43 protein-coding genes are annotated in these 44927 nt (G+C 71.2%); 16 read left to right on the forward strand and 27 right to left on the reverse strand.

All coding sequences use genetic code 11. The features are described 5' to 3' along the window. Positions 1-134: 134 nt before the first annotated feature. On the forward strand, positions 135-2177 hold the full coding sequence (locus OEY_RS0103910; protein WP_010592635.1) for a PTS fructose transporter subunit IIABC: 2043 nt from the start codon (positions 135-137) through the stop codon (positions 2175-2177). A gap of 37 nt (positions 2178-2214) precedes the next feature. Further along, on the forward strand, positions 2215-2472 hold the full coding sequence (locus OEY_RS0103915; RefSeq protein ID WP_010592636.1) for an HPr family phosphocarrier protein: 258 nt from the start codon (positions 2215-2217) through the stop codon (positions 2470-2472). A gap of 2 nt (positions 2473-2474) precedes the next feature. Here the strand turns inward: OEY_RS0103915 and OEY_RS0103920 are convergent, their stop codons facing one another. The 5 genes from OEY_RS0103920 to OEY_RS0103940 all read right to left on the reverse strand — a co-directional run bounded on the left by OEY_RS0103920 (position 2475) and on the right by OEY_RS0103940 (position 7586). Beyond that, complete coding sequence (locus tag OEY_RS0103920) at positions 2475-3524, reverse strand: membrane protein (protein ID WP_010592637.1); 1050 nt, start codon at positions 3522-3524, stop codon at positions 2475-2477. Continuing rightward, complete coding sequence (gene hflX, locus OEY_RS0103925) at positions 3524-4972, reverse strand: GTPase HflX (protein ID WP_010592638.1); 1449 nt, start codon at positions 4970-4972, stop codon at positions 3524-3526. The genes OEY_RS0103920 and hflX overlap by 1 nt, the downstream gene beginning before the upstream one ends. A 98-nt stretch (positions 4973-5070) precedes the next feature. Next, positions 5071-5937 carry a diaminopimelate epimerase gene (gene dapF / locus OEY_RS0103930; protein ID WP_010592639.1) on the reverse strand — a complete coding sequence of 289 codons (867 nt, stop codon included), beginning with the start codon at positions 5935-5937 and terminating at the stop codon, positions 5071-5073. 9 nt (positions 5938-5946) lie between these two features. After that, positions 5947-6882: a tRNA (adenosine(37)-N6)-dimethylallyltransferase MiaA gene (miaA, locus tag OEY_RS0103935; RefSeq protein ID WP_010592640.1), complete on the reverse strand. Its 936-nt coding sequence runs from the start codon at positions 6880-6882 to the stop codon at positions 5947-5949. Next, positions 6870-7586, reverse strand: coding sequence for a hypothetical protein (locus OEY_RS0103940; RefSeq protein ID WP_010592641.1), 717 nt, complete (start codon positions 7584-7586; stop codon positions 6870-6872). The genes miaA and OEY_RS0103940 overlap by 13 nt, the downstream gene beginning before the upstream one ends. A 151-nt stretch (positions 7587-7737) precedes the next feature. On the opposite strand from OEY_RS0103940, the gene OEY_RS0103945 reads away from it, so the two are divergent. Continuing rightward, positions 7738-9096, forward strand: coding sequence for a DUF349 domain-containing protein (locus OEY_RS0103945; protein WP_010592642.1), 1359 nt, complete (start codon positions 7738-7740; stop codon positions 9094-9096). Positions 9097-9248: 152 nt separating this feature from the next. Here the strand turns inward: OEY_RS0103945 and OEY_RS0103950 are convergent, their stop codons facing one another. Further along, positions 9249-9857 carry an Rv2732c family membrane protein gene (locus OEY_RS0103950; RefSeq protein WP_010592643.1) on the reverse strand — a complete coding sequence of 203 codons (609 nt, stop codon included), beginning with the start codon at positions 9855-9857 and terminating at the stop codon, positions 9249-9251. Further along, entirely contained in the window at positions 9854-11404 is a 1551-nt protein-coding gene (gene miaB / locus OEY_RS0103955; protein WP_026137739.1) for a tRNA (N6-isopentenyl adenosine(37)-C2)-methylthiotransferase MiaB, read from the reverse strand. The genes OEY_RS0103950 and miaB overlap by 4 nt, the downstream gene beginning before the upstream one ends. 274 nt (positions 11405-11678) lie before the next feature. Between miaB and OEY_RS0103960 the strand changes: the two genes are divergently transcribed. The 4 genes from OEY_RS0103960 to OEY_RS0103975 all read left to right on the forward strand — a co-directional run bounded on the left by OEY_RS0103960 (position 11679) and on the right by OEY_RS0103975 (position 14983). Further along, entirely contained in the window at positions 11679-12407 is a 729-nt protein-coding gene (locus tag OEY_RS0103960) for an amino acid ABC transporter ATP-binding protein (protein ID WP_010592645.1), read from the forward strand. 52 nt (positions 12408-12459) lie between these two features. Continuing rightward, the gene (locus tag OEY_RS0103965; protein ID WP_010592646.1) at positions 12460-13293 is read left to right on the forward strand and encodes a glutamate ABC transporter substrate-binding protein; all 834 of its coding nucleotides are present in this window, start codon (positions 12460-12462) and stop codon (positions 13291-13293) included. An 83-nt stretch (positions 13294-13376) separates the two neighbouring features. Next, the gene (locus OEY_RS0103970; RefSeq protein ID WP_010592647.1) at positions 13377-14057 is read left to right on the forward strand and encodes an amino acid ABC transporter permease; all 681 of its coding nucleotides are present in this window, start codon (positions 13377-13379) and stop codon (positions 14055-14057) included. Next, on the forward strand, positions 14054-14983 hold the full coding sequence (locus tag OEY_RS0103975) for an amino acid ABC transporter permease (protein ID WP_010592648.1): 930 nt from the start codon (positions 14054-14056) through the stop codon (positions 14981-14983). The genes OEY_RS0103970 and OEY_RS0103975 overlap by 4 nt, the downstream gene beginning before the upstream one ends. Before the next feature lie 4 nt (positions 14984-14987). Here the strand turns inward: OEY_RS0103975 and recX are convergent, their stop codons facing one another. The 9 genes from recX to OEY_RS0104020 form a co-directional block, all read right to left on the reverse strand. After that, positions 14988-15566: a recombination regulator RecX gene (recX, locus tag OEY_RS0103980; protein WP_010592649.1), complete on the reverse strand. Its 579-nt coding sequence runs from the start codon at positions 15564-15566 to the stop codon at positions 14988-14990. A gap of 8 nt (positions 15567-15574) precedes the next feature. Next, positions 15575-17707 (reverse strand): intein-containing recombinase RecA, encoded by a 2133-nt coding sequence (recA, locus tag OEY_RS0103985; protein ID WP_010592650.1) that lies wholly within the window; start codon positions 17705-17707, stop codon positions 15575-15577. A gap of 183 nt (positions 17708-17890) precedes the next feature. Beyond that, positions 17891-18085 (reverse strand): DUF3046 domain-containing protein, encoded by a 195-nt coding sequence (locus OEY_RS0103990; RefSeq protein WP_010592651.1) that lies wholly within the window; start codon positions 18083-18085, stop codon positions 17891-17893. A gap of 83 nt (positions 18086-18168) precedes the next feature. Continuing rightward, the gene (locus OEY_RS0103995) at positions 18169-19323 is read right to left on the reverse strand and encodes a glycosyltransferase (RefSeq protein WP_026137740.1); all 1155 of its coding nucleotides are present in this window, start codon (positions 19321-19323) and stop codon (positions 18169-18171) included. A gap of 4 nt (positions 19324-19327) precedes the next feature. Next, positions 19328-19504, reverse strand: coding sequence for a hypothetical protein (locus OEY_RS30375; protein ID WP_157179985.1), 177 nt, complete (start codon positions 19502-19504; stop codon positions 19328-19330). A 177-nt stretch (positions 19505-19681) separates the two neighbouring features. Further along, complete coding sequence (locus OEY_RS0104005) at positions 19682-21217, reverse strand: serine/threonine-protein kinase (protein ID WP_010592653.1); 1536 nt, start codon at positions 21215-21217, stop codon at positions 19682-19684. Positions 21218-21457: 240 nt separating this feature from the next. Further along, entirely contained in the window at positions 21458-22534 is a 1077-nt protein-coding gene (locus OEY_RS0104010) for an alkene reductase (RefSeq protein ID WP_010592654.1), read from the reverse strand. 77 nt (positions 22535-22611) lie between these two features. Beyond that, positions 22612-24159 (reverse strand): glycerol-3-phosphate dehydrogenase/oxidase, encoded by a 1548-nt coding sequence (locus OEY_RS0104015; protein ID WP_010592655.1) that lies wholly within the window; start codon positions 24157-24159, stop codon positions 22612-22614. Next, positions 24156-24773: a TetR/AcrR family transcriptional regulator gene (locus OEY_RS0104020; RefSeq protein WP_010592656.1), complete on the reverse strand. Its 618-nt coding sequence runs from the start codon at positions 24771-24773 to the stop codon at positions 24156-24158. Before OEY_RS0104020 ends, OEY_RS0104015 begins: the two co-directional genes overlap by 4 nt. A gap of 20 nt (positions 24774-24793) precedes the next feature. Here OEY_RS0104020 and OEY_RS0104025 point away from each other — a divergent pair, with 20 nt between their 5' ends. Both OEY_RS0104025 and OEY_RS0104030 read left to right on the forward strand, forming a co-directional pair. Continuing rightward, a complete protein-coding gene (locus tag OEY_RS0104025; RefSeq protein WP_010592657.1) occupies positions 24794-26416 on the forward strand; it encodes an FAD-binding oxidoreductase in 1623 nt (540 codons plus the stop codon). Beyond that, positions 26413-27318, forward strand: a complete 906-nt coding sequence (locus OEY_RS0104030; RefSeq protein WP_010592658.1) for a diacylglycerol kinase — start codon at positions 26413-26415, stop codon at positions 27316-27318. Before OEY_RS0104025 ends, OEY_RS0104030 begins: the two co-directional genes overlap by 4 nt. Here the strand turns inward: OEY_RS0104030 and OEY_RS0104035 are convergent. Continuing rightward, on the reverse strand, positions 27300-28013 hold the full coding sequence (locus OEY_RS0104035) for a PIG-L deacetylase family protein (protein WP_010592659.1): 714 nt from the start codon (positions 28011-28013) through the stop codon (positions 27300-27302). The two genes, OEY_RS0104030 and OEY_RS0104035, sit on opposite strands and share 19 nt — an antisense overlap. A 57-nt stretch (positions 28014-28070) precedes the next feature. On the opposite strand from OEY_RS0104035, the gene OEY_RS0104040 reads away from it, so the two are divergent. Together OEY_RS0104040 and OEY_RS0104045 are read left to right on the forward strand one after the other, a co-directional pair. Further along, complete coding sequence (locus tag OEY_RS0104040) at positions 28071-29402, forward strand: alpha/beta hydrolase (RefSeq protein ID WP_010592660.1); 1332 nt, start codon at positions 28071-28073, stop codon at positions 29400-29402. Continuing rightward, positions 29399-31885, forward strand: coding sequence for a DUF2156 domain-containing protein (locus tag OEY_RS0104045; RefSeq protein WP_010592661.1), 2487 nt, complete (start codon positions 29399-29401; stop codon positions 31883-31885). The genes OEY_RS0104040 and OEY_RS0104045 overlap by 4 nt, the downstream gene beginning before the upstream one ends. Before the next feature lie 12 nt (positions 31886-31897). Here OEY_RS0104045 and OEY_RS30780 read toward each other — a convergent pair whose 3' ends face one another. After that, positions 31898-32071, reverse strand: coding sequence for a hypothetical protein (locus tag OEY_RS30780; protein ID WP_003935645.1), 174 nt, complete (start codon positions 32069-32071; stop codon positions 31898-31900). Positions 32072-32287: 216 nt separating this feature from the next. On the opposite strand from OEY_RS30780, the gene OEY_RS0104055 reads away from it, so the two are divergent. Genes OEY_RS0104055 through OEY_RS0104065 form a run of 3 tightly spaced genes read left to right on the forward strand, consistent with a single transcriptional unit; the run spans position 32288 to position 34189 of the window. After that, positions 32288-32884, forward strand: coding sequence for a biotin transporter BioY (locus tag OEY_RS0104055; protein WP_010592662.1), 597 nt, complete (start codon positions 32288-32290; stop codon positions 32882-32884). Between the two features lie 22 nt (positions 32885-32906). Next, complete coding sequence (locus OEY_RS0104060) at positions 32907-33587, forward strand: energy-coupling factor ABC transporter ATP-binding protein (RefSeq protein ID WP_010592663.1); 681 nt, start codon at positions 32907-32909, stop codon at positions 33585-33587. Beyond that, positions 33584-34189: an energy-coupling factor transporter transmembrane component T family protein gene (locus OEY_RS0104065; protein ID WP_010592664.1), complete on the forward strand. Its 606-nt coding sequence runs from the start codon at positions 33584-33586 to the stop codon at positions 34187-34189. The genes OEY_RS0104060 and OEY_RS0104065 overlap by 4 nt, the downstream gene beginning before the upstream one ends. 14 nt (positions 34190-34203) lie before the next feature. On the opposite strand, the gene pspM is transcribed toward OEY_RS0104065, so the two are convergent. From pspM to pgsA, 5 genes are all read right to left on the reverse strand, one after another. Continuing rightward, the gene (gene pspM, locus OEY_RS0104070; RefSeq protein WP_010592665.1) at positions 34204-35013 is read right to left on the reverse strand and encodes a phage shock envelope stress response protein PspM; all 810 of its coding nucleotides are present in this window, start codon (positions 35011-35013) and stop codon (positions 34204-34206) included. 40 nt (positions 35014-35053) lie between these two features. Further along, entirely contained in the window at positions 35054-35869 is an 816-nt protein-coding gene (locus tag OEY_RS0104075; protein ID WP_003935651.1) for a PspA/IM30 family protein, read from the reverse strand. 194 nt (positions 35870-36063) lie between these two features. Further along, positions 36064-36459: a helix-turn-helix domain-containing protein gene (locus OEY_RS0104080; protein ID WP_010592666.1), complete on the reverse strand. Its 396-nt coding sequence runs from the start codon at positions 36457-36459 to the stop codon at positions 36064-36066. A gap of 146 nt (positions 36460-36605) precedes the next feature. After that, positions 36606-37106 carry a CinA family protein gene (locus tag OEY_RS0104085; protein WP_026137742.1) on the reverse strand — a complete coding sequence of 167 codons (501 nt, stop codon included), beginning with the start codon at positions 37104-37106 and terminating at the stop codon, positions 36606-36608. Between the two features lie 8 nt (positions 37107-37114). Further along, positions 37115-37771 (reverse strand): CDP-diacylglycerol--glycerol-3-phosphate 3-phosphatidyltransferase, encoded by a 657-nt coding sequence (gene pgsA, locus OEY_RS0104090; RefSeq protein ID WP_010592668.1) that lies wholly within the window; start codon positions 37769-37771, stop codon positions 37115-37117. Positions 37772-37903: 132 nt separating this feature from the next. On the opposite strand from pgsA, the gene OEY_RS0104095 reads away from it, so the two are divergent. Beyond that, positions 37904-38431 (forward strand): amino-acid N-acetyltransferase, encoded by a 528-nt coding sequence (locus OEY_RS0104095; RefSeq protein WP_082061259.1) that lies wholly within the window; start codon positions 37904-37906, stop codon positions 38429-38431. Positions 38432-38462: 31 nt separating this feature from the next. Further along, complete coding sequence (locus OEY_RS0104100) at positions 38463-38747, forward strand: YciI family protein (protein ID WP_010592670.1); 285 nt, start codon at positions 38463-38465, stop codon at positions 38745-38747. A gap of 23 nt (positions 38748-38770) precedes the next feature. Here the strand turns inward: OEY_RS0104100 and OEY_RS0104105 are convergent, their stop codons facing one another. The 4 genes from OEY_RS0104105 to OEY_RS0104120 all read right to left on the reverse strand — a co-directional run. After that, positions 38771-39757: a TerC family protein gene (locus OEY_RS0104105; protein WP_010592671.1), complete on the reverse strand. Its 987-nt coding sequence runs from the start codon at positions 39755-39757 to the stop codon at positions 38771-38773. 207 nt (positions 39758-39964) lie between these two features. Beyond that, on the reverse strand, positions 39965-42631 hold the full coding sequence (locus OEY_RS0104110; protein ID WP_192811058.1) for an FtsK/SpoIIIE family DNA translocase: 2667 nt from the start codon (positions 42629-42631) through the stop codon (positions 39965-39967). Between the two features lie 82 nt (positions 42632-42713). Beyond that, on the reverse strand, positions 42714-43337 hold the full coding sequence (locus OEY_RS0104115) for a TIGR03085 family metal-binding protein (RefSeq protein WP_026137743.1): 624 nt from the start codon (positions 43335-43337) through the stop codon (positions 42714-42716). A gap of 60 nt (positions 43338-43397) precedes the next feature. Next, positions 43398-44927, reverse strand: a 1530-nt coding sequence (locus tag OEY_RS0104120; RefSeq protein ID WP_010592674.1) for a ribonuclease J, incomplete at its 5' end; no start/stop codon positions are given.

Raw genomic sequence — 44927 nt, forward strand, 5'->3', positions numbered from 1 at the left:
CCGTGGCCCTGCCCGGCACCACGCTGCCCGGACCCGACGACGTCGCCACCGGCGCTGTCGAGGTCACCCCGATCCGTCCCCGCCCCCTCGGCACCCCCTCCCCGGTCCTCCCTCACCCCCAGTAAGGACACGCCATGCCAGACCTCGCCTCCGGCCCCGCCTCCGGACCCGCGATCATCGACGACGGCCTGATCGCACTCGACGCAGACCTCGGCGCCGACAAGGAGTCGGTCATCGCCGCGCTCGCCGCGCGGCTCGCCGACGCCGGCCGCGCCACCGACGCGGCGGCACTGACGGCCGCCGCCCTGGACCGGGAGGCCAAGTCGGCCACCGGCCTGCCGGGTGGGATCGCCATCCCGCACTGCCGCGCGGACGCCGTCGCCACCGCATCGCTCGGCTTCGCGCGGCTGTCCCCCAAGGTGGACTTCGGCGCCCCCGACGGACCCGCGGACCTCGTGTTCCTGATCGCCGCCCCGGAGGGGGCCGGTGCCGAGCACATGAAGCTGCTCTCCTCGCTCGCCCGGGCGCTCGTGCGGCCGGACTTCGTCGGTTCGCTGCGCGAGGCCGCCACCGCTGCGGACGTGGTCGCGCTGGTCGAGGGAGTGCTTCCGAAGCCGGCGCCGGCTACCGCTGCGGCCGCCGAGCCCACGCCGCCCGCCACCGAACCCACGCCGGCCCCCGCGACCGCCGAGCGCACCATCGTCGCCGTCACCGCCTGCCCGACGGGGATCGCCCACACCTACATGGCCGCCGACGCCCTCAAAGCCGCGGGTGAGCGCGCCGGAGTCACGGTGCGGGTCGAGACCCAGGGCTCGAGCGGCAGCACACCGCTGCCGGCGTCCGTGATCGCCGGCGCCGACGCCGTCATCTTCGCCACGGACGTCGGCGTGAAGAACCGGGAACGGTTCGCGGGCAAACCGCTCGTCGCCTCGGGTGTCAAACGAGCCATCAACGAGCCCGACGTGATGGTCGCCGAGGCGGTCCGCGCGGCGAAGGATCCGTCCGCGAGCACCGTCGACGCGGCCGCCGTCGCCGCCGCCGCCGACGAATCCTCGTCCGGCGAGGTGGGCTGGGGAGTTCGGCTACGGCAGATCCTGCTGACCGGCGTGAGCTACATGATTCCCTTCGTCGCGGCGGGCGGCCTGCTGATCGCTCTCGGCTTCCTGCTCGGCGGGTACGAGATCACCGAGCCCGCCGCCGACATCGTGGTGAACAACTCGCTCACCGACCTGCCGGACGGCGGCCTGCCCACCTACCTCGGCGCGGTGCTCTTCCAGCTCGGCTCGCTCGCGTTCTCGTTCCTGGTGCCCGCACTCGCCGGCTACATCGCCTTCGCGATCGCCGACCGGCCCGGTCTGGCACCCGGCTTCACCGCCGGCGCGGTCGCCGTGTTCGTCGGCGCCGGGTTCATCGGCGGCCTCGTCGGCGGCATCATCGCCGGCTTCGCCGCGCTGTGGGTGGGCCGCATCCCCGTCCCGGTGTGGGCGCGCGGCCTGATGCCGGTGGTGATCATTCCGCTGTTCGCGACCCTCGCCGTCGGCGCCCTGATGTTCCTCGTCCTCGGCAAGCCCCTCGCCGCGATCACCTCGGGCCTGACGAACTGGCTCAACGGCCTGTCCGGGAGCTCGGTCGTCATTCTGGGCGTGATCCTCGGCCTGATGATGTGCTTCGACCTCGGCGGCCCGGTCAACAAGGCCGCCTATGCGTTCGCCGTCGCCGGACTCGACGTCTCGAACAACGCATCGCTGCAGATCATGGCCGCCGTGATGGCCGCGGGCATGGTGCCGCCGCTGGCGATGGCGCTGTCGTCGACCCTGCGACCGGGGATCTACAGCACCGCCGAGCGGGAGAACGGCAAGGCCGCATGGCTGCTCGGGGCCTCGTTCATCTCCGAGGGCGCAATCCCGTTCGCGGCGGCGGACCCGCTGCGGGTTATCCCGTCCATGATGGCCGGCGGCGCCGTCACCGGCGCCCTGGTGATGGCGACCGGGACGACCCTCAGCGCCCCGCACGGCGGCATCTTCGTGTTCTTCGCCATCGGCAATCTGCTGTGGTTCCTCGTCGCCCTCGCCGCCGGCACCGTCGTGGGTGCGCTCTGCGTGACCCTGGCCAAGGAGGTGCACCGACCCGCCCACCTGCGCAGCAGCGACACCGCGGCCCAGCCTGCCGTCGCCTGATCCGATCGACGACCGTCCCTACCCCGAAGGAGTTCTCATGCCCAGCACCACCGTCACCGTCGGCTCGTCCATCGGCCTGCATGCCCGGCCTGCCGGCATCATCGCCGAAGCCGTGGTCGCCGCCGGAGTCCCGGTGACCCTCGCCGTGGACGGCGGCGAACCCGTCGACGCGGGCTCGGCGCTGCTCGTCATGACGCTCGGCGCCACCCAGGGCACCGAGGTCACCGTCACCAGCGACGACGCCGACGTGCTCGCCCGCATCGCCGAACTGGTGGCCGCGGACCTCGACGCCTGACCTCAGCCGCGGCGGCGGCGCGACGACCGTCGCCACAGCCCGCCCGCAGCGGCGGCGACCACCACGATGCCCGCGGCGATCGCCGCGGGCATCGCGCCGCGCGGGGTCCGCACCGGCTCCGGCGCGGCCACGGGCCGGAAGAGGGTCACCACGTCACGCCACACCCGCACGGGCGGCAGGGCACCACCGGCGGATTCGGACGCGGTCAGCAGGTCCCCGTCCGCGGTGAAGGCCACCGCCTCGCCCTGTGGTTCGCCGGGCACCGGCACCCGCAGGGACGGTCCCGCCGCGAGCGCGGCCGCGACGTCGCCGTCGGGGGCATGGAAGAGGTGGACATCGGTGTACGTGCGTACCGCGGCGACGGTGCCGTCGGGACTGATCGCGCCGCCGGTGATCAACGTGGAGGACGCCCCGCCGACGGGGCCACCGGGGGTGTCCGTGGGACCGAGGGTGACGGTCCCGATGCGTTCGAGAGGGACCGGACCCGGCTCGGGCAGCTCGTCCACGCTTCGTCCGCCGGCCGGCCGGTAAAGGCCGGCGCTGCCGAACAGGGGCTTGGAGACGATCAGCGGCACCCCGTCGCGGGGGACGAGCAGCGTCTCCGCATCGCGTGGGCCGTCGGGGTAGGCGAGCCGGTGCAGACTCCCCGCGCCGGTCTGCGGGTCGACCGAGATCAACGCGACGGTGTCGCGTGCGGCGCGATTGTCGCCGAGGTCGCCGAGCCAGAGCCGGCCGTCCGGACCCGCGGCCAGGTCCTCCACGTCGTACGGGTCGACGGCCGGCGGGATGCGTCGCAGCACCGCACAGTCGTCCCCCAGCTCGAAGACCGCCTCGTCGGCACCGGCGTCCGGCACCGCGAACAGTCGCCCCCCGGCGACGGCCAGGCCCGACAGTTCCGCGAGGGCAGGATCGGCGGGGGTGCACAACACTTTCCCGTCGACCTCGGCGGCCGGGGCGGTGGTCTGCGCCGCGGCGACCGGGGCGGTGGTCTGCGCCGCGGCGGCCGGCGACGACACCGTCGCGACCACCAGGGCGACGAGAGCGCCGCGCACTAGGCGGCGTACTCGACCAGGGCCGACGCGAGGGCCCGCGGCACGCGGGCGTGCACGCGCGTACCGTCCACCTCGTGCGCGGAGGTCAGGACCTGCCCGTCCGAGTGGATCCGCGCGAGCAGGTCCCCTCGTGTGTACGGCAGCAGCACCTTCACCTCGACGTCCGGGTGTTCGAGCAGCGCGGCGAGGTGCTCGCGCAGATCGTCGAGTCCCGCGCCGCTGCGCGCCGAGACGAACACCGCGTCGGGGAGCAGGGCACGCAGTTCGGCGACGGTCAGCGGGTCTGCGGCGTCGACCTTGTTCACCACGATGAGCTCGGGCGGCGGCGGCGCGTCGGACTCGCGCAGCACGTCGGTGATCACCTCGCGCACCGCCTTGATCTGGTCGGTCGGCAGCGGGTCGGACCCGTCGACGACGTGCAGCAGCAGGTCCGCGTCCGTGACCTCCTCGAGGGTCGACCGGAACGCCTCGACGAGCTGGGTCGGCAGGTGCCGCACGAACCCGACGGTGTCGGTGAGCACGTACTCGCGCCCGTCCGGGAGTTCGGCCCGGCGGGTGGTCGGATCGAGCGTCGCGAACAACGCGTTCTGCACCAGCACACCGGAACCGGTGAGCTTGTTGAGCAGGCTCGACTTGCCGGCATTGGTGTAGCCGACGATCGCGACCGACGGGATGCGGTTGCGCATCCGCCGGGTGCGTTTGGTGTCGCGAACGGACTTCATCGCCTTGATCTCGCGGCGCAGCTTGGCCATCCGCTCGCGGATACGGCGACGGTCCGTCTCGATCTTCGTCTCGCCGGGACCACGCAGGCCCACGCCCCCGTTGCTGCCGGCACGGCCACCGGCCTGCCGCGACATCGATTCGCCCCAGCCTCGCAGCCGCGGCAGCATGTACTCCATCTGCGCGAGCGATACCTGCGCCTTGCCCTCGCGGGAGGTCGCGTGCTGGGCGAAGATGTCGAGGATCAGCGCGGTGCGGTCGATGACCTTCACCTTGACGATCTTCTCCAGGGCGGTCAGCTGCGCGGGGGTGAGCTCGCCGTCGCAGATGACGGTGTCGGCGCCGGTGGCCAGAACCACCTGGCGCAGTTCCTCGGCCTTGCCGGAACCGATGTAGGTCGCGGCGTCGGGACGGTCCCGGCGCTGGATCAGGCCCTCGAGCACCTGGGAACCGGCGGTCTCGGCCAGGGCGGCGAGCTCGGCGAGACTCGCCTCGGCCTGAACCGCGGTGCCTCCGGTCCAGACCCCGACGAGCACGACCCGTTCGAGGCGCAGCTGCCGGTACTCGACCTCGGTGATGTCCTCGAGTTCGGTGGACAACCCAGCGACGCGGCGCAGGGCGCTGCGGTCCTCGAGTTGCATCTCGCCGACCGACGGGTCGGCGGCGGCCCAGCCGGGGACGCGGTCCGTGTCGCCGGTGGCCGATTCGTTTCGTCGTGTGTTCGTCATACACGACCATCGTCCCACTTCGGGCGCGCGGACGCATGCGACTTTCCCGGTGTCCGCGCAGGGCGAAACCGTGCGACGACGCGGCGTCGCCGTGACAGTCAGTCCAGGCCGTCCCACCAGTGATCGCCGATCGTGCCCGACGCGACCAGCACCGAGGGGCCACGCAGCGCGGCCCGGCCGTCCTCGAGGCGCACCTGCACCGCCCCGCCGGGGACGTGCACCCGGACGGTGCCGGAGTCGGCGCCGTCGAAGCGCAGCGCCGCCGCGGCGGCGGCGACCGTGCCGGTGCCGCAGGACCGGGTCTCGCCCACCCCCCGCTCGTACACCCGCATGTCCACCGCGCCCGCGGCGATCGGGGTGAGGAACTCGATGTTGACGCCCTGGGGAAAGAAGCCGGGGTCGAAACCCGGACCGGACAGGTCGAGGGCGGCCAGGGTCGCCGCGGTCAGGTGCGGATCGACGCAGGCCAGATGCGGGTTCCCGACGTCGATGCCCAGACCGCGGTACACCCGGCCTTCGATGGTCGCGGTCGACTCCCCCAGCTCGCGCACCACGCCCATGTCGACGGTGACGTCGCCGTGCGTCGCGTCGGCGCTGTGCACCTGCACCGGCTTGCCGCCGGCGCGACTGCCGACGACGAACGCGTCACGCGATTCGAACCCGCCGGCGGTGACGAAGTGCGCGAACACCCGCACCCCGTTGCCGCACATCTCCGCGATCGACCCGTCGGCGTTGCGATAGTCCATGAACCAGTCGTCGGCGGCCGTCCCCTCCGGCAACGCGGGCAGGACCCCCGCGTCGACGAGCGCCCCGGCCCGCGCCACCCGCAGGACCCCGTCGGCGCCGAGACCACGACGACGGTCGCACAACGCCGCCACCCGCTTCGGCTCGAGGGAAATCCGCACCTCCGGATCGGGAAGGATCACGAAGTCGTTCTCGGTGCCGTGGCCCTTGCTGAAGTCCATGCCGCCACCTTAACGACGGTCCGCCCCGGCGAGAACTCGAAGCGCCGCGTCCCGCAGCGCAGGATCGGCGCCGTCGATCCAGTGCACCCGTGGGTCCCGGCGGAACCACGAGCGTTGCCGGCGCACATAGCGCCGGGTGCCGATGAAGGTGCGCTCCCGCGCGTGTGCGAGGTCGCACTCCCCGGCCAGGTACTCGAGTACCTGCGCGTACCCGATCGCCCGGCGAGCCGTGACCCCCTCGCGCAGCCCCCGTTCGCACAGCGCCGCGACCTCGTCGACCAACCCCTGCTCGAACATCCGGTCCGTGCGCCGCGCGATCCGGTCGTCGAGCGCCGCGGTGTCCCGGTCCACCCCGAGCACGACCGTCCCCCATCTGGGTTCGCCGATCTGCGGCTGCGACGCCGCGAACGGCGCCCCGGTGAGTTCGACGACCTCGAGTGCGCGGACCATGCGGCGACCGTCGGTGGGCAGGATCGTCGCCGCGGCCACCGGGTCGGCCCGGCGGAGCGCGTCGTGCACCGCGGCCACCCCCTCGTCGGCGAGCAGCGCCTCCCACTTGGCGCGGACCTGCGGATCCGTCGCGGGGAACTGCCACTCGTCGAGGAGCGCCTGGACGTACATCATCGAGCCGCCGACGATGATCGGCACGACGCCGCGCGACCGGATCGCCTCCACGTCGGCGGTCGCGGCCTGTTGATACCGCGCGACCGTGGCAGTCTCGGTGACGTCGAGGACGTCGAGCTGATGATGGGCGATGCCGCGGCGCTCGCCGACGGCGAGCTTGGCGGTGCCGATGTCCATGCCGCGGTACTGCTGCATCGCGTCGATGTTGACGATCTCCCCGCCGAGTTCCTCGGCGAGATCCAGGCCCAGGTCGGACTTTCCGGTGGCCGTCGGGCCGACGACGGCGACCGGGCGGACGGGGTCGACGCTCACGGCCGCCACATCCCCACGTGGTATCCGACCCCGTACGGCGCGCTGCTGTGGGTCGTGGCGGCCGACGCCGGTCCCTCGGGACCGAACACCGCGGCCAGCACCTGCCAGGCCGCGCGGCCGTCGCAGACCGTTTCGGCGCAGAGTGCCGGGTCGAGCGCGGCGAGGGCGGCGACGTCGCCGACCGCGAGGGCGACGCCGAGCGCCTCGTCCAGGTTCTGCGCCTCGGGACGGTAGGAGCCGGGAGACTTCGCGGTGAGCGTGGCGGGACCGTCGGCCACCACGAGCAGTGCCGTCGGGGTGCGGTCCGCGTCCAGGGTGCTGCGCAGCTGCCGCCCGAGCCGGGCGCAGTCCTGCGGGGTCGTCCCGGCCGGCACGACGTGCGTGGTGGCGCGCACGACCGGTGCGGTCCGGTCGCGCAGCCAGCCCGCGATCAGCGCCGGCAGCGGCAGCTGCGGATCGGGGGTCCCCGTGGCCGCCGGCCCGAGCGCGACGACCAGGTCGACGCCGAAGCCACGGAACGTTCCGACGGCGGTGTCCGGGACGTCCGTGGCGTCCGTGCCCGCACCGACGACGACCCACCGTGCCGCGGCACGCAGCTCCGTCCCGACGGCGAGCACGGCGGCGCGCAGGTCGGCGGTCTCGGCGGCCGCGGAGCCGGTCAGCTCGGGAACGAGCAGGGGCGGGGACGGCACGAACGCCGCGGCGATCAACACACGGGCCACCGTAGTCGACCCGACCCGCCGACTCGCGGCCGTGCGACCTGTTTCAATAGTGGGCGGGCGTGGTCTCGGAGCGACCTCCGCGGCCCGACCACGCGAACCAATGCGACCAGGCAGCCGTGCCGCGCGGCAGAGATGAGGACCGATGACCGACCCGAACGCAACCCAGGAATCCCGCGCTCCGAAGCCGGGCGCCCCCAAACCGGGTCGGCAGCGGCCGGCCGCCGAGACCTCGGCTCCCAAACCGCACCCGGCTGCCCATCCCCACCCGCAGCCCACCGTTCCGGCCAGCGATCCGAGCCGGTGGGGCCGCGTCGACGAGGACGGCACGGCGTGGGTGAAGACCGCCGAGGGCGAGCGGTGCATCGGGTCCTGGCAGGCGGGCGACGCCGCCGAGGGTCTGGCCCACTTCGGCCGCCGATACGACGACCTCGCGACCGAGGTGGCAATTCTCGAGTCGCGGCTGAGTTCGGGCACCGGCGATGCGAAGAAGACCCGGGCGGCCGCCCAGGCGCTCGCGGAGTCCCTTCCCACCGCCGCGGTGATCGGTGACCTCGATACCCTCGCCGCACGGCTTGCGGCGATCGTGGCGGACTCCGAGAAGGCGGCTCTCGCCGCGAAACAGGAGAAGGAGCACCAGCGGGCAGCGGCCACCGCCCGCAAGGAGGCCCTCGCGGCGGAGGCCGAGCAGATCGGCGCCGAGTCGACGCAGTGGAAGGCCGCCGGTGACCGGTTGCGGGAGATCCTCGAGGAGTGGAAGACGATCCGCGGCGTGGACCGGAAGGTGGACGACGCGCTGTGGCGGCGTTATTCGAAGGCCCGCGAGGCGTTCAACCGACGGCGTGGCGCGCACTTCGCCGAACTGGACCGTGAGCGTGCCGCCGCACGGGCCCGCAAGGAGGAACTCGTCGCGCGGGCCGAGGACCTGCAGGACTCGACGGACTGGGGGGCGACGGCGGCCGCGTTCCGCGAACTGCTGGCGGAGTGGAAGGCGGCCGGCCGCGCCCCGCGCGAGGCCGACGATCAGCTGTGGAAGCGGTTCAAGGGCGCCCAGGACGTGTTCTTCGCCGCCCGCAACGCCGCCGCCTCGGAGCGGGACGCCGAGTTCGAGGAGAACGCGCGGGCGAAGGAGGCGCTGCTGCAGTCGGCGGCGTCGATCGATCCGTCGGCGGACATCGACGCCGCCCGGGCCCGGCTTCGCGAACTGCAGGACCGGTGGGAGGAGATCGGCAAGGTCCCGCGGGAACGTATGCACGACCTCGAGAGTCGTCTGCGGGCGATCGAGAAGCGGGTCCGCGAGGCCGCCGAGTCCGAGTGGCGGCGCACCGACCCGGAGGCGCTGGCCCGTGCCGCCCAGTTCCGGGAGCGTGTGCGCCAGTTCGAGGAGCAGGCGGCCAAGGCCACCGCGGCGGGCCGCCCGAAGGACGCCGAGAGCGCCCTCGCGCAGGCGCAGCAGTGGCGGGAGTGGGCCGACGCCGCGGAAGGTGCCGTCGGGGAGCGGTGAACCCCGGGCACGACCGAACCCGGACACGACCGAACCCGGACACGACCGAACCGCGAGCACGACCGAACCGCGAGCACGACCGAGCCCGGACACCACGGTGCCCCCGGCTCGTTCGAGCCGGGGGCACCGTGGTTCGTGCGGTTCCGGGACGATCAGTCGTCGAGCAGGCCCTTGTTCTCGTCCCGGGCGGCGGCGTCCCGCAGCTCCGCCTCGGCGGCGAGCTGGAGCGCGGTGCGCGTCCACACCACCTTCGCCCAGTGGAAGGTGAGCACCATGACGGCGAACCAGCCCAGGATCAGGCCGATGCCCGGTCCCGCTCCCGGGTCGCCGACGGGCAGGGTCTGCCGGGTCCAGATCGAGAGCATGCCGAACACGATCGACACCGCGGAGCCGGCCAGCGCCAGCCACGCCAGCACCCATCGGCGGGTGACGAGCGCCAGGATGGCGAAGATCGAGCCGAAGACCAGGGCGAGCCACACGAAGATGCGGGACGGCAGGGCAATGGACTCGGCGGTCGCATCGGGGGCGAAGGACAGCACCTCCCACCCGTTGGCCGCCCCGGCGTGGGGCAGGCTGAACGAGCCGAGCAGCACGAGCACCCCGACCGCGACGACGAGCGCCCGGGCGCCCGGGTCGATCTCACCGGCGATCTTGCGTTCGGCCGCTTCGAGGTCGGCACGGACTTCGTCCATCGGATCCCTTCCGTCGTTCCCGGCACCGTCGCCGGGGGTCCTGCCCTCGTCGGGGCCGCCCGCCGTCATGCCCCGCATCCCGTCCGGGCCGGAAGCGGTTCGGGCGCACCGATCTGCGGGAGACCGAGTCCGACACCGATGGGTGGTGTCTTGGGTGTGCGGCCCTGCTCGAACCGGTCGCCCGCGCGGGTGCGCCGGTGGGTCAGGATCGGGGTGTCCGCGACGAGATGATGGGGAGCGGCCTCGCTGACCACGACGGTGACGATGTCGCCGGGGCGGACCGCACGGTCGACGTTCCCCTCGGGCCGGAAATGCACGAGCCGGCCGTCCCGGGCGCGACCGCTCATGCGGGCGGTCTCGGCATCCTTGCGGCCCTCCCCCGCGGCGACGAGCAATTCGACCTGAGCACCCACGAGCGCGCGGTTCCCCTCGAGGGTGATCCGTTCCTGCAGGGCGATGAGTCGTTCGTACCGTTCCTGGACCACGGCCTTGGGCAGCTGGTCGTCCATCTCCGCGGCGGGAGTGCCGGGACGCTTGGAATACTGGAACGTGAAGGCGCTGGTGAAGCGGGCCTTCTCGACGACGTCGAGGGTCTCCTGGAAGTCGTCCTCGGTCTCGCCGGGGAATCCGACGATGATGTCGGTGGTGATCGCCGCGTGCGGCATGGCCGCGCGCACCTTCTCGATGATCCCGAGGAATCGCTCCTTGCGGTACGACCGTCGCATCGCACGCAGGACGCGGTCCGAACCCGACTGCAGCGGCATGTGCAGCTGCGGGCACACGTTCGGGGTCTCGGCCATCGCCTCGATGACGTCGTCGGTGAACTCCGCGGGGTGCGGGGAGGTGAACCGGACCCGTTCGAGGCCCTCGATGTCGCCGCACGCGCGCAGCAGCGCGGCGAACGCGCCCCGGTCCCGGGGCTGCTCGGGGTCGGCGAACGATCGGCCGTAGGAGTTGACGTTCTGCCCGAGCAGGGTCACCTCGAGCACGCCCTCGTCGACGAGCGCGCGGACCTCGGCGAGGATGTCACCGGGCCGGCGGTCCACCTCCTTGCCGCGCAGCGACGGGACGATGCAGAAGGTGCAGGTGTTGTTGCAGCCGACGGAGATCGACACCCACCCGGCGTAGCTGGACTCGCGCCGGGCCGGCAGGGTCGAGGGAAACGCCTCGAGGGATTCGAGGATCTCCACTTCGGCGCGGCGGTTGTGCCGGGCACGATCGAGCAGTGCCGGCAGGTTGCCGATGTTGTGCGTGCCGAACACGACGTCGACCCACGGCGCCTTCTTCACGACGACCTCGCGGTCCTTCTGGGCGAGGCACCCGCCGACGGCGATCTGCATGTCGGGCTTGGCATCCTTGACCGGCCGGAGATGGCTCAGGTTGCCGTAGAGCTTGTTGTCGGCATTCTCACGCACCGCGCAGGTGTTGAAGACCACGAGGTCGGCGGCCGCACCCGGCCCGGCCTTGACGAATCCGGAGTCCTCGAGCAACCCGGACAGCCGCTCGGAGTCGTGCACGTTCATCTGGCAGCCGTAGGTGCGCACCTCGTAGGTGCGGGCGGCGGCCTCGCCGGTCGCGTCGAGGGCGGCCGGGGCGTTGGGGGGTTCACGGTCGATCGATGACACGTCTCAGCCTAGCTCACGGACCCGGCCGGCCCCGCAGTGGGCCGAGGGAAACAACGCCAAGGGAGACAACTTAGTCCATCGCCCGTCGCCGCGGGGCGAACCGGCTCCGGCCTTTCGGCGCCGACCGTAAATTTTCCATTACGCAGTCCGAACTCGGCTTCCGAAAGTTGCTGCACGGCGGCACGGGCAGCATAGGGTTCTGACCATGACACCAGCGGCGGTCGAATCCGAGAAGCCCTCCGGCTCGACGGGCGGCGCACCCCCGATGATCTCGATGTCGGAGGTGCAGAAGCACTTCGGAGCCCTGCACGTGCTGCAGGACATCAATCTGGACGTACCTGCGGGGCAGGTCGTGATCGTGGTCGGGCCGTCCGGGTCCGGCAAGTCCACCCTGTGCCGGACCATCAACCGGCTCGAGCCGATCGACTCGGGTGAGATCCGGGTGGACGGCAAGGTGCTCCCCGCGGAGGGCAAGGCGCTCGCGGCGCTGCGCGCCGACGTGGGCATGGTGTTCCAGTCGTTCAACCTGTTCGCGCACAAGACGATCCTCGAGAACGTCATGCTCGCCCCGGTGAAGGTCCGTCGCAAGGGCAAGAACGAGGCCAAGGAGCAGGCGCTGCAGCTTCTCGACCGGGTCGGCATCGCCAACCAGGCGGAGAAGTACCCCGCCCAGCTCTCGGGCGGGCAGCAACAGCGCGTCGCGATCGCGCGGGCCCTGGCGATGAACCCGAAGGTCATGTTGTTCGACGAACCGACGTCGGCGCTGGATCCCGAGATGGTCCAGGAAGTGCTCGACGTCATGACGTCCCTGGCCCGGGAGGGCATGACGATGCTCGTGGTGACCCACGAGATGGGTTTCGCCCGCAAGGCCGGCAACCGCGTGCTGTTCATGGCGGACGGGCAGATCGTCGAGGACACCGATCCCGACACGTTCTTCACCGCGCCCAAGTCCGCCCGCGCCCAGGATTTCCTCGGCAAGATCCTCAGTCACTGACCCGGCGTCGCTGCCGCATCCGGCGGCACCACCCACAACACGGAGGTACTCGATGAGAATCACCCGCTCGGTTCGCCTGGGCATCGGCGCGATCGCCGTCGCTGTGCTCGCCACCGCGTGTGGCGGAGACGAGCAGCGCAGCGTGTCGCAGTCCGCCGAGAGCGGCTCCCTCGTCGTCGGCATCAAGTTCGACCAGCCCGGACTCGGGTTGCGCAACCCCGACGGCACCTTCAGCGGGTTCGACGTCGAGGTCGCGAAGTACGTCGGGCAGCAGCTGGGGGTGGCGCCGGAGAACATCGAGTTCAAGGAGGCTCCGTCCCCGCAGCGCGAGACGCTCATCGAGAACGGTGAGGTCGACTACATCGTCGCCACCTACTCGATCACCGACGCGCGCAAGGAGAAGGTCGACTTCGCCGGGCCGTACTTCGTCGCGGGCCAGTCGCTGCTCGTGCGGGCCGACAACACCGACATCACCGGACCGGAGTCGCTCAGCGGCGGTAAGCGGCTGTGCTCGGTGGCCGGTTCCACTCCCGCCCAGAACGTCAAGGACACCTACGCGCAGGATGTGCAGCTGCAGGAGTTCGACACGTACTCCGCCTGCGTCGAGGCGCTGCGCAACGGCGCGGTCGACGCCGTGACCACCGACGACATCATCCTCGCGGGTTACGCGGCGCAGTACCCGGGGCAGCTGAAGGTCGTGGGCGAGCCGTTCACCGAGGAGCGCTACGGCATCGGCCTGGCCAAGGGTGACACCGAGTCCCGCACTCTGCTCAACGACGCGATCGAGGAGATGATCGCGAGCGGTGCCTGGCAGGCGGCCCTCGAGTCCACCGTCGGCCCGTCCGGGTACCCGTTGCCGGAGCCGCCGCAGGTCGACCGCTACTGACCGTCCCATGCCGTCCGGCCGGCCCGTGCGACGACTCGTCGCGGGCCGGCCGGACCCCAGTCCCCGATCGGTGGAGTTGACCTGTGGATCTGTTGAGCAAGTACGGCGACGAGTTGATCGACGCCTTCTGGACCACTGTGCAATTGACGGTGCTCTCGGCGATCGGCGCGCTGATCCTCGGAACGATCCTCGCCGGGATGCGCGTGTCCCCGGTACCGGTGGCGCGGGCGGTCGGCACCGTGTACGTGGGGATCTTCCGCAACACCCCCCTGACGCTGATCATCATCTTCTGTCTCTTCGGCTTGTCGCAGACGCTCGGCATCAGCCTGGCACCGCAGTCGTCGCCGACGTTCCTGGTGGACAACAATTTCCGGCTCGCCGTGCTGGGACTGAGCGTGTACACCGCGGCGTTCGTCTGCGAGTCGCTGCGCTCGGGCATCAACACCGTGAACGTCGGGCAGGCCGAGGCAGGCCGCTCCCTCGGGTTGACCTTCGGCCAGAATCTGCGCCTGATCGTGCTGCCTCAGGCGTTCCGTGCGGTGATCGCCCCCCTCGGTAGCGTGCTGATCGCCTTGACCAAGAATTCGACGATCGCGTCCGTCATCGGCGTCTCGGAGGCCTCCCTGTTGATGAAGACCATGATCGAGAACGAGGCGCAGATCTTCGTCATCGGCGGCATCTTCGCCCTCGGCTTCGTGATCCTGACCCTGCCCACGGGCCTGCTGTTCGGCTGGCTGAGCACGCGATTCGAGGTGTCCCGGTGAGCACCGGCCGCGCAACCGTCCTCTACGACGCTCCCGGTCCCCGGGCGCGAACCCTCTACCACGTCGCCTCGGCGGCGGTGGCCGTGCTGCTCGTCGCCGTCGGCTACTTCGTCTACCGGGCGCTCGACGACAAGGGTCAGCTCACCAGCGACAAGTGGGACCCGTTCCTCGAATCGAGTTCGTGGACCACGTACCTGATCCCCGGCATCCGCGGCACCCTCGTCGCCGCGGCGATATCGATCGTGCTCGCCCTGCTTCTCGGGGCCGCACTGGGCATCGGCCGGCTCTCCGATCACCGGCCCGTGCGCGCCGTGTCCGGGTTCGTCGTCGAGCTGTTCCGGGCGATCCCGGTGCTGATCCTGATGATCTTCGCCTACCAGCTGTTCGCCGAGTACCAGGTCTTCCAGTCGGAGTATCTGGCACTGGCGGCGGTGGTCACCGGCCTGACCCTCTACAACGGCTCGGTGATCGCCGAGATCGTGCGTGCCGGCATCCGGTCCCTGCCCCGCGGACAGACCGAGGCCGCTTCGGCGCTGGGCATGCGCAAGAGCCAGATCATGCGCCTGATCCTGCTGCCGCAGGCCGTCACCGCGATGTTGCCGGCGATCGTCTCGCAGATGGTGGTGGCCCTGAAGGACTCCGCACTCGGTTACCTCATCGGCTACGTCGAAGTCGTGCGATCCGGTCAGCAGCTCGGTGCGTTCTTCGGCAACTACCTGCCGTCGCTGCTCGTGGTGGCGGCGATCATGATCGTGCTCAACGGCGCGTTGACGATCCTCGCGACCCGGCTCGAACGTCGCCTGCGCACCGGGCGCAAGAACCGGGCCGCGATGCCGGAGGCCGACGAGAACGCGCCCGACAACGTGCTGTCCGGCATGACCGTGCCCGGGGTGGACATCACGAGCGACCACGACAAGCGCCGGTAACGCGTCAGTCGGCGGCGAATTCGCCGGGCCCGGAATCGTGCCCGGCGAGTTCGTTGCGGACCACCTCGAAGGCCAGGCCCTGCGGGTATCCCCGGCGGGCGAGCATGCCGACCAGCCGTCGCACCACCTTGTCCCGCTCCGCAGCGATCTCGCGCCGGTCGCCCTCCGTGGGCAGCGGCGGTTGGGTGCGCAGCTTCTTGCGCACCAGTTCGGTGGCACGGGCGCGCTCGTCGTCGCCGTCGATCTGCTCGAGTGCCTCCGCGGCCTCGACCTGCCCGATTCCCTTGCGGCGCAGCTCCATGGCCAGGGCACGTTTGCCCTTCCCGGCGTACAGGTGGCGGGAGCGTACCCACTGCTGGGCGAACTCGGCGTCGTCGACGAGACCGACCTCCGTCAACCGGTCGAGGGTCCGCTCGGCGACGTCCGCGGCGAAGCCCTTCTGTTCGAGCTTCGCGGCGAGTTCGGCGCGGCTGCGAGCCCGGTCGGTCAGCAGACGGAGGCACAGGTCCTTGGCCTGTGCCTCCGTTCCACCACCGGGCCGGTCGCCGCCGCGCCGGTCACCGCGACGGGAGTCGCCGTCCAATGCCCGACTCAGAAGTCGGCGGGCTCGTCGGCGTTCTCGGCGGTGATATCCGCCCCGATCCCGAGCTTCTCCTTGATCTTCTTCTCGATCTCGTCCCGGATGTCGGTGTTCTCGAGCAGGAACTTGCGGGCGTTCTCCTTGCCCTGACCGAGCTGATCGCCCTCGTAGGTGTACCAGGAGCCGGACTTGCGGATGAAGCCCTGCTCGACACCCATGTCGATGAGCGAGCCCTCCTTACTGATGCCGTGGCCGTAGAGGATGTCGAACTCGGCCTGCTTGAAGGGCGGCGACACCTTGTTCTTGACGACCTTGACGCGGGTGCGGTTGCCCACCGCATCGGAGCCGTCCTTGAGGGTCTCGATGCGCCGCACATCCAGTCGCACCGACGCGTAGAACTTCAAAGCCTTACCGCCGGTGGTCGTTTCGGGTGAATTGTGAACCATTACACCGTCGACGAAGTAGTTGTGGTTGCCCTCGACCTCGATATCGAAACGGCTCATCGACCGGGTCGGCGGCTTCACGTGCACGTCGAGCACACGCGAGGGGACGAGCCGCTGAGTCGGCTCCACGAATTCGGGAGCCACGATGCCGAGACCGCGGAAGCGGGGCAGCAACTTGTACTCCATCGAAGGGGCCATGTACGGCGCAACGATCTCCTGGAACTTCGCGGAGGCCGACGTGGAGAAGACCAGCACGGCCTTCTGCGCGGCGCCGGCGAGTCGCAGCCGAACGTCGAGTCCGTGGACATCTCGCAGGTAGTCGCGCAGACGTGCGCGCGAGCCCTCGCTCATGGCCTCCACACAGATCTCGATACGGCCACTTCCATCCTCGGTACGCTGCTGCACTCCCTTGGAACGCACAGAGAACGACCCGTCGTCCATGTACCAGACCGCCAGCGCAAGCGGTGTGAGCGACTTCAGATACTCCTCCGAGAGAAACTTCTTGCCGTCCCCGAGGTACACGGCGCGCTGCAGCTCCGCCAGCTCGGGCAGCGGCGTGAAGTCGACGAACTTCGCACCCTTGTCGTTCTCCCGCACGGAGTGCCCGATGTTGCCGAGCAGATTCGTCTTCCAGTCGAGGTACGCGTGTTGCGCAGGACCGTGCCCCATGCGGAAGCGAACGCCGTTGCGGTCACGCCGGTTCGGGGAGAGATTGCCGTCCCCCATCAACGAGCCCAGGACGATCTGGAACTGCTGGTCGCTCAGGCGATGCGGTTCCATCGAGAGGACGCGGTCACCGGCGATGATCTCACCGGCAGGGGTCCACCCTCCCGGTGTACGGATGAGATGGTTCGGAGTCGCGGCGAACTGAGACCGACCGTTCCCTCCGGACTTCTCCACAGTGAACTGCAGGAAATGGTCGGCACGGCCGTTGTCGAACCAGTTCACGATCCGGCGCGGCACGATGCTGTCGGTGTCGGGATCGTAGGACATCACCTCGACGTCCATCTTCTGGTTGACGATCTTGCCGATCTTCTCCGTCGTGCCGTCGGCCAGCTGGACCCGGGTGCCGTAGGAGAAGCACCCGAACATGACGCCGATCTTCTCGCGCAGCTGGTTGATGAAGATCGCGGTGGTGCCGGAGTTGTTGAGCGCGCCGGTCATCTTGCGCAGTGCCTGGCTCATCAGGCGGGCCTGCAGTCCGACGTGGCTGTCACCCATCTCGCCCTCGATCTCGGCGCGCGGCACCAGGGCCGCCACCGAGTCGACCACGATGATGTCGAGCGCGCCGGAACGGATCAGCATGTCCGCGATCTCGAGTGCCTGCTCACCGGTATCCGGCTGCGACACGAGCAGGGCGTCGGTGTCGACGCCGAGCTTGCGGGCGTACTCCGGATCGAGAGCGTGCTCGGCGTCGATGAAGGCCGCGATGCCGCCGGCGGCCTGGGCGTTGGCGACCGCGTGCAGCGCGACCGTCGTCTTACCGGACGATTCCGGGCCGTAGATCTCGACGACCCGTCCGCGCGGGAGGCCACCGATGCCGAGCGCGACGTCGAGTGCGATCGAGCCGGTCGGGATCACGGCGATGGGCTGGCGGGACTCCTCCCCCAGGCGCATCACCGAGCCCTTGCCGAAGCTCTTGTCGATCTGCGCGAGCGCCAGTTCGAGCGCCTTGTCGCGATCGTGTGCCTGTGGTGCCATCGTGGTCCCCTTTTCGAGTCTCGTCTTGCTTGCCGATGACGTTAGAGTCCGGCACCGACAAGTTCGCCGTCCCGACCGGCGAGCGGCCGGATCTGTGGATGAATCGGACGCCTGTGGACTACTTCTCCACCACCCGCGCCCCAGCATAGGCGAACAATTGTTCGAACGGAACGGCGCGGCGGTTCACCGGCGTGCGGGCGGGACGTCGAATTCGTCGCACAGGGCCCGCCACACCTCGCGGGGTTCCTGCCCGGCCTCGATGGCCTCGGCGGCGGTGTGCCCGCCGAGGGAGAGCAGGACGTGGTCACGGAGCAGGGCGTCGCCACGCATCTGCCCGAACTCGTTGCGGACATACTCGTGGAATTCGGTCAGTCGCACCCGAGCCACGGTAGTCGCTCTCCGGCGTGGGCCCCGGCGCCCGGCGCCTGTCCCATCACCGCGCCCGCGTCACCGCACCCGCGTCACCGTACCTCGGGCACGACGCCGCGGCAGACGGCGATCGGGTCCTCGACCTGCGCTGCCGTCGCGGCGGCCAGGCGCGCCGACCGGGCGAAGCGCGGCTCGGCCAGCACGGTGTCCACAGCCGCCCGCAGTGCGCCCGGCTCGAGTGGCCGCACGACGACCGCGCTGCCCTGCCGGGCGGCCCGATTGGCCAGTTCCCACTGGTCGCCGCCGCCGGGCACCACCACGGCGGGCACCCCGGCGCTCAGCGCCTTGGCGAGCATCCCGTGCCCGCCGCCACACACCACCACGTCGGCCTGCTCGAGCAGCAGGTCCTGCCGGCCGTGCCCGGCCACGACACCGTCCGGCCAGGCCCGCTCGGGCGGCTCGAGCATCGCGACGACGATCCGCATCCCGGAGCCGCCGAGACCCGCGCACACGGCGTCGAGCAGGCCGGGCACGCCGGTGGCCGCGGTGGACGGCGCCACCATCACCAGGGGTCCGTCGCCGGCGGGCGGCTCCAGGACCTCGCGGGTGGGTTCCCACAGCAGCGGGCCCACGACGTGCGCCTGCGCGGGCCAGTCCGGTCGCGGCACCTCGAGGGCCGGAAGCGTGGCGACGAGCCGGGCTGCCGGTCCCGGATCCCGCGCGGCCAGGCCGATCCCGACGCGCGCCTGCGCCCGTTCGCGCTCCCCCTGCCGAATCGAGCGGGCGGTCGCCGCCCGCAGCACCGCGTCCCGCGCCCGGCCGCGCAGGCCGGTGCCGGGGGCGAGACCGCTCCCGACGGGCGGCAACCCCCGCGAGGGCAGATACAGCGGATGGGGCGACAACTCCACCCACGGGATGCCGAGACGTTCCGCGGCCATGCCGCCGCCGGCGGTGAGGACGTCCGAGACGACGAGATCGGGAAGCAGGGCGCTGAGCCCGGGCAGCATCTCCGCCGCGATATGCGCGGCGCGGGCATGGATGCGGGCGCCGGCATCGGCATCGTCGTCCTCCGGACGCGGCGCCAGGCCGGCGAGCGGGGCCAGGGTCACGCCGTCGAGGTCCAGGCCCAGCCACCGCTCGCCGGTGAACAGAACCGGGTCGTCGCCCGCCTCGGCCAGCCGCAGACTCAGGGCTATCGCGGGGATCGCATGCCCCGCGTCCGGCCCGGCCACCACTGCCACTCGCATCGATTCAGACTGCCACACCGGGTTCCCGCACTCTGCGGACAGCGAGGATCGGGCCGGCGGCGGGGCACCCGGACGTGCCGATCCCGTCGGCCCGCCCGGACGGTGCGACGAGGTCGTCGCAGGCGGGCACGTCGACGAGCACGCAGCGTGGCACCGTCCCCAGCCGACGTTCGTCGCGCACGCGCCCGTGATGCCGGGTCCGGCGGACGGCCGCTCCCCCACAGCGAGCGGGCAGGTCCCCGCACGGGTGGCTTCTTCGACGGTCGGCTCACCGATCGGTGGTCGGTCCCTTCGAAGACGGGTATGGCGGTCGCTTCCGGTGATCACTCCGTTCCGGTCGCCCCGGGCGAGCGGCCTTTCAGGGATACGCCGACCAGAACTGGAGCACCTGTTCGCGGGTGGTGACCGTTCCGTTCTCGATGATCAGCAGTTCGTTCCGGTCGAACGTGTAGCGCACAGGTCCCGACACGACCGTGAATCCGGCGGCGTCCGGGACGGCATCGGCCAGCTCGATGTCGGCGCCGTCGCCGAGTCGCAGACCCTTGTAGTAGAGGCCGTCGAAGCCGTTGCGGCACACCAAGACCCGAGATTCCGAAGTGCGCGCCACCGCGACGGCCTCGTCGGCAGCGTTGCAGCGCGGCCCGATGTCGTCGTCGAAGCCCCGGATACCTGCCTGCGCGACGGGGATGCGGTCCGGGCGGCTCTGTGGCGCGGCGGTGGTCGTCGGTGCGAGGGCGGAGGTGGTGATGTCGGTGATCTCCGCCGTGGCCGGGACGGACACCGAAGGAAGCGTGGCCGGGCCGGGGGTGTCGACCCGTCCGGTGGCCGAGATGCCGGCCCGCACGTCCGCGTCCTGCGAGCCGTCGCGGGCGAGCAGGATCCCGGTCAGTGCCCCGGCCAGCGTGACAGCCGCCACCACGCCCAGCAGCACGAGCAGCGGCCGCGGAGAACGCGCCCCCGGATGTCCGGACGCGGCAGGGGGCCCGGGAGACACCGGGGTGGCGGTCGACGCGGCGGAGACCGTCCGCGTCGGCTCGGTGACCGGCTCGTCGAGAGCGGCGCGCGCGGCTGCGGCCAGCGCGCCGCACGTGGGGAAACGATCCTCGGGCCGCTTGGCCATCGCGCGGGCGATCACCGCGTCGAGCGCGGGTGGTAGCTCGGGCCGCGCCGCGGTGGGACGTGGCGGGGCCAGATGCAGATGTGCGTGGACCAGATGCGCCGCCTCGGTTCCCGGGAAGGGGGGCCGCGCCGTGAGCAACTGATAGAGCGTGCACCCCAGGGCGTAGACGTCGGTGCGAGGGCCGGGCGGCCGTCCCTCGATCTGCTCCGGGGAGGCGTACTGCAGGCTGGCGACGAGGATGCCGGTCTCGGTGACCGCCGTGCTGCCGAGACTCTTGGCGATCCCGAAGTCCGCGAGCAGGACGCGCTCCGGTTCACTTCCGCTGCTCGGGGCGAGCAGGATGTTCGCGGGCTTGACGTCGCGGTGCAGCACACCGTGCGCATGCGCGTGATCGAGTGCCCGAGCGGTCTCGGACACGATGCGCACGGCGCGCGCCGGACGCATCGGCCCCTCTCGCAGAGCGCCCACCGCATCGGTGCCGTCCACGTACTGCATCGCAATCCACAACTGGTCGCCGACGTTGCCGCGGTCGTACACGGTGACGATGTTGGGATGTTCGAGCCGCGCGACGTGATCGGCCTCCCGGAGGAACCGGCTGCGGTTGCCGGGATTCGCGTTCGCCGACAGGTCGAGCAGCTTCAGTGCAACGAAACGCGGCAGGTTGGGATGCCGCGCCAGGTAGACGCTGCCCATGCCCCCGGTCGCGAGGCGGCGTTCGATGCGGTACCCGGCGAACACGGAACCGGGCTGCAATTCTCCCACGGTGTCGTCCACTCCCGAGTCCGTCGTGGCGCCCGCCCGACGGCCGTCTCAGAATATCGCGCACCGACGCAGGACCCGCACCCGAATGCTCCGAATCGGATCGCGGTGCTACCCGATGTCGCCCGAGGCGCGGCAGCGTCGCCCGCACCCGGCGTCGGTGGCCCGGTCGGCGGCAGGTGATCACGAGGGCACGAGGCACGCAGCCACCTGGCCGGTTCTGCCCGGCTGCCGGAGCCGGGCAGAACCGTGGGGTCAGCCCGCGTGCAGGAAGGGGTAGTCGGTGTAGCCCTCGGCGCCCGACGAGTAGAACAGCGCCGATTGCGGCTGGTTCTCCGGGTGCTCCCCCGCCCACCGCTCGACCAGGTCCGGGTTGGCGAGGACCGCCCGGCCCACGGCCACGGCATCGGCGTGGGCGGCCTCGATCAGCTCCACCGCTTCGTCCCGGGTGGTCGGCGAGCCGAAGCCGCTGTTGCCGATCAACTTGCCGCCGAACCGCCGGCGCAGCTCCTGCACCAGTTCGCCGGCCGGTTCCTTGTGCAGCACGGAAAGGTATGCCAGGCCCAGTGGACGCAGTCGATCGAGGAGGGCGCCGTAGGTGGCGAGGACGTCGTCGCGGTCGGTCTCGTAGGCGTCCTGGATGTTGTGCTCGGGCGAGATCCGCAGTCCGACCCGGCCGGGGCCGATGGCCGACGCCACCGCCGTGACCACTTCGACGACGAAGCGGGCCCGGTTCTCCGGAGAGCCGCCGTACTCGTCCGTACGCTGATTGGCGGCCGGTGAAAGGAACTCGTGCAGCAGGTAGCCGTTGGCGCCGTGGATTTCCACCCCGTCCAGCCCGGCCTCGATCGCCCGCCGCGCCGCGGCGACGAAGTCCTCGACGATCCCGCGCGCTTCGTCGGTGGTCAGCGCGTGCGGTATCGGGTACGGCTGCTTGCCCTTCTCGGTGTGTCCCACGCCGTCGATCGCAATCGCGCTCGGAGCGACGACCCGTCGGCCGCCGTTCACGTCGGGGTGGGTCACGCGTCCGCCGTGCATCACCTGCATCACGATGTGGCCGCCGCGGGCGTGCACCGCGTCGGCCACCCGTCGCCAGCCGGCCACCTGCGCGTCGGTGACGATTCCCGGCTGGCCGACGAAGGCCTGCGACTCGTGGTTGGGGTAGGTGCCTTCGGTGATGATCAGCCCCACGCTCGCCCGCTGCCGGTAGTGCTCGACCACCAGGTCGCCGGGAACACCCGACGGTCCGGACCGCAGCCGGGTCAGCGGGGCCATGACGACCCGATTGGCGAGCTCGAGATCTACGAGAGTGACGGATGTGAACAGGTCCATGGCAGGGGCAACGGGTGCGGGCACACCTGCGATTCCCGATCGGAGTGCGGCAGGTGTCACACCGGTCGCTGCCGGGGTCAGTCCGGCACGTCAGCCAGCACGTCACCGGCGACGGCGAGCGCCCTGGCCCGGTCACCGGGTACGAGTCCGATCCGGGTGCGGCGGTCGAGGATGTCGTCGACATCCAGGGCGCCCTCGTGGGTGACCGCGAACTCGAGTTCCGCCCGGCTGACGTCGAGTCCGGGGGCGATCGGCTCGAGCGCGTGCGGACCCGCGGCGAGCAGCGCAGCTTCGGTTCCGTAACGCCGCACCAGGTTCGGCGGGGCCGCGACGGTGCGCAGCACGCCGGGCGGGGCTGCGCCGACGAGGGCAAGCCGCGTGGTGCGGCACGGTCCGGCGCGCAGCCCGGCGGCCTCGACCGCCGCGTCGACGGCGTCCTGCGCCATCCGCCGGTAGGTGGTGAGCTTGCCCCCGACGATGCCGATCGGACCGTGCTCGGACCGCACGACGGCGTGCCGGCGTGACAGGTCCGCGGTGGCGTCCCCGATTTCGGTGCCCGGTGCGGACGAGTCGAGCAGCGGCCGCAGTCCCGCGAAGGCCCCGAGGACGTCGTTGCGGGTCAGGGGTGTGGCGAGGGCCGTGTTGGCGGTGTCGAGGAGAAAGTCGATCTCGTTGTCGGTGGCCTGCGGGACGTCCGGCAGCGGGCCGGGCGCCGGCTCGTCGGTCAGACCCAGGTAGATCCGGCCCGACTGGGCGGGCAGCGCGAAGACGAATCGGTTGGTGGCACCGGGAATCGGCACGGTCAGCGCGGCGGTCGGGTTGCCGAGGGCGGTGGCGTCGAGGACGAGGTGCGTGCCGCGGCTGGGCCGTAGCCGGATCGAAGGATCGACCTGTCCGGCCCACACGCCGGCCGCATTGATCACGGCGGCGGCCGCCACCCGGATCTCGGTGCCGGTGAGCGTGTCACGCAGGACGGCGCCGCCGGCGGTGACGGACTGCGCGTCGACGCGGGTGAGGATGCGGGCGCCGTGGGAGGCGGCGGTGCGGGCGAGCGCGACGACGAGCCGGGCGTCGTCGACGAGCTGACCGTCGTACGCGAGCAGGCCCCCGCGCAATCCGTCGCGCCGGACGGCGGGCACCAGGCCGGCGACGCGTCCCGCGCCGATGCGACGCGAGCGCGGCAGCACCGCGGACGGGGTGTGCGCGGAGACGCGCAGGGCGTCGCCGGCCAGGAACCCGGTGCGTACAAGTGCGGCCTCGCCGCGTCCCACCGACGGCAGCAGCGGCACCAGCTGCGGCATCGCCCGCACCAGGTGCGGCGCCGTGTGGGTCATGAGGATGCCCCGCTCGACGGCGCTCTCGCGGGCGATGCCGATGTTCCCGGTGGCGAGGTAGCGCAGTCCGCCGTGGACGAGCTTCGAGCTCCACCGGCTCGTGCCGAAGGCGAGATCGTGACGTTCGACGAGGACGACGCTCAGGCCGCGCGACGCCGCGTCGAGGGCGGCGCCCGTGCCGGTGACACCGCCGCCGACGACGAGCACGTCGACGGTGGGGTCGGCGGCGAGGTCGTCGAGTTCCCGGCGTCTGCGGGCGGCGTCGAGGGCACTGGAGGCAGGTCCGGTCACGGTCGATCCTCTCCGGCAGGTGCGAGGTAGGTGTCCACGGCGTGCGCCAGCTCGGTCAGCAGTGCCTCGCGGTCGACCACCTCGGCGATCATCCCGGCGGACTGCACGACCGACTGGGCGGTGAGCAGTACGAACGCGGCGAGCGCACGGACGTCGCCGCTGCGGACGGTGCCGTCGCGCTGACCGCGGGTGAGCGCACCGGTCAGCACCTCGAGGACCGCGTTCTGGCTGGTGCCGAGCCGGTCCACGATGTACGTCATGAGCAGGTCCGGATCCGATCGGAGGATCTTCTCGAACAGCGGGTGCGCGCCGATCTCGTCGACGGCCGTCACGACGGCCCGTACGATCCGCGGCCGGACGGGTCCCTCGCCGTCGAGATCCGGGAGTACGGCGCGGATCTCCCGGGTGAGCAGGTCCGCGACCAGGGCACGGGTGTCGGGCCAGCGGCGATAGACCGTGGGGCGGCTGACACCGGCGCGGCGTGCCACCTCGGCGAGGGTGGTGCGCCGCAGTCCGAAGTCGAGCAGGCAGGAGCGGGTGGCGTCGAGGATCTGATCCTCGACGGTCGTTGCCGGCGCACCCGACGACCGGAATTCTTCGTTACGGATAGACATTGTATGTAACACTGTAACGCATGACTGTGAGCTTCACACCCCGCCATCCGTCCGCTGCCGCCGAGATGGAGTGGGACGCGTGGGGTACGGCGGATCGCCGGAAGGAACTCGGCGACGGCGTCCGCACCCTGCTGCAGCAGGCCCTCGGCGTGGACACCCACCGGGCCCCGTCCCTGGCCGAGAGCGCGGTGCGACTCCTCCCCTCCCGCCTGGACACGCGGCACCGCCACGGCCTCGGCCGCATCGTCGGCCCCGGGCACGTCGGCGACGACGACGCGGCCCGCCTCCGTCACGCCGGCGGCAAGAGCACCCTCGACCTGCTGCGACGACAGGACCCGGGACCGCAGGATGCTCCCGACGCGGTGGTGCGGCCCGGCAGCCACGACGAGGTACTCGCCGTACTCGACTACTGCGCCGGCGAGGCGATCGCCGTCGTCCCGTTCGGCGGCGGCACCAGCGTCGTCGGCGGCCTGGACCCGGTGCGCGACGGATTCGACGCCGTCGTCGCCGTGGACCTGCAACGGATGAATGCGCTCACCGATCTCGATCCGGTCTCCGGCGTGGCGACGCTGCAGGCCGGCGCCACCGGACCACAGGTCGAGGAACTGCTCGGCGCCCACGGCTTCTCGCTCGGGCACTTCCCGCAGAGCTTCCGCCACGCGACCGTGGGCGGGTTCGCCGTGACCCGGTCCTCCGGCCAGGCATCGGCGGGCTACGGCCGGTTCGACGACATGGTCGAGCATCTCGTCGTCGCGACGCCGAGCGGTACCGTGCGCGCAGGGCGCGCGCCGGCCTCGGCCGCCGGACCGGACCTGCGGCAGTTGTTCCTCGGCTCCGAGGGACTGTTCGGCATCGTCACCGAGGTCGGCGTGCGAATCCACCCGGTCCCCGCCGCGGTCGCCCGTCGCGCCTGGTCGTTCCCCGACTTCGCCACCGGTGCGGACGCCCTGCGCACCCTGGTGCAGACCGGCGCCGTCCCCACCGTGCTGCGTCTGTCGGACGAGTCCGAGACCGCCGTCAATCTCGCGCTGCACGAACACATCGGTTCGACCGCCCCCACCGGCTGCCTGGCCGTGACCACCGTCGAGGGCACCGCGGACCACGTGCGAGCCCGCGCCGCCGAGGTCGATGCCCTGCTCGCAGCCACGGGCGGCACCGACCTCGGCGAAGAACCGGCCCGGACCTGGGAGGACGGCCGGTTCGACGCACCGCACCTGCGCGACGCGCTGCTGGGGGCCGGGGCGCTCGCCGAGACCCTCGAAACCGCCACCACGTGGAGTAATCTGGCGCGGTTGCGGACCGCGGTGACCGACGCGCTCACCGCATCGCTGCAGGATCAGGGCACCCCGCCTCTGGTGCTGTGTCACATCTCGCACACGTACCCCACCGGGGCATCCCTGTACTTCACCGTCGTGTGCGCACAGGCGGACGATCCCCTCGCGCAGTGGTCGGCAGCCAAACGCGCCGCCACGGACGCGATCGTGACGGCCGGCGGCACGGTCACCCACCATCATGCCGTCGGCCGGGACCACCGGCCCTGGATGGCCGAGGAGATCGGCACACTCGGCACCGGCCTGCTGCGTGCGGTCAAGGACGCAATCGACCCGCGCGGCATCCTCAACCCTGGGAAGCTGCTGCCGTGATCGAATCCGTCACCGTCCTGACGAATCCGGCCGCGGGTCCGCGTACCGCGCGCGCGACCAGGGCTGCCACGACCCGGTTGCGCGAACGGGGCCTGCACGTCACCGAGATCGCCGGCGACACCCCGCAGCATTCGCTCGAACTGGTCCGGCGCACCGTGGCCGCCGGTACCGGGGCACTCGTCGCGGTCGGCGGGGACGGGCTCGTCTGGCTCGCCTGGCAGGCACTCGCGCAGAGCGGCATACCGCTCGGCATCGTCCCGGCCGGGACCGGGAACGATCTGGCCCGCGTCCTGCAGCTGCCGTCGGACCCGGTGGCCGCGGCCGACGTGGTCGCCGACGGGTCGACGCGGACGATCGATCTCGGCCGGGTCCGGGCGGCCGGCCGGCCGGACCACTGGTTCGGCACCGTGCTCGCCAGCGGCTTCGACTCACTGGTCACCGACCGCGCCAACCGGATGCGGCGGCCGCGCGGCCGACTGCGCTACAACGTCGCGATGGTCGCGGAACTGGCGCACCTGCGCTTGCTGCCGTACCGCATCACGCTGGACGACGGCGACCTCGAGGTGGCGGCGACGATGGTGGCCGTGGGCAACGCCTCGACCTACGGGGGCGGCATGCGCATCGCCCCGGCCGCACGTCTCGACGACGGTCTCCTCGACGTCGTGATCGTGACCTCGGCCAACCGGACCCGCCTGCTGCGCCTGTTCCCGACCGTCTACCGCGGCACCCATGTCGAGCTGGACGAGGTGACCGTGCGCCGCACCCGGCGAGTGCGGCTCGAATGTCCCGGCATCTCCGCGTACGCGGACGGCGAGCCGCTCGGCCCGCTGCCCGTCGACGTCGAGGCCGTACCCGGAGCCGGAGTCGTCCTCGTGCCCGGTGCTCAGCCCCCGAACGTGTAGAGCTCGAAACCGGCGGCCCGGTCGAAGCCGGGCAGCGCCGCGGTGGCCGACTCCACCTGCGCCCGGGCCTGGTCGATCACCGGGTCGGCCGCGAGCGCCTCGAGGTAGCGGCGATGCTCGGCGAGGGACGCGACGCCGGCCTCGACCGTGTCGGTGACGTCCACCGCGTGAGTCGGAGACGTCGTGTTCACCGCGACCCACCGCACCCCGGGCCACGGCGGCAGCCCCTGCTCGGCCAGCTCCGGGAAGATCCATTCGTTCGCCGCGTCGGCGACCGCGTCGAGCACGCTCAGTCCCAGGGCCCGATGGTCGGCACTGTTGAGGACACCGGGAAACCACGTGAGCCCGAAGTGGCCGGTCACCACCATCTCGGGACGGTGCCGCCGGATCGCCGCCGCAAGATCGCGACGCAGGTCCGGCCCGGCCACCAGGCGGCCGTCCGGGTGCCCGAGGAACTCCACCACCTCGACTCCGACGACGCGAGCCGACGCCCGCTCCTCCTGCTCACGCAGCGGCCCGCACTCGGCCGGCGGCAGACCCGCGATGCCGGCCTCACCGCTGGTCGCCAGCACGTACCGCACGTCCTTGCCCTGGCGGGTCCACCGCGCCACCGCCGAGGCCGCACCGTACTCGATGTCGTCCGGGTGCGCGGCGATCACGAGCGCACGCTGCCAGTCCTCGGGTACCGGTTCCATTCCTCTACTATCGCCGATCCCGGTGCGCCGGTGGGAGCCTCGCGCATACTGGATGTCGTGTCGTGGTCCGGACTCGTCGAAGCAGCGCTCGACGTGCATCTGACCACGACGGCTGCCGCCGTGGTGTTTGTCGTCCTCGCCGTCGGCGGTTTCACCGCGCTCGTCGCACGCCGTAGCCGCCGATGGCTCGTCGTGTGGGTTCCCGTGGCCGTCGTGTCCACGGTTGTGCTCGTGCTCGCGGCGGCCGTGCTCGTCGAGCAGGTGTGGCGACCGTTTCCGGACCGACTGCCGCGCTCGGTGTACGTGTGGTCCGGCCTGGCCGTCCTGGCAATCGCGCTCGGCGCCGGCCGCTGGGTCGTCCGGCACCGGGACCGGCAACCGCTGGCCGCGGCCGGTCTCGTCGTGGCCGTCGTAGCGGTGGTGGTGGCCGCCGCGGGGCAGGTCAACGCGGTGTACGACGCCTACCCGACGGTGCGTGCGGCTCTGGGTCTGAGCAACTACCGCACGGTGCCGCTCGCCGAGGCCTTGGGCTCGGCGGCGGCGACGATCGACCGGCGACCTCTGTCGGAGAACTGGACACCGCGCGGCGACCTGCCGGAAACCGGGGCGGTGACGACCGCACGGATACCGGGCGCTGTCTCCGGATTCCGTGCGCGGGACGCACGAATCTACCTCCCCCCGGCGTACTTCGCCGACCCGCGACCCGAACTGCCCGTGCTGGTGCTGCTGGCCGGCCAGCCCGGTGGCACCGAAGACTGGCTCGTCGGCGGACGGTTGACGCAGATCATGGATGCCTACGCGGCGGAGCACGACGGCCTCGCACCCGTCGTCGTGCTGGCCGACGGAACCGGCGGGCAGTTCGACAACCCGCTGTGCGTCGACTCGCATCTCGGCAACGTCGCGACGTACCTGACCGTCGATGTGCCGGCCTGGGTGCGCAGGCAACTGCAGGTCGACCCGGATCCGTCCGGATGGGCGATCGGCGGCTTCTCCTACGGCGGGACGTGCGCCCTGCAACTGGCGACCACCCGGCCCGACGTCTACCCGACCTTCCTCGACCTGTCGGGGCAGGCGGAACCCACCATCGGAGACCGGGACCGCACCGTCCGGGAGGTATTCGGCGGCGACGCGGCCGCCTTCGCGCGCAACAACCCGGCCGAGTTGCTGACGCGTAACCGGTACCCCGGATCGGCGGGTGTCTTCGTCGTCGGTCTCGACGACCGCGAATATCGCTCCGGGCTGGAGCAGCTGACGACAGCGGCCGCGGCCGCCGGAATGGACGTCCACCTGACGGAGCTTCCCGGCGCACACAGCTTCGCGGTGTGGTCCGCCGGATTGGAGAAGGAGTTGCCGTGGCTCAGCCGACGACTCGGCCTCGTCGCTCGATGACGGCGCGTGCCGGTGGGGTGCTGCGCCGGGCTCCGGTGTCCCTGACCCTGCTCGCGGTGTTCTGGGTGGCCGGACTCGTCACTGGTTCGGTGCTGCACGGCCCGTCGCGCGAGTTGGCCCTCCAGATCTCGCTGGGTACCGGCAGCATCGGCGAAGGCCGCGTATGGGTGCTGTGGACCTCCGGGCTGTTCGCCTCCGGTCTCGGCGAGTACATTCTGGCGACTGCGGCGATCCTTGCGGTGGCCGTGCCCGTCGAGAACCGGATCGGTGCCGGCAGGTTCGCGGTGGCCGCCGTGGTCTCGCAGGGCGCAGGTGCCACGCTCGCGCTCGTCGTGGCGCTGCTCGCGTCCTCCGTACCGAACTCGTGGGGATTCGAACTGCACGGTCACCTGATCGAGGACCCACTGCCGTGGATCCTGGGCGCCCTGCTCGCGGCCACCGCGGGGATGGGCACTCTGTGGCGTCGCCGTATTCGCACACTGGTGCTGGTGTTCCTCGTCACGACCGCGCTGTTCGCCGGCCACCTGCAGGACGTCACGCGCCTCTGCGCGGCGCTGACGGGGTTTTTCCTCGGTCCGGTGCTGTTCGGGCGGGCCGCCCGCGGGCCGGCACTCGGCGGCACGGTGCGGGAGCGCCGCACCCTGGTGGCGCTCGTCGTGGCGGCGAGCGTCCTCGGGCCCGTCCTCGCGGCGTTCTCGCCACACGCCATCGGCCCGCTGTCCGCGCTGCGCGAGCTGTTCGACCAGGTCCCCTATACCGCACGGGAGCTGGTCGACGTCTGCGCGGACCCGGCTCTGCGTGACGAGTGCCGCAAGGGGCAGCAGGCGCTGCGCTTGTCGGGCATCGGGCCCCTGGTGATGAACCTCATGCCGTCGGCGGTGCTACTGGTCGGGGCGGAGGGTCTGCGTCGCGGGCGCCGCGTCGCCTGGCTCCTGTCGGTATGGGGACACGTCGCACTGATCGCCGTGGCCGCAGTGAGCGTGATCGTGCAGATCACCGAGCAGGACGAGACCCGCTCACTGCTGTACGGCGCGCGCCGCAGCAGCTCGGTCTCCATGGAACTCGCACCGCTGCTCGCCCTTGTCGCGGTGCTCGTGCTGCTGCTGGCGACCCGGCGGTTGTTCGGCGTGCAGGCACCGCGCGGCACCTATCCCCGCGTGTGGCTGGGCACCGGGGCCGCCGCAGGCGTCGCCCTCGTCACCTATGTGGCGCTGGGAACGCTGCTCTCCGACGACTTCGACCGCGATCCGGGCATCGGCACGCTGCTGCGCGACGCGCCGCGACGGCTCGTGCCGCCTGTGTACCTGCAGTTGTTCGAACCCCCCGTACTGCCGCTGACGTCACCCGCCACACTGCTGTTCGAGTGGGTCGGAGTGCTCGTGTGGGTCACATTCTGCATGCTGATGCTCCGCAGCTTCGTGGTCCCCGCCGTCGGGCACGATCCCCGCGACGAGCTTCGCGTCCGTGCGCTGCTGCACCGCCCGGGGGGTAGTTCCCTGTCCTGGATGACCACGTGGAGCGGCAACCGGTACTGGTTCACCGCCGACGGCCGGCACGCCGTCGCCTACCGGGTGCACTCGGGTGTCGCGCTGACCACCGGTGACCCCGTGGGCAATCCGGCCGACCTCGAGCGGGCGGTCGACGAGTTCGCCACGTACTGTCTCGGCAACGGCTGGACCCCGTGCTTCTACTCGGTCGGGGAGGACACCGCCGCAATCGGCCGGGGTCACGGCTGGAGCTGCCTGCGGGTAGCCGAGGAGACGGTCGTGGCATTACCCGGCCTCGCCTTCAAGGGCAAAAAGTTCCAGGACGTGCGCACCGCCCTCAACCGCGCCGTCAAGGACGGAGTGCAGGCACGGTGGACGACGTTCGCCGAGGCTCCGCTGGCGGTGACGGAACAGATCGTGGCGATCTCCGAGGAGTGGGTCGCCGACAAGGGCCTCCCCGAGATGGGCTTCACCCTCGGCGGCCTCGAAGAACTGCGCGACCCGGAGGTGCGACTGCTCCTGGCGATCGACGCGGACGACCGCGTGCACGCGGTGACGTCGTGGCTGCCGGTCTACCGGGACGGCGCCCTGATCGGTCTGACGCTGGACTTCATGCGCCGCCGCTCGGAGGGATTCCGTCCCGCAATGGAATTTCTCATCGCCTCCGCCGCGATGTCCGCGCAGGAGGAGGGTCTCGAGTTCCTCAGCTTGTCGGGCGCGCCGCTCGCCGGAACCGACCCGGCGGCCGACGCACTCGACCGCGGCGCACTCGACGCGCTGCTCGATCTGCTGGGCCGCACCCTCGAGCCGGTCTACGGATTCCGGTCCCTACTCGCCTTCAAAACGAAGTTCCAGCCGCAGCACCGGCCCATGTACATGGTCTTCCCCGACGCCGCAGCACTGCCCACGATCGGACTCGCCGTCGGGCATGCGTATCTGCCCGACGTGTCGCTCGGGCAGGGACGCCGGCTGGTCGCGCAGTTGCTGCGCCGATGAGCCGGCGTGACCTCACACCCGGGTGATGTGATCGTCCTTGCTGCCGCTCACGGCCTTGTACACCATGTAGCCGCCGAAGATCAGCGCACTCACCACGAGAATTCCGAACAGGTGCTCCGCGAGCGCCCCGATCACCACGAGAGCGATCCACACCAGCGCCACCACACCCACGATCTTCCAGAACATCGTCCACTCCTTGCCTCGTTGCCGTCGAGGTCGATCCTGACACTCCCCGCACCGAAAAACACCAGGTCAACGCAGAGATCAGGGAAAGATGGGTGGTTACCCGGAGACCGGAGCCGCACTGCTGGGGGCCCGGCCCGGAGCGGGGTGGTGACAGGGAGCACGCCGCGGCGACATACCCTCGACAGGTTCGGTCCCCTCGTCAGAAGGCTGAGAATCGTGTCCTCGACCCGCAGCACGCCCGCCCGCGACCTGGCACAGATCGCCGTGTTCGCCGCCCTGATCATCGCCCTGGGCCTGCCCGGACAGATCACCGTGGGCTCGTCGGGCGTGCCGATCACGCTGCAGACGCTGGGCGTCATGCTTGCCGGCGCCCTGCTCGGCGTCCGCAGGGGCGTGCTGTCGGTGGCGACGGTGATCGTGCTGGGCCTGGCGCTGCCGGTGCTCGCGGGGGGACGCACCACGCTCACGGCGCTGGCCGGGCCCACGGTCGGCTTCCTGCTCGGCTGGCTGCCCGCCGTGGCGGTGATCGGCTGGCTCTCGGCGCGCATGCTGCCCCGCTACCGGGTGCTGCCGGGCATCGCCGTCAACGTGCTCGGCGGCATCGTCGTGCTCTACGCGTTCGGGATCGCCGGCATGCTCGCGCGCACCGATCTCACGCTGTGGGCGGCCCTGAGCGCGAACGCCACCTTCCTGCCCGGTGACCTGCTCAAGGCCGTCGTGGCGGCGGTCGTCGCCGCGCAGGTGCACCGCGCCTACCCCGCCCTGTCGAGTCCGAGCGCACCGGCGCGCCCGGCCGCCGATCCCGCGCACTGAACGTCGCGCCGGACACGACCGCATGAGCGAGATCCGCTTCCGGCAGGTGGGGCACGCCTACGGGGAGCGCACCGTCCTCGACGGCATCGACGTGACCCTCACCGAACGCCGCGTCGGGATCGTCGGTGCCAACGGCAGCGGCAAGTCCACCCTGGCGCGGATGATCAACGGACTGGTGGTCCCGACCTCCGGCACCGTCACGGTGGACGGCCTCGACACCGCCCGCAAGGCCCGCGAGGTGCGCCGGCGCGTGGGATTCGTGTTCACCGATCCCGATCATCAGATCGTGATGCCCACTGTCGCGGAGGACGTCGCCTTCTCCCTGCGCCGCAGCGGACTCGGCAAGGACGAGCGCGCGGAACGGGTACGGCGGGTGCTCGCCGACTTCGGGCTGGCCGGGCACCACGACCACCCGAGTCACCTGCTCTCCGGTGGGCAGAAGCAACTCCTCGCCCTCGCGGCGATCATGGTCACCGAGCCGCACGTACTGGTGGCGGACGAGCCGACGACGCTGCTGGACCTGCGCAACGCCCGGCTGATCGCCCGGACCTTCGCCGCCCTCGAGCAGCAACTGGTCGTGGTCACCCACCATCTGGATCTACTGGCGGGCTTCGATCGGGTGCTCGTCGTCGACGGCGGCCGCGTCGTCGCCGACGATGCGCCGGGCCCGGCGATCGACTTCTACCGCAAGCTGGTCTCGTGAGCACCCTGGGGCTGTACCACCGCGCGTCGTCGCCGGTGCACCGGGCACCGGCGGGACCGAAGCTGCTCGTCACGGCCGCGCTCATCGTGGCGCTCACGGTGTGGATGCGGCAACCGTGGCAGGTGCCGGCCGCCTCGGCACTCGTGCTCGGGCTCTACCTGCTGGCCCGGATCCCGCCCCGTCCCGCGCTGCGACAGCTTCGGCCGCTGCTGTGGATGCTCGTGGTGATCGCGGCGTTCCAGGTGCTGCTCGCCGGCTGGGAACGGGCGGTGGTGGTGTGCGGCCAGCTGCTGGTCGCGGTGGCCCTGGCCGCGCTGGTCACGCTGACGACCCGGGTGAGCGACATGCTCGACGCGATCGTGACGGGACTTCGTCCGCTCCGCCGGGTCGGCGTCGACCCGGAGCGGGTGGGTCTCGTCCTGGTGATGACCGTCCGGGCGGTCCCGATGCTCGGAGCGATCGTCGCGCAGGTCACCGAGGCGCGGAAAGCCCGCGGCCTCGGCTTCTCGCTGCGGGCCCTGGCGGTGCCCGTCGTGGTGGGGGCGCTGCTGACCGCCGAGGCGATGGGTGAGGCCCTCGTGGCCCGCGGCCTGGACGACTAGTCGCCGGCGCGCCGTCAGTTCCGGTAGCGGCTCTCGATCTGCTGGATCTCCCGCCACGACTGGGCCCAGCCCTCGAGTCGATCCGACGCCGAGATCAGCTCGGCGCGCTGACGGTCGAGCAGATCCATCGAACGGGTCCCGTCCGGGGCCGCCGCGAGCCGGGCCGCGGCGGCGACGAGTTCCTCGAACTGGTCGACGCCCGTGTCGAGCCGCTTCCCGGCGGCCGCGACGGCCGGACCGAGGTGGGCTTGGGCGGCGGCGCTGTCGCGGGCCGCGGCTTCGAGTGCGACCACGTCGACCGCGACTGCTTCGAGGGCGCCGGCGGCGTCTCGGGCGGCCGACGCGATCTCCTCCAGATCGTCGGCGGCGACGGTGCGGGACCGGGCCAGCACCGTCAGCAGCTGGGCGAGACTCTGTTCGTCGCTGGCGAGCCGGGCCATCGGGGACCGCGCGACGGAACCCGACGGCGGCAGGGCCCGGCGGGCGGGCGCCGGCGGCGGCAGCGCCACGGCGTCGAGACGCCGGAAGGTACGGAACGCGAGTGCGGCGGGCACGACGAGCGCGGCCGTCGTGCCGCCGGTGGCGACGACGGTCCAGTCGGGAGCCGACGCTGCCACCAGGGTCGCGGTGCCGACCCCACCCATTCCGGAGGCAGTGCCGAAGATGCGGGCACGGCGACGCGCGCGACGCTTCTTGCGCCGCAGCCGGGCCGCGGGGTCGTTCCAGCGGCGCGCCGCCTCGACCACGTTGCCGGTCATGTCCCGGAGCGCGGCCGCGGCCGGACCGGGAAACTGTCCGGTCCGGCCGCGTGCGGGAATGTTCATGACGATGTCGCGTTTCTGCAGTCGGTGATCGACGCCGGCGCTACTGAGAGCCGGCGCTACCCGCCGCCGAGGGCGGTTCCTTGGTCGGGTTGACCGCGGGGGTCGCGGGCGCCGCGGCGCCGGGCAGCGCCTCGCCCTTCATGGAGGCGCGGATCTGCTCGAGACGGCTGTGGCCGGCCATCTGGACGGTGGCCTGCTGGACCTCGAGCATCCGGCCGTGCACCGAGTTCTGGGCGAGCTCGGCCGACCCGAGCGCGGTGGCGTAGCGACGCTCGATCTTCTCGCGGACCGCGTCCAGGCTCGGCGTGGTGCCCGGCGCGGCGAGCGTCGAGTCCATCGAGCGCAGGGACTCGCTCACGCGCTCCTGCATCTTGGCCTGCTCGAGCTGGCTGAGCAGCTTGGTGCGCTCGGCCACCTTCTGCTGCAGCGCCATCGCGTTCTGCTCGACGGCCTTCTTCGCCTGTGCCGCAGCCTGCAGCGACTGGTCGTGCAGGACCTTCAGATCCTCGACGGACTGCTCGGCGGTGACCAGCTGGGCAGCGAAGGCCTCTGCGGCGTTCGTGTACTGGATGGCCTTCTCGGTGTCGCCGGCCGCGTTGGCCTGGTCGGCCATGAGCACGGCCTGCCGCGCGCTCGCGTTCAGCTTCTCGACCTCGTCCAGCTGCCGGTTGAGCTTCATCTCCAGCTGACGCTGGTTGCCGATGACGGACGCGGCCTGCTGGGACAGCGCCTGGTGCTGACGCTGCGCATCCTCGATCGCCTGCTGAATCTGGACCTTCGGATCGGCCTTCTCATCGATCTTGGAGTTGAACAGTGCCATCAGGTACTTCCAACCCTTGACGAACGGATTAGCCATGGGTGTGATCCTGCCTCCATCTGGTACGCCGCGGCGAACGCGACCCGATGCACGGCCCTCGCGCACCGTTTCCGGACGGTCCCGGGAGCCCCGCATACCCGGCCGTCGTGTGTCCCGAGCCACCCCCCGGTGGTGACCCGGAGTGTGTCGCTTTCGTCCGCGTCCGGCCAGGCCGTCGCGGTCCGACCTCCATGTTATGCGGCAGCCAGCGCGCGTGCCGCCGGCGGCGGGATCACCACCCGCGTGTCCTGCGCCACGAGTGCCGCGTGCTCGGCGGCGAGGGCCTCCGAGTCGCGGGGAGCCGGCTCGGCTCCGACGACCGCCGCTCCCACCGGGGTCCGGCCGCGGGCGGGAACCGCATCGGCGAGCGACTCGCTGACGTCGAAGAGCACGTCGGACAAGGGCACGTCGAGGGCGTCGCAGATCGCGGCGAGCAGTTCGCTCGACGCCTCCTTGCGTCCGCGTTCGATCTCGGAGAGGTAACCGAGGCTGACCCGGGCGCTGCTGGAGACCTCACGCAGGGTGCGGCTCTGCGAAACGCGGGTGCGCCGAAGGCTGTCACCGATTGCCTCACGCAACAACAGCGCCATCCCATCCTCCTTCGTCCGTCGTCGCTCAACCCGTCAACGCACGACGCACGTCGCCGGGTTCCCGGCTCCCCGCCCGGGCACGAAAACCCCTGCCGGGCGCGGCTCCGCACGGGTCCGGTTGCCACCGGTACCGCGGTGTCAAGACACTACATCCCCGCGGCGGCGTGCACGCGGGTGAGTAGGCCCGACACGGCGGCGTGGGTGGCACCGGACCGGATGTCCCACCGGTCTCCGGACACCGACGGACAAGTGACCACCGTGCCTCCCGGTCCGGCGATCCCGAGGTACAGCGTGCCCGGCGGATGCCCGTCCTGCGGATCCGGCCCGGCCACGCCGGTGACGCCCACGCCCCACGTCGCGGCGCAGCGCGCCGCGGCGCCCTCGGCCAGGGCCGCGGCGGTCGACTCGGAGACCGGCCCGTCCGCCGCGAGGCGCCCCGCATCCACCCCCGCCAGGGTGGACTTGAGGTCGGTGGCGTAGACGATCAGCCCGCCGCGCAGCACCACGCTTGCACCGGGTACCCCGGCGATCGTCGCCGCAATCAGCCCGGCCGTGAGAGATTCGGCCGTCGCCACCGTCTGCCGCTGCGCGGCCAGGGCCGCGACCAGCTCCGCGGCCGCGGTACCGGCAACGAGGGGGTCGGGCACCATCCCACTCACTGCCCGTGCTGTTGCTCGACGCGGTGCACGCCGGCGCGTAGCCGCACCGCCTGGACGACGTAGTCGATGCCGGTGCCGACCGTCAGGATCACTGCCAGCGCCATCAGCGCGACCGCGAACGGCGTCGCCGCCGCCGGCAACGGCAGCAGGTACAGCACGATCGCGAGGGACTGGAACAGGGTCTTGGCCTTGCCGCCGCGGCTCGCGGGGATCACCGCGTGCCGCAACACGAAGAAGCGCAGTGCGGTGACGCCGAGTTCGCGCGCCGCGATGATGCCGGTCACCCACCACGACAGGTCACCGAGCAGCGACAGGCCCACGAGGGCGGCGCCGATGAGGGCCTTGTCGGCGATCGGATCGGCGAGCTTGCCGAAATCCGTCACGAGTCCGTGCTTGCGCGCGAGCTGGCCGTCGATCCGGTCCGTGATCGCCGCGACGGCGAACACGGCCGTGGCGGCGAGGCGCCACGCGGCATCGTGGCCGTCGCCGGCGAACAACACCAGCAGGAACACCGGCACCAGAGCGATCCGCACCATGGTGAGGATGTTGGCGATGTTCCACAGCGGCACCGGCTCCGCGGCCGCGGGCGCGTGCGGCCCGGGGGCCGCCGCGGCCCCACCGGTCCCGGCCACCTCGGGATGCGGCGCGCTCACACCGGCCTCCCTGCCGCGGACGGCGCCGGGGGACGACGCGGACCCGGGTCCGCCGGGGCGACACGTGAGCATGGAGATCCGACCGGCACACGGACACAATATCGGTAGAGCGACCGGCTACTGTTCACCACTATGAATTCGCGGACGACGGACCCGGAACCCCACGACCGCATAGTCGTGCGACGGGCGCGAACCGGCGACATTCCGGAGATCAAGCGACTGGTCGACATCTATGCGGGCAAGATCCTCCTCGAGAAGAATCTCGTCACGCTGTACGAGTCCGTGCAGGAGTTCTGGGTGGCCGAGACGGCGGGCACCGTCGTCGGCTGCGGGGCCCTGCACGTGCTGTGGTCCGACCTGGGCGAGATCCGCACCGTCGCGGTGGATCCGCGGGTCAAGGGCCGCGGAGTCGGCCACCTGGTCGTCTCCCACCTGATCGACGTCGCCCGCGACCTCGAACTGGAGCGGCTGTTCGTACTCACCTTCGAGGTCGAGTTCTTCGGCCGGCACGGATTCACCGAGATCGACGGCACTCCCGTCACCGCGGAGGTGTACGCGGAGATGTGCCGTTCCTACGACACCGGTGTGGCCGAGTTCCTGGACCTGAGCTACGTCAAGCCGAACACCCTCGGAAACACCCGGATGCTGCTCTCCCTCTGAGCCTCTTCCCCCACCACGAATGCGAGGATCCATGCCGCTGTTCGCTGTCGAGTACACCTACTCCGAGGCCACCGCCGACGGCCGCGACGAGCACCGGCCCGCCCACCGGGGCTGGCTCGGAGCACTCGTCGACGCCGGGACGGTACGCGCGACCGGCCCGTGGGCCGACGGGTCGGGCGCGCTGATCGTCGTCGAGGCTGCGGACGAGCCGGCCGTGCGCGAGGTCATGGCGCAGGATCCCTTCGCGCGTCGCGGCCTGGTCGACGACGTCCGGATCACGGAGTGGCTCCCGGTGATGGGCGTCTTCAACGACTGACGCCCCTCACCGGTGCCGCGAGGTCAGGTGAGGTCGGCCTTCTCGCTGCGCGTCTTGAGCAGACTCGCCACGGTCGTCACCACGAGCACACCGACGATCACGCCCAGCGACAACCACGTCGAGATCTCCGGCACCGCGACGTGCTCCCCGCCGTTGACGAACGACAGCGTGTTCTCGTGCAGCGCGTGGAGCACCAGTTTGATCCCGATGAACCCGAGGATCACGGACAGGCCGTAGGACAGGTAGACCAACCGTTCGAGCAGGCCGCCGATGAGGAAGAACAGCTGTCGCAGGCCCATCAGAGCGAACGCGTTGGCGGTGAACACCAGGTAGGGCTCGCTGGTGAGGCCGTAGATCGCGGGGATCGAGTCGAGCGCGAACAGGATGTCGGTGAAGCCGATGGCGGCCAGGGCGAGCAGCATCGGGGTCGCGAACCGCTTGCCGTCGATCCGGGTGAACAGCTTGTCGCCGTGGTACTCGTCGGTGGTCGGGTACACCTTGCGGACCAGGGAGACGATCCGGTTCTCCCGCTCCTTCTCGTGCTCGACCTCCTCACCGTGCTCGCGGATCAGCTTGATCGCGGTGTAGATGAGGAATGCGCCGAAGAGGTAGAACACCCAGCTGTAGGTGTTGATGGCCGCGGCACCGACGGCGATGAACGCCCCGCGCATCACGAGTGCCAGGACGATGCCGATGGTGAGTACCTTCTGCTGGTACTCGCGCGGCACCGCGAAGGTCGACATGATGATCACGAAGACGAACAGGTTGTCGACGCTGAGAGCCTTCTCGGTGACGTACCCGGCGAAGTACTCACCGCCGTACGTCGGTCCCCAGACGGCGAACACCACGACGCCGAACACCACGGCGAGGCCGATGAACACCGCCGACCAGAAGCCCGACTCGCGCAACGTGGGCGCGTGCGGTTTGCGGACGTGCGCGTAGAAGTCGAAGACGAACAGTCCCAGGATCACCAGGATGGTGACGATCCAGACGAGCGGGGTGACATGCATCTGCAGGCATTCCTCCGGTAGGCACAGCAAACCACCGGAGGTCTCTCCCACCTCGACTCACGGCTCCGAGGAGCGGCTTCGAGGTCGACAGCCCCGGGACGACATCGGTGTCGCACGTGTTGACGGAACTGCCGCGAGTTAGGGGATACTCCCCTCCACTTCGTCCATTCAACCACATGCGGGAAGCGGCATCGATCCGTGCCGCCCCTACTCCGCCGGTGCCGGCGCGTCCGCGTCCCCGCCGCCCCGGATGGAGAGCAGCAGGCCGTCGAGTTCGTCCGGCTTGACCAGGACCTCCCGCGCCTTGGAGCCTTCGCTGGGACCGACGACCCCGCGGGTCTCCATCAGATCCATCAGGCGCCCCGCCTTCGCGAACCCGACCCGCAGCTTGCGCTGCAGCATCGACGTCGACCCGAACTGACTCGACACCACCAGCTCGACCGCCTGCAGGAACACGTCGAGATCGTCACCGATGTCGGGGTCGACATCCTTCTTCTCGCCGGGCTTCGCGGTGGTGACACCCTCGGTGTACTCCGGTTCCTTCTGGTTCTTGGCGAAGTCGACGACGGCCGCGATCTCCTCGTCGGTGATGAACGCGCCCTGCATTCGGATCGGCTTGCCGGCACCCATCGGCAGGAACAGGCCGTCACCCATGCCGATGAGCTTCTCGGCACCGGGCTGGTCGAGGATGACTCGGGAGTCCGTCAGCGACGAGGTGGCGAACGCGAGTCGCGACGGCACGTTCGTCTTGATCAGACCGGTCACCACGTCGACGGAGGGCCGCTGGGTGGCGAGCACCAGATGGATGCCGGCGGCCCGGGCCTTCTGCGTGATCCGCACGATGGCGTCCTCGACGTCACGGGGGGCCGTCATCATCAGGTCGGCGAGTTCGTCGACGATCGCGAGGATGTAGGGGTACGGCCGGTAGACCCGCTCGCTGCCGAGCGGCGCGGTGATCTCGCCGGACCGGACCTTGGTATTGAAGTCGTCGATGTGCCGGACCCGGTTGGCCTGCATGTCCTGGTAGCGCTGCTCCATCTCCTCCACCAGCCACGCGAGAGCGGCGGCTGCCTTCTTCGGCTGGGTGATGATGGGCGTGATCAGGTGCGGGATGCCCTCGTACGGCGTGAGCTCGACCATTTTCGGGTCGATGAGGATCATCCGGACCTCGTCCGGGGTGGCCCGCACGAGCAGCGACACGAGCATCGAGTTGACGAAACTGGACTTGCCGGAGCCGGTGGAGCCGGCGACGAGCAGATGCGGCATCTTGGCCAGGTTCGCGCAGACGAAGTCGCCCTCGATGTCCTTGCCGAGCCCGATCACCAGCGGATGGTGATCCTTGCGTGTCGACGGAGCGGCGAGCACGTCGGCCAGACGCACCAGTTCGCGGTCCGAGTTCGGGACCTCGATGCCGACCGCGGACTTGCCGGGGATCGGCGCGAGCAGGCGCACGTTGTCGGTGGCCACGGCGTAGGCGATGTTGCGGGCGAGCGCGGTGATCTTCTCGACCTTCACGCCGGGTCCGAGTTCCACCTCGTACCGTGTGACCGTCGGGCCGCGGGTGAAGCCCGTGACCGCGGCGTCGATCTTGAACTGTTCGAGCACCTCGGTGATGGCCTCGATCATCTGGTCGTTCGCCGAACTGTGTTTCTTGGGCGGATCGCCCTCGAGCAGCAGCCCGAGCGACGGCAGAGCGTAGTCGCCCTCCACCACCCGGTCGGGAACGAGCGGCTCGAGCTTGCCGTCGTCGGAGGGTTCCTCGACCGGCGGGACCGGCGCGGGAGCCTTCTTGGACCGGGCGCGGGCGCGCGGCGGCTCGGGTGCCGGTTCCGGTGCGGGTTCCGGCGCCGGAGGCGCGGCGGGCGCCGGCTCCGGATCCCACACCGGCAGCACCTCGGTGCGGGCGTCGCCGTCGAATTCGTCCGTCGGGTAGTTCTCGACGGGGGTACGCCGCCGGCCCCGGGTACGCCGCTCGACCAGGTAGCCGTCGGCGTCGAACAGAGTCGGGTCGTGCTCCGGGTCGTAGTCGTCGGCGTGGTCCGGGTCGTACGCGCCGTACTCGTCGTCGGCCCGATAGTGCAGGCCGAAGTACTCGCGGAACATCCCGGGCAGTTCCCGGATCGTCGTGCCGGTGAGCAGCAGGATCCCGAACCCGGCTGCCATCAGCAGCAACGGCACCGACAACCACACCGTCAGACCGTCGGTGAGGGGCCCGCCCACCAGATATCCGAGGAAGCCGGCGCCCCCTGCCCGGCCCGCGCCGTCGGTGGGCATGCCCGAGGCGATGTGCCACAGGCCGAGCGCGGGGAGGGCGACGAGTATCGACCCCAGGACGAGCCGGGGCCGGATCTCCGGCCGCGGCTCGGTGCGCATGAGGACGACCGCGATCACGAGACCGGTCAGCGGCAGCACGGCGCTGGCGCCGCCGACGAGCGCGCGGACCGCGGCCTCGATCCAGCCGCCGAGCGGGCCGCCGACGGCGAACCAGACGCTGCCGGCGACGACGACGCTCGCGGCGATGAGCCCGAGGGCGATGCCGTCGCGGCGGTGGCCGTGCTCGACCTCCGTCACCCTGCCCACCGTGCGGGTGGTGGCACCCACCCCGCGGGCGATCATCGTCCAGCCGGTGCCGATCCCGCGGCCGAGCGTCTGCAGGACGCCCGGCCGTGACGAACGAGAGGGCGCCTTGCGCCGGGGGCCGGCGGTGCTGCGAGCCGGGCGTCGTGCGGCGGGTTGCCGGCGGGTCGTCGTGGCGGGCTTGCGGGTGCTGCCCTTCGCCCGCGACGCGCCCGAGGCCCCGGACGAGCCGCGCGCCCCCGACCTCGACCGTGAGGTCGTCGACGACGATCCGCGGGCACCCGACTTTCCTGCCATACCCGTCAGGTTAGTCGCAATGTCCACAACCGAACCATCCGCAACACCGGCATCAGCCGCGCGCGGTGGTCACACGGGCGGATCAGATGCCGCGACCGGACGCGGCAACCTCCGCGACGTCGGCGGCCGGCCCGGTGGTCTCGACGCGCACCTCGTCACGGCCGAAGGCGTGCAGCAACAACTCGGACGGTTCGCCGCGCAGGATCACGGTGCGCGGACCGCGCCGACGGACCGTCGCGCGGGTGCCGTCGGGGCGCTCGAACACCACGGTGACGTCGGTGCCGCGGTAACCGCGCCGGCCGATCTGCCGGGCCATCTGCCACAGGCGGTCCTGGGTCGGTGCGTCGAGCGGTCGCGGCTGCCACCCGGGCGCGGCGCGGCGCACGTCCTCGTGGTGGACGAACATCTCCGCGGCATTGGCGATCCCGTCGACGAGGTACAACGGCGACCAGACCGGCGGGCCGGACTCGATGTCGGCGAGCAACTGCTCCCACGGTCGGTCCGCCGCCCCGGCGCGCACCCGCTCGGTGTGCCCGGCCAGCGGAGGCAGGACGATGCCCGGCATCGTGTCGATCCGGCGTTCGCGGACCACGAGATGGGCGGCCAGGTCCCGGGTGGTCCAGTCCCCGCACAGGGTGGGGGCGTCGGGACCGGTCTGCGTCATGGTGCGGACGAGTGCGTGTCGTTCGTCACGGGCGAGGCTCACACGGCCCACTGTAGCGTCGGACCACCGCTGCCGCCGGACCGTCCGCGCCGTGGAGTGCCGCTACGCCGGACCCGGAACGGTGATCACCGTCGGCACGATCATCGGCCGGCGACGGTAGGTGTCGGACACCCAGCGCCCGACGACGCGGCGGATCGCCTGGGCGATGCGGTGGGCGTCGTCGATGCCCTCGGCAGCGAGTTCGTTGAGGACCTTGTCCACGAGCTGCGCGGCCTCGGACAGTGCCCCCGGGTCGTCGGAGAACCCGCGGCCGGACACCCCCGGCGTGCTCACGGCGCGGCCGTTCTCGTCGACGGCGACGGAGATGGAGATGAAGCCGCCCTCGCCGAGGATCAGCCGGTCCGACAGGGTGGATTCGCCGACGTCGCCGACCGACAGGCCGTCGACGTAGACGTGGCCGACGGGTACCTGCCCGACGATCTCCGCGAGCCCGTCGACGAGGTCGACGACCACGCCGTCCTCCGCCAGCACGATCCGCTCCCGCGGAACCCCGGTCGCCTCGGCGAGCGCCGCGTTGGCCCGCAGGTGCCGCCATTCACCGTGCACCGGCATCGCGTTCGTCGGGCGCACCGCGTTGTACAGGTACAGCAGTTCGCCCGCGGAGGCGTGGCCGGAGACGTGCACCTTCGCGTTCTGCTGGGTGACGACGGTGGCGCCACGCTTGGCGAGGCCGTTGACGACCGCGAACACCGAGTTCTCGTTGCCCGGGATCAGCGAGGACGCCAGGACGACGAGGTCGTCGGCCCGGATGTTGATCTGCCGGTGTTCGCCCCGCGCCATCCGGGAGAGCGCGGACAGCGGTTCCCCCTGGGAGCCGGTGGAGATCAGCACGAGCCGGTTGTCGGGCAACGTCGCCGCGGTGTCGAGATCGACGACGAGCCCGTCCGGCACCCGCAGGTAACCGAGGTCCTGCGCGATCTGCATGTTGCGCACCATCGACCGCCCGACGAAGGCGATGCGGCGGTTGTACCGCTCGGCGACGTCGACGACCTGCTGGATGCGATGCACGTGGCTGGCGAAGGACGCGACGATCACGCGCTGGGTGGCCTTGCCGATGACATTGTCCAGCACGCCGCCGATTTCGCGTTCCGGCATCACGAAGCCGGGAACCTCGGCATTGGTGGAGTCGACGAGGAACAGGTCGACGCCCTCGTCACCGAGCCGGGAGAAGCCGGCGAGGTCGGTGAGGCGGCCGTCGAGCGGCAACTGGTCGAGTTTGATGTCGCCGGTGTGCAGCACGAGGCCGGCCTCGGTACGGACGGCGACGGCGAGCGCGTCCGGGATCGAGTGGTTGACGGCGAAGTACTCGCACTCGAACGGCCCGTGCGTGGTCCTGTCCCCCTCGACGACCTCGACGAGGTTGGGACGCAGCCGGTGCTCGCGGCATTTCGCGGCGACGAGTGCGAGGGTGAACTTCGAACCCACGACCGGGATGTCGGGACGCAGCCGCAGCAGGAACGGCACCGCCCCGATGTGGTCCTCGTGCCCGTGGGTGAGGACGACGGCTTCGACGTCGTCCATGCGGTCCTCGATGTGCCGGAAGTCCGGCAGGATGAGGGCGACGCCGGGCCG

The organism is Rhodococcus sp. P14 (genome assembly GCF_000256505.1).
Lineage (GTDB): Bacteria > Actinomycetota > Actinomycetes > Mycobacteriales > Mycobacteriaceae > Rhodococcus > Rhodococcus ruber.

Bases quoted from the DNA above. Each gene is read 5' to 3' on its own strand.
- OEY_RS0103910 (WP_010592635.1), top strand. From the start codon at position 135: ATGCCAGACCTCGCCTCCGGCCCCGCCTCCGGACCCGCGATCATCGAC.
- OEY_RS0103915 (WP_010592636.1), top strand. From the start codon at position 2,215: ATGCCCAGCACCACCGTCACCGTCGGCTCGTCCATCGGCCTGCATGCC.
- hflX (WP_010592638.1), bottom strand. From the start codon at position 4,972: ATGACGAACACACGACGAAACGAATCGGCCACCGGCGACACGGACCGC.
- dapF (WP_010592639.1), bottom strand. From the start codon at position 5,937: ATGGACTTCAGCAAGGGCCACGGCACCGAGAACGACTTCGTGATCCTT.
- OEY_RS0103945 (WP_010592642.1), top strand. From the start codon at position 7,738: ATGACCGACCCGAACGCAACCCAGGAATCCCGCGCTCCGAAGCCGGGC.
- OEY_RS0103950 (WP_010592643.1), bottom strand. From the start codon at position 9,857: ATGACGGCGGGCGGCCCCGACGAGGGCAGGACCCCCGGCGACGGTGCC.
- OEY_RS0103960 (WP_010592645.1), top strand. From the start codon at position 11,679: ATGATCTCGATGTCGGAGGTGCAGAAGCACTTCGGAGCCCTGCACGTG.
- OEY_RS0103965 (WP_010592646.1), top strand. From the start codon at position 12,460: ATGAGAATCACCCGCTCGGTTCGCCTGGGCATCGGCGCGATCGCCGTC.
- recA (WP_010592650.1), bottom strand. From the start codon at position 17,707: ATGGCACCACAGGCACACGATCGCGACAAGGCGCTCGAACTGGCGCTC.
- OEY_RS0103995 (WP_026137740.1), bottom strand. From the start codon at position 19,323: ATGCGAGTGGCAGTGGTGGCCGGGCCGGACGCGGGGCATGCGATCCCC.
- OEY_RS0104010 (WP_010592654.1), bottom strand. From the start codon at position 22,534: ATGGACCTGTTCACATCCGTCACTCTCGTAGATCTCGAGCTCGCCAAT.
- OEY_RS0104020 (WP_010592656.1), bottom strand. From the start codon at position 24,773: ATGTCTATCCGTAACGAAGAATTCCGGTCGTCGGGTGCGCCGGCAACG.
- OEY_RS0104025 (WP_010592657.1), top strand. From the start codon at position 24,794: ATGACTGTGAGCTTCACACCCCGCCATCCGTCCGCTGCCGCCGAGATG.
- OEY_RS0104035 (WP_010592659.1), bottom strand. From the start codon at position 28,013: ATGGAACCGGTACCCGAGGACTGGCAGCGTGCGCTCGTGATCGCCGCG.
- OEY_RS0104045 (WP_010592661.1), top strand. From the start codon at position 29,399: ATGACGGCGCGTGCCGGTGGGGTGCTGCGCCGGGCTCCGGTGTCCCTG.
- OEY_RS30780 (WP_003935645.1), bottom strand. From the start codon at position 32,071: ATGTTCTGGAAGATCGTGGGTGTGGTGGCGCTGGTGTGGATCGCTCTC.
- OEY_RS0104060 (WP_010592663.1), top strand. From the start codon at position 32,907: ATGAGCGAGATCCGCTTCCGGCAGGTGGGGCACGCCTACGGGGAGCGC.
- pspM (WP_010592665.1), bottom strand. From the start codon at position 35,013: ATGAACATTCCCGCACGCGGCCGGACCGGACAGTTTCCCGGTCCGGCC.
- OEY_RS0104075 (WP_003935651.1), bottom strand. From the start codon at position 35,869: ATGGCTAATCCGTTCGTCAAGGGTTGGAAGTACCTGATGGCACTGTTC.
- OEY_RS0104080 (WP_010592666.1), bottom strand. From the start codon at position 36,459: ATGGCGCTGTTGTTGCGTGAGGCAATCGGTGACAGCCTTCGGCGCACC.
- OEY_RS0104095 (WP_082061259.1), top strand. From the start codon at position 37,904: ATGAATTCGCGGACGACGGACCCGGAACCCCACGACCGCATAGTCGTG.
- OEY_RS0104100 (WP_010592670.1), top strand. From the start codon at position 38,463: ATGCCGCTGTTCGCTGTCGAGTACACCTACTCCGAGGCCACCGCCGAC.
- OEY_RS0104105 (WP_010592671.1), bottom strand. From the start codon at position 39,757: ATGCATGTCACCCCGCTCGTCTGGATCGTCACCATCCTGGTGATCCTG.
- OEY_RS0104110 (WP_192811058.1), bottom strand. From the start codon at position 42,631: ATGGCAGGAAAGTCGGGTGCCCGCGGATCGTCGTCGACGACCTCACGG.